The organism is Candidatus Melainabacteria bacterium, assembly GCA_003963305.1.
In the GTDB taxonomy this organism is placed as follows: domain Bacteria; phylum Cyanobacteriota; class Vampirovibrionia; order Obscuribacterales; family Obscuribacteraceae; genus PALSA-1081.
In genome coordinates, this window is sequence record RXJR01000022.1 from 1 (window position 1) to 57,671 (window position 57,671).

Consider the following 57,671-nt stretch of genomic DNA (forward strand, 5'->3'; position numbering starts at 1 on the left):
CAATAACGTGTGTTGTGTTGGCAAGGCTGAAATGCCTTGTGGCGTGGTCATCTCGGGATGCCTGCCTCGGAAATGAAACATAATATACATTATCGGCCCCAGTGGTGCCCTCTCACGCCTGGACATTTGGGATGGATTATCGAGGGCCGTTAGTTTGCTACGCCAGGTTGGGTGATGCCAGGTTCGATTTTGCCAGGGTGTCACCATGTGGGTTTACTGAGGCCGCCCCAGCCCATAGCTTAAACGCATCTGCTTCAGCGTTTCGATTCATAGCTCTCAAAAGATTGACGTAGTTTGCATAAAGCGTTTGAACCACAGGATTTGTTCTACCTAGTTCTCTGGTGCGGATGCGAATTGCCTGCAGATAGTATTTCTCGGCAAAGAGAAGCTTTTTCTGAGCATGGTAAAGCATGGCTAGATTATTAGCTGCCATACCGACGTCGCGATGATCGGGACCTTTCAGTTTTTCGTAAATGGTGAGTACTTCAACGCAAATTGGTTCAGCTTGCTCGTATCTTTTCATGTTGTAGTAAATGCCGGCAAGGTTGTTCAGACAAGAAGCGACCTTTGTATTCTCACCGCCCCAGACGTTTACGACCACATCAAAAGCTCGTTTGCAGAACAATTCGGCTTGCTCATAGCGCCCGAGTGAATAGTAGAGGCTGGCAAGATTATCCAGAGTGAGAGCGAGACGCTCATCATCATTTTGAAAGTCTTTGCATTCGATTAGGGCCGCGAGCCACATCGCCTCGGCCTGGCTGTAATTGCCGTTCTTCGCGGCCAGTTCAGCGCTCTTTTTGTAATGCCACCAATCGCGAGTTCCGAATGTCAGTTGCAAGGTCGTCTCACCGGCCTGTTGTGGTGGTCGTACTGTCTTGAACTGACCAGAATCTCTCGGGTCAACATCACGTACTAATTGTCCAAAGCTCTGTTTGAATTCGATGGAATCTGTCACCGCGGTGCAAAGATTGGGGGTATATGCATTAACCATCAGGCATGCTCCGTAGTAAAAGAAAATTGGGGGCGTGGGCTAGATTAGCAATCTATAATTTATTTGTGGCAAAAACGTGGCGGAATTCAAAGTAAGCCCCGGAAAAAATCCTGTGCGCCAATGAGTTCCAGCCGCATCCTGGATGAGAAGCAAGTTTCCACTCGGTAGTGGCGAAATCAGATTAAGCTTTGGCGGTAGGTGCTCCTAGTCGCATAGAACTGTCGACAATACGACAAGTAGTACATTCGTGTATTTATAAATAACCAAAGTCGACATGTGTACAAGATCACTTGTTTACAAGACAAACAGTCAATCAATTGTCTGTTTAAATCTTCGATTAATCAAAAAGTTAAACAGTTGAATGTTCAGCCCGTTGTCCTGAGTACGATGGACCTTCCGGTTAACTGGAACTTGCCCGACAAATGCGGACCCTTCCGCATGCCAAACTTCATATCAGAGTCCTTTTGGCAGGACAAGTCTAGGGCGTCGATTCTGATGGTCTCGATGCGTTAGCGTCCGTCGCGCCCTCTTCTGCGGGCTTCTCGTCATTGGCAACGACGGTTATGATGACCGCATCTTTGTCGTCGATGTTGTTGGCAAATGGGTCAAAACTCAGTTGCGGTGCCAGGTCATCGAGATTCAGTGATTTCAAAAGCGCTTCCGCTGTGTCAATGGAAGTTGCTGCGGACGAAACTTCTGGCTGCTTCGATTGTGTCGCCGCCAGTTCTTTCAATTGCTTTGTGAGCGGCTCCAGGACTAAGTTTGGCATGCTGAACTGATGGACACTTCCGTTCGATGAAAGTATTGATAGTCTGCCACCACTCATGGTGCTATGCGATTCGACCTCAGAAACCTGATCTAATTCGATGCTGACACGAGTACTTCCAAACCAGGTAGAGAATGCCTCAGGTACAAAGACAAGTCGGCGAGAAGTGAGCACGAATCGTCCTGGCTTATCCTTATAAAAGGTGAGAAAAAAGGATTTGATCACAGACTCGCCTGGCTGCGGTTTAAAGCGCGAACCTGAGAAAACAACGGTAAAGAGAATGCCGAAAACAACGAATATTGCGGCCCAGGTCGTCAGGAATAGCTTGAGGAACTCACTCGATGATTTTTGCAAACGTAGACCATTTGCAATAGAACCTTCACGCATGGCACCGCGCCAATCTCCAGTCTGAGACAACGCGTAACCGAGTCGCCCATGATTAGCAGGGTTGTTCGGAGCAATGGCTACAGCGTTCTTGTATGCCTCAACTTCTCCCTTGATGTCTCCCAGCTTTCCTAAAGCGGCACCCAGACCAAGATAGGCGTTTGGATTACTCTTGTTGATTTCAATTGCCCGCTTGTACATCGAAACTGCCTGAGGATAGTCCTTCTTGCGACCAAGTGCAGCGCCAAGGTTCATATAAGTGTTGAAATCATCGGGATCCAATGCAAGTGCCTTATTGAAGGCACTGATAGCAAGGTCATAATCTTCCAGGCTGGCAAGTGACAGACCTAAAATTGAATAAGCCGAGCTGTTTGACGGATTGGACGCAATCGCCAGTTTCTCTTCTTCAATAGCTGCTCTGAAACGCTGCTGCAGACCAAAAATCCATCCGATATTGCAATGTGCTTCGTCGTTATTTGGATCTAGATTCAGCGCTTTACGCTCTTCCTCAAGGGCGGCTGCAAGGTTTCCTCCCATCGAGAGAGCGTGACCTAATCGCTGATGGGCAGAGGGGTTTTGCGGATCTGATTTGACTGCTTCGGTGTAGGTTTCGATCGCTTTCGAAGTTTGATCCGCTTGAAGTAAATCATCACCGCGTTCTATTAGCTGGCTAACTGCTGAATTGGCATGCTTCGCTTCCGGAGCTCCGGGCTTGGTTCCTGGCCCTTGTTCGGACCCGGGAGAATCGTGCAAGTTCGGCGAATTTGCCGAGTTCGTTTGACTCCATGCGGGTGCACCACATGACACTAATGCCATGAGAGAGACTGATAAGGCTGGATGAAACAATTTCATTTAGTAAGTAAATGGTGGCGTAGCCAGTATCTAAAGCTAGAGTAGCTTAAGCGGGGCGACTACGCAACAAGGCGTCACTGATTGTCAGGTATTGCTCAGGTGTGCTTGTGTTCACCTGCTAAACTAGTTGAATCAAATTGGCGACATGTATGGCACCACTAGACGGAATCAAGGTAATCGACTTTACTCATCTTTTGCCGGGAGAGTTGTGTTCAACCGCCCTGAGTGACCTTGGTTGCGCTGTTCTTCGCATTGAGCCCTTGACCGCAACCCTTGGGCAAATGTTGCCACCTATCATCGACGGTCACAGTCTGTACTTTTGGAGTCTACATCGAAACAAACAGCGCATTTCGGTGGACTTGAAAAAGGCAGACGGCGTCAAAATCGCAAGGCGCGTGATAAAGGATGCTGACGTTCTGATTGAGAATTTTCGCCCCGGTGTTATGGACAGACTCGGGCTTGGCTACGAGGCGATGAGCGCGCTCAATCCAGGTCTCATTTATTGCTCAATATCTGGATACGGTCAGTCTGGCTCCTGGAGCGAGAAGCCTGGGCACGATCTGAATTTGATTGCCGAATCAGGCGTACTGGCAATGAATGCAAGAGACGGTGAAAAACCGATACTGCCTTCGGTGCTCGTTTCTGACTATACTTCCGCCATGTACGCTGCAATCCGCATAGCAAGCCAGCTCTATGAGAGACAGCGCACAAATGCGGGTATTCACATTGATGTCAGTATGTTCGAGTCCGCTCTCTCAACGATGGGCATTATGGGCACAGCTTTGCTGTATGAAGAACTTCATCCGGAAGTTGGACACTATGAGTATCCCAGAGAACTGCCTAACTATACCGTTTACGAATGCAGCGACCAGAGATACCTGGCGGTAGCGGCGCTGGAAGCACCATTCTGGAAGACCTTTTGCGAGAAGGCCGGCATTCCTGAATTAGCGGACAAAGTGGTCAAAAGTGTTGATCAGGAAATCTCTAACAAGATTGCTGCTGTAATTCGTCAAAAGCCGCTTAGTGATTGGATTTCAATATTTGAAAATACGAACTGTTGTGTATCTCCGGTAAGCACGATCGAGGAGGCACTGCGGCACCCGCCTGTACAAGAGCATGGTGTTGTTCACCACATGTCTCACCCCATATTGGGAGACGTTCCACAGGTCTCATCACCGTTGTCCGAATCAATGGCAGCCAGCACTGCCTACGATGACAGAGCTGAGCAGAGCGCCAGTGTCTTGAGCGAACTCGGCTACTCGATTGAGCAAATCAGTCAACTCAAGCTGGAAAAGGTCATTCTCTAATCTCCGCGATAGGTCACTAGTTGACCTTCCTGGCGCTTGCGGCCCAATACTTTTCGCGCAAGCCTTTTTTGAAGATTTTCCCACTGCCGGTTTTCGGCAACTCTTTCTCGAATTCCACCGTGCGTGGTGCCTTGAAGCGACCCAGTCTTTCATGGACAAATTCGATCAATTCAGACTCACTGGCTGTTTGCCCCTCTTTGAGAACGACGATGGCTTTCACCGACTCTCCCCATTTCTCGTCGGGAACACCGAGGACAGCACACTCCAGTACAGCACTATGTTCATAAAGTGCGTACTCTACTTCTGTGGAGTAGACATTCTCACCGCCAGTAATGATCATGTCTTTCTTTCTGTCGCAGATATTGATGTAGCCTTCGCTGTCTACCACGGCCATGTCGCCTGTATGAATCCAGCCATCGATCAGGGTCTGGGCTGTGGTGTCTGGTTGTTTCCAGTATCCTGAAAATACAACAGGACCGCGGGCGATAATCTCACCAACTTCTGTGTTGTCTTTTTTCACCTCCACTCCGTCTTCGTTCACGACCTTTACTTCAACTGCAATAAAAGGTCTGCCGGTTTTGCTTTTTAGCTCTAACAATTTTTCTTCCGGCAAGGAGCGAAGATGCGCTTTGGGAGCACTTATTGTAAGGAAAGGGCTGGTTTCGGTCATCCCATAAAACTGCATATAATCGCAACTGAATTCCTGAACTATTCCCTTCACCTGCTCAGGTGCAATAGGCGAGCCTGCAGTCAGGATTAAGCGGAGTTTCGGAAATTTATAGTGTTTCAGTTTCGGGCTGTGCATTAACGCATTCACCATGGTCGGTACCATGGCTGTAAGTGTGACTTCTTCATCGGCAAGAGTTTTTAGAACCTCCTCGGCTTTGAAATACGGCGCAAACGTGTGTTTACCACCAGCCCAGGTGACTGCCCAGATCGACCAGGCATCCGCCAGGTGAAACATTGGGCCGATGTGCATCCAGGTATCTTCGTCGGTTAGACTCAATTCCGTTACTGCACCAAGTGCATTTAAGCAAACGTTTTTGTGGGAGAGCATCACTCCCTTGGCTTTGCCGGTTGTGCCGCTCGTGTAGTAGAGTTGGGCCAGATCTTCCAGGCCTACGTCTGCCACCGGCATTGGCTTCTTCAAATGCTGTTTCAGAGCAGTCTCATAGTCGATTGTCTTATGACTGAAATTTTGCCAATCCCTAGCACCGAATGTGATGACCTGCTCGACTGCGGGCGCATCGGGTAGACTCTTGCCTGCACATTCCTTGAAATCAGCGTGGAGGAATAGAGCGCGGGCTTCGGAGTCGTTGAGAATAATTGCTACTTCGTGCGGGGAGAGGCGAAAATTGATCGGGTTTAGAATCACACCGGTGATCGCGCAAGCATAGTAGATTTCCATGAGCTCGTGCCCGTTGGGGCAGAGCACGGCTACGACAGAACCCTTTTCGTAACCAGACTCGATTAAGAAATTTGCTAGAGCAGAGACGCGCTGCGCGAACTGTTCGTAAGTAAAACGTTTATCGCCATCGACAATTGCTTCTTTTTGAGGCCACAGGGTAATTGCTTTATTCAATGTCAGGTATAGGTTCATTTTCTACTGCCGTTAATGACTGCGAGGGACCTTATGTAGGCGCGCTCAAGTATCCTTATGACTCCGCTTATATCCTACTAGACAGAGGGCTGAAAAGGTCGCAGATGAAGCGTCTTTAGCTTATTGCCCGAGTGGACAGAAAGGAAAGAGCGCATCCTGCGACGCGCTCTTGCTGAATTTCATCACTGCAAATGCAGATGATTACATGTTTTCGATGATGTGACTTGCGAATTCGCTTGTTTTCACTTTCTTCGCGCCTTCCATCAATCTTTCCAAATCGTAGGTCACCGTCTTCTTCTGAATCGATGTGGCAATGCCCTTCTCGATCAGTCTGGCAGCTTCGGTCCAGCCCATGAAGTCAAACATCATTACGCCGGAGAGAATTACCGAGCCAGGGTTGATCACGTCTTTGTCAGCGTACTTGGGAGCAGTACCGTGAGTCGCTTCGAAGATAGCGCAGTTGTCGCCGATATTGGCGCCAGGAGCGATTCCCAGTCCGCCTACTTGTGCTGCACAAGCATCAGACAGATAGTCGCCGTTCAAGTTGGTAGTGGCGAGCACTGAGTATTCGTCAGGTCTTGTCAATACTTGTTGGAACATCGAGTCGGCAATGCGATCGTTGATCAAGATTTTGCCGGCAGGTGTTTTGCCGTCATGGTCGGCCCAGAGTTTTTCTTCGCTAATCGTTTGAGCAGCGAACTCTTCTTCAGCCAACATGTATCCCCAGTCTCTGAAAGCGCCTTCAGTGAATTTCTGAATGTTGCCTTTGTGCACCAGCGTGACCGACTTCAAATTGTGACGGATGGCATGTTCGATCGCTCTGCGAACCAATCTCTGCGAACCAAATTTCGAAATCGGTTTGATACCGATACCTGAATCGGGGCGGATTGTATTCTTGCCGAATGATTCGATCAATTCGATCAGTTTTTTGGCTTCAGGTGAGCCTGCAACGTATTCGATACCGGAGTAAACGTCTTCTGTGTTCTCGCGGTAGATAACAACGTTCAATTTTTCAGGGTGCTTAACTGGTGTAGGCACGCCTTCGAAGTAGCGGACTGGGCGAACGCAGCAGTAGAGGTCGAAAATCTGTCTCAAAGCTACGTTCAAGCTGCGGATACCACCGCCAATGGGTGTCGTCAAAGGTCCTTTGATGCCAACACCAAATTCTTTCAAAGCTTCGATAGTATCGTTTGGCAACCATTCTTTAGTTTCGTTGTTGGCTTTCTCGCCGGCCAGAACTTCAAACCAGGCAATCTTCTTCTCATCACCATATGCTTTCTGAACAGCAGCGTCGAACACGCGCTGTGAAGCCTTCCAGATGTCTCTGCCAGTGCCGTCGCCTTCGATGAAAGGAATGATCGGCTTGTTAGGTACAACTGGCTTGCCATCTTTGAATGTGATCTTTTCCCCTTGAGGAACTTTCAAGCCGTTATACGTTTTGTCAATTACTTGTCCCATGTGTTTTCACCTTTTTAGATCGGGTCGCCCCACCCAAATTTATCTAAAGACGAGGAGTCAGACGATGATTCCTCCGTCACGCTAGCCATTAAGATTAACAGTTCAGGGGGCAGTCTTAGCAAATGATCAGCTTTTACTAATAACGGTGGGGAGCAAGCGCCTGTGCGGCAATGCAAAGGGGAGAGAGACGTCTAAATGGTGAAAACGCAGAATTTGAGCCGGGAAACGCTGGAGCGCAGATACCGCTTGCCTGTTCGAATGGACCCGGTCGTGCTCACACACTCGGCTGTGAGGCTGACTCCTCTGGATGTCAGTCGAGACTGCGACGTTCTCTATGAAGTGTCGAACGGGTCGGCCATAACTAACGAGCTTGGCGCTTTTGCTGCGTACGACGCCGATCAGCTAATCTGGGTCTACATGAACTCTGGTCCATTTGCTGATAGGCAGAGCTTTGTTCAGTACCTTAAGGCACTTGAGTCTGCTCCAAACGGGCTTGCAATGAGTGTGTTCGACAACAAGACAGGCTTGCCGGTAGGCATAGCCACGTTCATGAATAATGTGCCGGAACATCTCAAGATCGAGCTGGGAAGCATCTGGTACAGTCCACTCGTGCAGGGCAAAGGTTACAACTTGATTGCCACCTACTTGATGCTTAAACACGCTTTTGATCTTGGTTACCGTCGAGTTGAGTGGAAGTGTAACGCCTTAAATGAGCGTTCACGAAAGGCGGCGTTGCGCATGGGGTTTATTTTTGAAGGTGTGCAAGAATCACACTTCATTGTCAAAGATCAAAATCGAGACACAGCCTGGTTCCGCATGCTCGACAGGGAGTGGCCTGAAAAACGATTGTTACTGGAGAACTTAATTGCCAGCCTGTCTCAATGATACCATCTGTAGTACCAGAATTACCAGGTCTCGATTGGCTGGACAATCGTCGTCAGTTGCACTAACATTTTTACCCATTGCCACAGTGAGGGTCATATGCCAAACATCATCGAAATAGCCAAAACCGGAAGAGCAGGGTGTCGCACTTGCAAGCAGCCGATTGGCAAAGGTGAGCTGCGATTTGGCGAAGAAGTACCGAACGCATTTTCGGCTGGAGATATGACGTACAACTGGCACCATCTGGCATGCGCAGCCAAGAAAAAACCGTCTGCGCTCAAGCAGGCTCTTGATGATACAGATCAGGAAGTGCCTGACAAAGAAGAGTTGTTAAAGGCGATCGAAGCTAATGCCAAGAATGAAAAGCCTACCGTGCTTCCTTACGCGGAATACGCACCAACAGCGCGTGCGGCTTGCATCGGTTGTACTGAAAAGATAGAGAAAGGTCACCTGCGCGTGGCGATCGAGAGCGAAGACGACGGCTCACCGTTTCCTCGTAGTGGACCGCGGTACCTGCATGTGGCTTGCGTTGCTGAACACGCCGGTGATGACCCGGATGAGTTTTTCAACAGAGTCAAAGCAAACAGCAAGAATGTCGAGACAAAAGACATGCAAGAGCTGGAATCAGCTCTGCAAGCCTAGATCACCAACAGTCCTCAGCTAATAAGCCAGGAGCACTCAGCTAGCAGCTAGAGGCTCAATCGACTCGTTCAGCTCTAGCCTTATCTTCTGCAATCTGTACTTGAGCGAACTCTGAGTTTTTCTTGACGTTGGCCAGGCGCTTTTCCAGTTTCTTGACTGTGATACCATCGCGAATCGGTCGCGGCAACGGAATACCGATATCGCAGTAGGAAGAGAGCTCCAGATAGGTAGATTTTTTGTTTGGTCCAGGATTGAGAACCCAACTACCTTCCAGCGCCTTGAAACGATCAGACTTGACCATTTCGTAGTCGATTCGCTTGAGAGGCACTTCGGTAGTATGCATCGTGCTCACCGCCGTGCCAATAATTGGCAGGTGGTGCAGTTTTTGTTCGGAGACCACATCATTGACGCCTTTACTGATTATCTTGCGATAGACCAGGTCTTGATCTGCATTTTGCTCATTATGAATCGATTGCCAGACGATATCTGGTGTTGCCTGAATAAGCATCTGAGCTTTCACCCAACGGTGACCGTTTGGTTGTTTCTCGGTCCACCATTTGAACTCAGTAGGAGTTTCAGCAGCAAACGTTGCTGACGCGCTCAGAAGTGTCAGCGCAAGGAGCAGAAATGAAAACGTGTGACGTTTTCGGTTTCCGCATATCAGGCTTTTCTTGTAAGGCATCATGAACAAATTTCATCCCTCATCGACTGCTGTCGGGAAGAAGTAATCTCGAAGCGCTTACGTCCGATTGGACTGCTTCACTAGTCTATCTCTTGACGGCACGGAAGTGGATTGCCAGCAGATAAACATCCGCTAAGTATCGGATATCGTTTAGCTGTTGAAGCGATATCTAATCTGTTGTCGCAGGAGCGAACCAGTATCAACTCCAAGATTTTTATGCCCATTTTGGTCAGAACTTTTCGGGCTGTTTTTTGCGTTATTTGAGTGTTTCGGCTCTCCCCGCCGTGGCTGAAGTAAACAGGCACCATATATGGTGGATTCTGTTTCCAGGCACGCTGCCTGTTGCGGTGGAACTTGCCTACTCGCCCGGTTTTTTAACTTTCGACCAGAGTTTACCGAGCCAGCCAGAATTTTGTTGCAAGACCGGATCGACAGTATCCGCTGGTGGCGTATACGCCACCTCCTTTAGTGCCGAAGGAAAGTCGACGCCGGTTTTCTGGCAGTAATGAAGAACGGCTACAGCGTGACTATTGGTGAGAATATCGTCGTCTACAAATCCCTGTGCCTGCACCGCAGCTTGCAGTAGTTTTTTATCGATTACGCCGGTTGAAAGCATTACCTCGCCAAGGCTCACATTGAGTTGGCGGCTGACACCTTCTGCTTTTGCCATCTCTTGCGGTGTCAGGCAACCTGCTTGCTGCAAAATTTCGATGACTGAGTTTGCCCGCGCAATTTCGTCTTCTTTGCTGCTTCTCTCAGAAAGAATGGTTTCGATTGGGCAGTTGCGTGCGTTGGCAGCGCGCAGAATGTCAGCTGCCTGGGCTCCTGTCAGATTACCTTTGGCGACCATATCCTGCAGTTTCAGACTTTCCTTGAGCATGGTCTCTGAGATCATGCCGTTTTGCACGAGTATCTGCCCGACGGGCTGCTGCTGAACCAGTCCCATCTCAATTGCTGAAATTTTGTCGCCTTCTGTGACCAGACCAGCAGACATGAGCAAGTCACCGACCCGGATATTGGCCTGCGACGGCTTGTAGGCACCTACTTCCTGTAGCGAGACTTCTATCGTCTGGTGTTTACGAGCAGCAGCACGCATGCCGCTGACCGCCTGCTCTTTGGTGATCTTTCCATCGCGGAGAAGCACCTGGGCTGTCAATGCGGAGGCGAGCAGGGTAGATGGAAGGGCCCGAGCCAGGACAAGGCATCGCCCCAGAGGCAGATTGTTTTCCTGGCTTTGAGTCATCGCTTCTTCGAGATTCTCTCTCGTCACCGCGCCTGCCTCGAGAAGCAGTTCGCCAAGCTCGCTGCCGGGCATAGATTCACGCTGGGGCGCTTTCCATCCCAGTCTCGTGAACGCCTCTTCCAGAGGGATACAACCCTTGATGGCCACGTTCAGAGCGCGTATGCCAAACTCGGCTGAGATAACCCCTTCACGCAGCAAAGATTGTATTTCGATAGCTGTCTGTAAATCGCGTTCGGTCAACTCTCCGATGCCCATAAGCACCCGCCCGAGGGGAGTCGCCGACTTCTTAGCGACCTGAAGCGCTTCGAGTAAGACCTCGGGTTTGATTACGTTTGCTGCTACCAGCAATTCGCCGATACGCTTTGGTCCGGCCCGTCGTTCCCTTGCAATCTCCAAACTCTTAAAACCCTTTGTAGTGCCAACCACTGCCAACAACAATCGAACGCCAACTATGCGCCCTGCGGCTCTGAGCAACGTTTCGCTGACTATTAGTCTATCAGGGTGGGTGATTTCGGACTAGCAATAGCGAAGCGGCAATCGAGCTACTTCCATCTTATGCCCCGAAAAAAAGAAAACAGAAAGATATTGGCCCCAAATTTGGGCCAATATCTCTCAAGAGCCAAACTAATTTCCCTAGGTCAAGACTTGTTAGTAGTTGTCGTCGTAAGGAACAACAAAGCCTTTGCCCTGGAAGATCATGCTGTGGCTGCCGCTGTGTGGGCTTGGGTAGCCTACGAAACCATGGTGGATGCCATAAGCAGCACCATGGAGAGCGCCATAAGCGCCACCGGCAGCGAATCCAACCGGTCCGCCGGTCAATCCGCCAGCGATCAACTCGTACACGCCATCTTCGTTACCGAGGTTGCGTGCAACCATTTTCGTTCCACCGATTGAGCCTTTGATAGCGTCCTGGAACATAGCTGTCGGGATATCCCAAGCTGTTGTGACTGCCATCGAAACTAAACGGCAAGGAAAATATTCAATTTCATACCAGACGCGTGCTGATTCAGGACGCTCTGGATACGCAAAACTTGGAACTGACAAACCGACAGTTAAGCCGACAGCAGCAAGCAGCGTGGAGAGTACTTTCTTCATTTTTAACTCCAATCTTCCTAGTTTTTAAAAGCCAGCCTTATTTCTCTTCCATGGTGATGTAGGACCAGCGGCTGAATGGTTTTTCCCAGCCGAGCTTCCAACCATGTTTAGCGCCCTTGACACCGCTTTCAGCGCCACCAAGCACCATGCCTACTCCGCCACCGAGTGGGAAGGCTGCAATCTGCTGGGAAACACCCTTTTCGTCGCCGAATTTGCCGGCTACGTGGTGCATACCGCGGTGTGAACCGTGATAACCACCTTCGATAGGACCACTTACTAATCCGCTAACAGCAGCGCCACTCAAGGCACCTGCGGTTCTAAAAGGCGCCATCAGCACCCAATGTATTGGTTTGGCTTCGTAGTCGAGGGCAAAGGCTGGAGCCGCTGCACCGACCAACATCATTGCTGAGCAAACAATACGACCTAGAGATTTCATCTTCATTTACCACCGTCTTTCCAGTTAAATACGGCCCGAGGGTTTGGCTCGACCTCGGGCCGTCAGTTTTCTACTTTTCTTCAGTAACGATGTACGATTCGGTGCTGAATGGTTTTTCCCATCCAGTATTAGCGCCATGGTAGAGACCATGAACGGCACCGTATGGAACACCAAAGACCATTCCGATAGGAATGCCCATCACTGCTCCAACAATGTTCTGTTTCCAGCCATTTTCATCGCCGAAAGCAGAGGCAAGTCCATGCCAGCAATGCTTAGGACCAGAATAGACGCCACCGATGATAGCGCCTTGTGGCGTATCAATGATGACGGCTGTGGTCGCGCCGAGCAAGCTTGCGCCTGAGCTGAGCGGACCATCTGCAAATGAGGGTGCGGCTGTTCCGATCGAAACAACTGCAGCACTCAACAACATCAACATTTTGTTTTTCATTTGATATTCACCTGACAAGGAGGATGGTTCGGTGAACCACCCTCTTAATCCTCACAACAACTTAGTACTTAGAGTTCATTAGTTGACTATTCATCTTTGAAAGTGAATGTGTCCTTGCTGAACGGTTTTGAATAACCTTCTTTGGCACCATGTACGGCACCATCAAACATACCGTAAGCACCGCCGCCGACAAAACCAAATGGTCCGCCGAGTACTTGACCGAAGAACTGGCATCCGCCGTTATCTTCGTTGCCAAGCTTACCAGCCGTAGCTTTCGAGGCTTTTATGTAGCCTTTAACACTGTCTTTGAAAGCACCCAAAGGTACTCCAGCAGCCATACCAACTCCAGTCCCGACTACACGCACTGGGAAAACCACAATGCTTTTGAAAGTGTCATCGTCAGCGAACGAAGGTGCTACCAACGAGCCGACTAGAGCCGAGGCTAGAATGAAAGAGGACGCTAACTTCTTAAGCATGCAAATCTCCATCTCTTAGCAATCACTACCACCAATCCTGGACCAACTCGGCCACAAGACATGCACCATTGTACCCATTTTCTTGTGAAGGTCCATCTTTGTGGCTGTTGAAATTTATAGTAGGTATGCGAAGACGTACTACAGCGCCTTTTCTTGCGCGTTTTTTATCCTTGTAAAATGTTTGTTTGAATTCGTCATCACTTTGCAAGTCGTATATGCGCTGATACGTCGCTCGCTAATACATAAAGCCGGTCGCCAAGCGCTTCTTGCCGAATTTCCTGGCACCACAGGTGATTCCAAGAGATGATCTGGTGGTAGATCGAAGAGTCCGAAGCGTGGTGTTGGCGAAGCGGCAGATAATCTACTTGCAAAGAGATGAGGTCCGGTGCTTGGAAACACCGCCGATGATACCAAGAGTATTTGACTGCAAATCTCTTGCGATTGTTCCCGGCAATAAGACCTGTGGCTTTTTGCAAGCGATCTAACGTCAATGCACAACCTGGCAAAAGACAAAGTCGCTCCTGGAAGCCACGTGAGAGCTCAGGTTTTGGCGCGACCTGCGCCTGCTGGACGATGAAGGTTTTGTCGACTATGTTGCGTCAGTAAGTGAATGAGCTACGCCGACGTGCTCTGTCGGATGCCATGTCGATGCACTCTTGCCGAAAATAATCTGACAGAAGGAGACGAAAATTACAGGTACCCAGTGTGCGAAAACATATGTACCGACCTGGAAGCTATGCCAGAGTGTGCGCCAGATCGACATCTTGTTTCGATAAAGGCGAATCGCCACGAACAGATTCAACTGACTGACGATGAACACTGCCAGTGATATCAGCGCGAAAAACTTGCCGTATGTGGGAACGCCCATCGACAGTCTGGTTATCTCGCTTGTCACTTCAAGAAACATCAGTGCGGGCACAACGAAATAGACGGTAAATGCGATCGTATCGAGTCTCTCAACAAGAGAAAGTCTGGTGGGTGAATTAAGCGGAAAGATGTAATCGAGATAGCGTCGAATGCTGCCCTCCGCCCATCTTCTGCGCTGCCTCAACAAGCCCTTGATAGTAGGAACGCCTTCTTCCCAGACATACGCATGCGGGCAGAATCTGACGTCCCAATTGCTGACGAGTAAACGCATGCTCAAGTCGAGATCGTCTGTGAGCGACTTATTGTTCCAACCGCCGACGTCAATCAACGCGGCTCGCTTTATGAGCTGACCGTTGCCACGCAATTCCACGGCACCACCGATGAGGTCACGCCCCATCTGGAAGTGAGTATCCATGGCGTATTCTGAAGCCTGGCATTCGACCAGAGTGCCAGTCTGGTGCTCAAAAATTCGTTTTTGTGCTTGCACCGCACCGACTCCCTCTTGATCGAGAACAGGCAGAGTCAGTGCAAAAAAGTTAGGTGCCACGTAAGCATCTGCATCGAAAACTGCCACCACTTCGCCCTTAGCACGCGGCAGTGCTTCGTTCAAAGCTGCAGATTTACCCGGGCAGCTTCCATAAGTGCGATTGATGACACGTAAGCGAGGAAATTCTTTCTTTAAACGTTCGAGAATGAAAGGTGTCTCATCAGTTGAGCAATCGTCGATGATCCAGAGATAGAAATTCTCGTAATCGAGCTTGAAGAAATTGCGGATCGTATTTTCTATTACGCGCTGCTCATTTTTGGCGGCGATGAAAATGTCAATCCAGGGCTTCCACGCATCGTCTGGGTCGGTGTCTTTGCCGGTTACTGCCAGATAGCTGCCGTCGGGCTGTTTGACCAATCCTGCCTTGCGAGCTTTCCGGCGCCACCTTCCCTGCGCGGCCATGAGCCAGACGCTGTGCGTCACCATAACGACGACCGCTACAGAAAGCAAAATCAGAACCTCCGGACCGGTGACGAAATCATCGATTGACTTCAGTCCGATCCAGACGGCGAGCGTTAATGCAGCTAGGATTATTCGATCTCTCATTGCCCGATAATTTTTACACAAACCCGGACATATATCTACTTACCACGAAGGAAGGTTGTCAAATCGTGCTAAGCCAACAGCAGCAAGCGTACAGCAGCTTTTACGCCGGCTTTGCTTCCTCTCGTTTTGTCTCACTGAAGTGATGCAATCCGGCGACAAAAGTCGGTATTCCCAGAATCAAAAGAGTCGTCGAAACGCCGCCTGGTAGGTTATCTGCGAACACGCCCGTGAGTATCACAGGGATAGTCGATGCAGCCGACATCGCCGTGTTTTGAGCGGCGAAGACCTTACCGCGCAGATCTTCGGGCACTGCAGCCTGAAGCGCCGCCTGGGTGGGCACTGCCACGCATGCGCATGAAATTCCGATCAGAACAGAAAAAAGTAAAGGAATTGTCATGAGCCAGCCACTGAAGTAAACGTTATGCCAGCCGAGATGCGGAAACAGGAATAGTTGCATATAACCCAGACTGGCCAGACCGCACATAAACAGTCCAAGGGCCGTGAAACCGCCGTAAGCGAGAAGGGGAGGATTTATGTGTCGCGCATAATGGCTGACTCCAAAATTTCCGATTCCCATTCCCAAACCGGCGGCGGCAATAATGTAGCCGAATTGGAATGCTTCTATGTGCATGACTTGTTCGGCCAGACCGACTGCGATGATGTTCAGAGTAATGATTGTGCTGAACAAGAGAGTAATTTTGACTATCGCTCTGAAGACGAGTGGATTGTTGACGATGTAGGCGATGCCGAATCTCAATTCCTCCCACCAGGCTTCTCGCCTGGTTTCCGAGCGCTTATTATCCTTAATAGAGCAGACCAGAATGGCGGCAATCAAAAATCCGGCTGCCACTACCCACGGAGCACCTTTGGTGCCTGATTGCTCGATGATCGGTTCGCCTATGGCAAAACCGAATCCGAGTGCGATCATCATAGTCGTGAAAAAGAGTGAATTGGCGGCATAAAGTTCTTCGCTTTTTACAATGCGAGGAATAGATGACGTCTCGGCCGGTCCAAAAAACTGCGATCCGATAGAAAGAAGAAACGCCAGTGCGAAGGTAGCCATCGGTGAATTTGTAATCCACGGTACCGCCACCAGGGCTACGCAAACGCAACGTGCGAGGTTGGAGAAAACCAGCACCGATCGATTCGACCACCGATCAACATATACGCCTGCCACCGGACTTAACACCACGGCAGGAATTGTAAAAGCAACATAGAGTATGCTCGTCATCTGGGCCGCGCCGATTTCATGGCCGGCAACGCGGGTTACTTGTTTTGCCGTCAAGACGGCAACGAACAAGACGAAGACTGCCCGGTCGGCAAACTGTGAAAATACCTGCGCAATCCAGAGCTGCATGAACTGACGATTGCGAAAAAGAGATCCGTAACCGCTTGTTCTGGATGGAGTGGTTGGAGGATCTGTGGTTTGAGATGACACAGCGGATACCAGGAGTCAGTGAGAATACTTTACCACCAGGCGGCTGGGCGGTGCCGGGTTGCCAACACTTCAGCAAATGAAGGCTTTTTGAAGGTTTGAGCGAGTTCAGGGCGGTTGACGCTCAGCCGCTGTTTTGAACTTGATCTGTAATCAGGCTATTCGAATGATTCGCCTTCATCGTCTTCGTCGGAACGTCTGGAAATAACCCCGCGTTTCGAAGTTCTATAGAATTCGACAATTTCAGCTACTTCGGGGAACGGCTCGATCTCTTTCTCGATTTTCTCCAGGGCAGCGCTCAGGTTGAGTTCGGCCCGATAAATCAGTCGGTACGCTTCTTTGATAGCCTTTCGGTTAGCCGGTCCAATTTTGTTGCGTTTCAGTCCGACCGCATTAATACCGCGAACCGTGACCGGACGACCGTCGCACATCGCAAATGGTGGCATGTCCTGCCTGGTGGCGGAAAGGCCGCTCATCATCAACATGCGACCCAGTCGGCAGTGCTGGTGAATCACACAGTAGCCCGCCAGGATGGCATTGTCACCGACCTGAACATGTCCGCCCAATGTCGAGTTATTAGCGAAGATCACACCATTGCCTACTTTACAGTCGTGGGCGATGTGCACATAGTTCATGAAGAAGCAGTCGTCACCAACCACTGTGACACCCTCTTTGGTGCCCCTGTGTATCGTGCAATATTCGCGGATCGTTGTGCGATTTCCGATTTGAACGCCGGTCGGTTCGCCTTTATAACCAAGATCTTGCGGGTCTAAACCGATTGCGGCTCCGGCATAAATATTGCAATCGTCACCAATAGTGGTGTGACCATCAATCACTACATGAGGTCCGATTTTAGTGCCCTTGCCGATTTTGACGTTTGGTCCAATTACGGCATAAGGTCCTATTTCGACAGTCTCGTGTAACTGAGCACCATCTGCGATTACAGCTGATTTGTGTACTGTCAAATTCATACTTGTGATGTTGATTCCTCTGGCTTGGTGATTGCGAAAGTAATCTCGCCCTCAACTGCGATTTTGTCGCCGACCTTAGCCAGGACTTTAGCTTTGCCCAGCGGGCCGCGACGCTTGGTCAATTCCACTTCCATGTCCAGTCGATCGCCGGGAACAACCATGGTGCGGAACTTTACACCATCAATGCCCGTGAACACAGCCAGATGACCTTTGAATTCTTCTTCCATCAAAACGCAGATGCAGCCGAGCTGTGCGAGAGCTTCGATCATTAAAACACCAGGCATAATTGGCTTGAAAGGGAAATGTCCGTTGAAGAAATCTTCGTTGGCGGTGAGGTTCTTGAAGCCCACTGCTTTCTGTCCCGGTATCACTTGTGTGACCCGGTCCACAAGCAGAAAAGGATAACGATGAGGCAAAATCGCCTTGATCTGGGTGATGTCCAGGGTAATTTCTGACGTCGTAGCGGTGCTCATCGATTGCTCCTGTTTGCAAGTGTCTTTTGATAGAGCTGCTTAATCAGCTCTGGGCGCCGTTTCAGGCGAAGCATAGTATACATGGCGATTTAACGAGCGCTTGTGACAAGATTGTTCCTATTTCGCGAACTTAATAGAATACAGGGGCTCGGCAGGCTAAAATATGGATAATCTCACCGTTTTTGGCAGCGGTTAAGATTGCCGTCATCTGTGTGTCGTCACACAGCAGGTGTGTTCGGTTTGACCAAATGGAGACCATCTTGCCCAAGGCTAATCAGCTCAAACCAAAAGGTTCAAGCGCGACGCGTGCAAGCGCAGTTGGCGAATCAACGCATGCTGCCTTGAAGATGGACCTTGAAAAAATTGCCGAGGGCGTGCGTCTTATTCTTGAAGGCGTGGGCGAAGATCCTTCTCGACCGGAGCTTCTGGAAACTCCAGCGCGCGTCGCCCGCATGTATCGCGAGCTCTTGTACGGCACGGGAATCGACGCCGGTGCTGAGATCACTTGCACCTTCAACGAAGAAAATGATGATCTGGTGCTCGTCAAAGACATTCCGTTTTCAAGTGTTTGTGAGCATCATCTTGTTCCTTTTATAGGGATCGCTCACGTCGCCTATATACCGAACCAGGGCAAAATCACCGGGCTCTCCAAATTAGCTCGGGTTGTCGAGCTAGCATCACGGAAGTTGCAAGTGCAAGAACGCATGACCGGTCAAATCGCCGATGCAATCATGCGCAGATTAGACCCTCTTGGTGTCATCGTAGTGCTCGAAGCCGAACACTTTTGCATGAGCATTCGAGGCGTTCGCAAGGCTGGTACGAGAACCGTAACTAGCGCCGCGCGTGGTGCCTTGCAAGAAGACAAGAGTGCGCGTGCGGAAGTAATGGCTTTTATTCATAACAAGTAGAATCGTCGTATTCCCGAAAGAGATTGAATTTCAAAGTGGCAGACAATTTTTCTGATCATCTTGTCAGTCGAAGAACCTTTCTGTTCACACTTGCAGCAGTAACCTGCTTGCCCTTTTTACCGGAGGCGAAAGCGGCCCACAGCTTTGCGCCATTTTCGTTTGGGTATGTCACCGACACGCACGTTGTTCATGGCAAACCAGATTCTTACTTGTTATTGCAAGAGAGTCAGCTGTTTCTTCAGGACTGCGTCAAGCAGCTAAACAGCGAGAAATTAGACTTCGTCATTTTTGGCGGCGATCAAGTAGAAAATCCCGGTGTCGATGATGCAAACTGGCAGCTATTCGTTGATTGCGCACAGATATTGTCATGCCCCTGGTCTTTCGTACTGGGCGAGAAAGACGTATCCGGAAATCCTCCCGTCGACAAAATGAAATTGTATGGTCCGGACTGGAAGCAAAAAGGGATACAGACGGACAAGCCCTACTGGTCTCAGTCTCCGCTTCCCGGTGTCCATATTGTCGGGCTCGATACGAGTCGGCCAGAGAGCACCGCAGGCGATGTCTCTAACGAACAGCTGGAATGGCTGAAGAAAGATCTCAGCAGCAACGCCGGCAAATTTACCATTGTATTCAGTCATCATCCCTTATTGGCGCCGCCACCGTTTGATGGCGGTCCTCCCTGGGATGACTACGTCACCGCAAATGGTGCTTCTGTGCGAGAGATTCTGGCCGGTTCGAAGGACGTGCGTCTGGCCATCAACGGACACATTCACGTAAACAAAGTGCAGCAAGAAGCAGCCATCTGGTACGTTTCCAGCGCCAGTCTGGATGTTTATCCGTGCAGTTACAGAATTTTCCGGGTAACGCCGCAGACGATTCAGATGGAGAGTTACCAGGTCAGTTATCCGGCCCTGGTTAAGAAGGCGAAGCAGCAGTTGGATGGTTCCACAATTGCATTTCAATATAACGAGCAAAAGCCGGCGTTGTTTGCCGAAGTCGCTGTTGGCAACCGCATCGATAACATGGCGCTTCTGCCGTTGTCACCCGGGCAGCCCGCTCAGCAGATCGATGAGAAAAAGTTGAAGAAGGCGAAGGAAGAGCAGGCGAGAAAAGAGCAAGAGGAAGTAGCCAAGGGAGACAAAAAGAAAGGCAAAGGCGAAGACAAGAAGAGCCAGGATAAAAAGGGTCAGAACAAAAAGGGCGACGACAAGAAGGCCGAAGACAAGCAGCCCGAAACCAAGTCCAACAAGAAAGAGCAGTCAAAATCAAGCAGTACTGAAGAGAAGGCTGCGTCCAAGAGCGAGAAGAAATCGAAGTCGAAATCCGACAAAAAGAAGACAGACGATTCAACGACGAAAGAAGATACCAACCCGGCCGAAAGCAATAAGCCAAAGTCGAGCAGTGACGCGGAAGCTAAGCCCGCTGATGGTGACAAGCCCGAGCCGAGCAGTGAAGCTGAACCTAAGCCCGCCAATGGCGACAAGCCAGTGTCGAGCAGCGATGCTGAAGCTAAGCCCGATAGTATCCAAACGCCAAAATCTGATAGCTTAGAAAGTCCGCCATCTGAAAAGCCCGAAACACCCAAAATTGACAACATGGCAAGCCCGGAAAAATCCGGAGCCGCTTCGTCCGAAACCAAGAAACCCGATTCTTCGCCTCAATCAAAGGCACAGCCGTCTCCCAACTAAGCCACCACATACGGGGTTAATATGACCTGCCCAATATCCAGCAATGAAAATGAGAAAGGCAAACAATACGGCCATACTTCTTTGAGCTACAACAGCTATCTCAAAGTTCCAGAGTTGAAGAAGTTGCAGATTTGTCAGTCGAATCCCGCTCACCATGACGAACCGTTGTTCATAGTGATTCACCAGACTTATGAGCTCTGGTTCAAGCTTGTTTTGCACGAAATCGACGAAGCGATGAAACTGTTGTCTGAAAATCGTGTCAAGCGAGCCACCCATTTTTTGCGGCGCGTCGTAGCCATAATGAAGGTGCTCGTCAATCAGATTCATATTCTCGAGACAATGTCTCCTCAAGATTTTTTGGGATTTCGCAATAACCTCAATCCGGCCAGCGGTTTTCAGTCAACCCAATTTCGTGAGATCGAAATGACCTGCGGTTTGAAGGATCTGAGACTTCTCGAACACTTCAAAGACGACAGCATTGCTCATCCCGAGCTGATGAAGCGCTATGAGTCAAAGACGCTTCAGGACGCTTATTATGAGATTTTGCGCAAGCAAGGGTTTGACCTTCCGGGTCCATACGAAGTCGACGAAAATGATCCGGAGTCATTGAAGAGAGAAAACATCCGCATTCAATCTCTGCGGAAGCTCTACGAAAACTTGGAAGAGTATGCCGATTTGAATGATCTGGCTGAGGTGATGATCGATATAGACGAACAGATCGCTCTCTGGCGCACAAATCATGCCATCGTTGTAGAACGCGTGATTGGCTTCAAACGAGGCACCGGCGGCAGCGAAGGCGTTGGTTATCTGCGCTCTACTTTGACCAAGAGATGCTTCGCAGACCTGTGGAAAGTGCGTACAGTTCTAGATGTTCCTGCGATCGCATGTGGTCCCTGAGAAGTCCACTCTCTGTTGTTAGGGTCAAGCAAAATAGTTCATCAGATGCTTAAATGGCGTCTTAAAGGGGACAAAATGCTTGTGATTCGCCAGAAGCATCTTCGCAGTCTGATACTAGCCGCTGGTTGTGCTCTCGCGCCTCTCACGGCCGCATGGTCGTATGACTTGCTTGCCTCGGATATGGCGGCGTATCGAGCTGACGTGGTTCGCAGGGTATTTGACGCTGTGAAAAACTCGCCAGCGTACGCCAGAGTAATTATTGAACTGCACATCACCGCCCTGGGCAAGATCAAATCTTGCAAGGTCATCAAAGGCTCGGGCAACTCGGAACTGGATGCTTCAATGATGAAAGCGCTCAGCGAAGTCGATTTGAAACCGATGAAATTCGCCAGTTCAGCTAACGATACCGTTGAAATTCAGATCTATTTCGGCAATCCAGTGCCTGACTCTAACAACTTGTATCTTCGACCTGATGAAGCGTTCACCTTTCGAAGTTTCGGTACGTTCATGCAGGTTGCCGGTCCCAACAGCAAAAGTTCTCCTGGTGCAGAGAAGTCAGATCGAAGTGTCAGACCAGAGGCAGCACGAACGATGCCTGCGCAGATCGGCGCTCAAGCACCATTCCAGCAAAGCGAGCCAGACAGATTGTACGACGAGGAGATTCGCAAACTGCTCGCAGATTCGCCCCCGGAGTTGACTTTCGATACGCTTCAATACGGTCTCAATCAGGTTCCTGATTCTGCCGCGCAGCTTAAGAAAGCAGATAGTTTGATAAACGATAAACGTTTTCTGGCAGCAGCACACGCATACATGTTGGCTCTGCCGGAACAATTCAAGAAGGGTGATTCTGAAGCCGTCAAAACACTACTCAGTAGCCTTTCTAAGCTTGTGCCGCAGTTGCAGGGTAATGAACGTTTCAATATTGGCATGTCACTGGTCAACTTTTGCGATCGCATCGGATCTCGCATGCCAATCGGCCCCGCCAATTCGAAAGTTAATAGCGCCGTGTCGATAAACGCAATTTTGGCCACGGCGCAGCAGTTTGTCGATCAGTCTTCGTCGAAGCGTTTGGGGCGTCTTGCTTACTTCTATCAGAAAAAAGGAAAGGCGCTGCAAGAGATCGGTAATGTGGACAAAGCAAAACTGGCGTATCAACGATGCTTATCTATAATGCTCGAAAATGAAGATGCTCTCCCTGCTGACGTCGAACAGGCTTTCGATTCAACAGTGACTTTCCTTGCCTCGCAAGAGGATTGGACTGCTCTCAGTCAGGTGGAAAATCAAAGAAGTGTCTGGCAGACCAAGCACCCTGACCCTACAAATTTGTTCGCCATCAATAGCCTCGGTAAGCAGCTTGAGCTCGCCTTGAACAAACCCGAGGGGAGCGCTGCCGACTCTTTAGTTGAGCGATTGTTGATACTGATCCGCACCTCCAGTTTGAACAAGCAAGATGCAAGTGACAGATTCAGTCTTTTGACAGAGCAATCCGGTCCTTTTGCCAGTCGAAACGACATACAGAACAGGGTCTTTCAAGAACTTGATCGCGTCAGCCGCATTCTGGAGCATCGAGATTCAGTTTCTGCATCTGCCGAGCCGCTTTTGAGGGAGATCTTCAAATTTGCAATTTGCACCAACAGCAATCTGCAACAACGGCTATTTCAAACATTAGGTGATTATCTGGTGGCAAAGGGGAAGGCTCAGGAAGCGCTTCTGCTGTGCGATCTCGTTGATAATCTTGACACGGAAGATTACCTGTTGCTTCAGCGAGCTCGTGCAAATCCTCAACAGCAGCTGCGTTTGAAAGCACTGAAAGCACTAGGGAGAACGGAAGAGGCTGACCAGTTACAAACCCAGATCAAGGACCAGATGCAGTCGCTCATTACTGCCAATATCCTTCGCAATATTGCCGTCGCAGAGAGCAGGCTCGCTAAAGCCCCGCCTTACAGCGCTGAGCGCATTCAGGCCAGAACACTGCTTGTCACCAGTTTATTGTCTCAAAAGCAACCTGACATGCAGAAAGTAAGATCTATTTTTATGGAGAGTTTGCAAGAACTGGCATCGGAGAAGTTCACGAGCGCGTCCATGAGCGAGTATTGGGATTTGTCCAATCAGCTCATCTCAATCCTGAATAAAGCCGAACCTGATCTCGAATTTACTACAAATGCGGTGGAAGGTCTTCTGCGCATACAGTACAAAAGAACGGCGCATAGCCGACTTAGTGCTTCCCAGCTTAGTCGAGCCATGCCTTTGACCACCATCCTGGATAATGCCTCATTGAAAAAACATCCTCAAGTTCATCTTGCCTTGATTGGCAATTTGATCAAATTTTGCGATAAACAGCCGCTTGACGATGACACGAACAAGCGTATTTTGTTGCGCCAGCAAGCCGTTTTGCAAAACAAGATGGGTGATACCAGGGGTGCTACCAAAAGCAACCTGGAACTGCTCGCGCTGCTAGAACAACAAAAGATAGTGAGCAAGTCTGAACTGGTGAATCAGTTACTGGAGTTGGCTCGAGCAGAAGCTGCATCTAACGATACAGCGCAGGCCCGCCGGCACGAGAAACGTGCAGCTCAGCTCGGTTTTGAAAGTGTTGATACCGTTGTTACACGACGAAGCTTAGTTGAGCTGAGCAAGACTTACGCTGCCGGTGGGGCTTTGAAGGAAGCCTCAGATGCGCTCCTGGAGGCTGTAAAACTGCCGCAGAGTGCCTCCAGTGCACCGCAACATGTTTCAACGAGTGAACTAGTGCGTGCCTGCGAGAAGGCGCAACAGTTTGCGATAGCAGGCGAATTCTTTAAGGGAGCGATAGAGTTCGAGAAGGCGCAAGTACGGCAATCAACAACAGTTTTAAACTCGTATCGCATGGAGTATTCGAATCTGTTGTTGACTGAGGCTTTCAGCGGCAGGTCTGAGCAGACAAAAGACAGTCTTTTGAAACAATCAGAGCAGTTATTTACAGAAGCCGCTGACGATCTGATTCACAATGAAGGACCAGATTCGAAAACCCTGGGTGGCGAAGTTCGTCGCAGAGCATTCGTTTTTAGTTTGAACAACATGTCAGAGCAAAGCGAGAATCTTATGGAGCGTTACAAGACAGCGGTTGCAAACGCTGCTGGAGGAACGCTGAAGATTGACGTAAATGTCGGTGCACCGCCAAAAGAGACGTCGGACCAGCGTTGAAGAAAAGCCCTGAGCTCTAAGTGCCGGCCGCAGAAAGTTTCGAGCTGAGCTGTGGCACCGCTGCTAGTTTCGGTCCTTCAACCGTTTTGTAGCCGCTGGCTCTGGCTATTCCTTCGAGCATGCCGTTGAAAACAACATTGTGCAGCGGCATCACGGCATACCAGTAAGCAATGCCAAGCAGACCCTTGGGCAGAAACCTGGCGATTTGCAGCACTTCAGTTCTGGTCGCATCGAGTTTCTTTATTCGAAATTCGAGCACAGCCTGCCCTGGCAGCTTCATTTCAGCTACCAGAACGAGCCTCTCATCTGGAATTACACTCGAGACCCGCCAGAAATCGAGCGCGTCACCAGGTGACAGTTCATATGGATGCCTGCGACCGCGTTTGAGACCGACGCCGCCAACTACACGGTCCATCAGACCGCGCAGTCGCCATAACCAGTTCCCGTAGTACCAGCCGGTCGTTCCACCCAACCGGACCACTGGCTTCCATATATCGCTCGGTTGCGCTTCGACAACCACCCGGCGGCAGTCACTGTATACGGTGCCGCCCGCCCAGTGTGGCTCTTCCGGGCTCGCCCACTCAGGATGACGAAGCAGTCCGGCATCAGTCCAGTGGCTTTCCACCTGCTGATGTTGCACTTTATCGAGAGCCAACTTTATGGCTGCCCTGCAAGTCATCAACTCCTGGGGGATGATGTCTCGAATCCGATTCTCCTGACAGACCACAGGCGTGCGCAATCCCTCAGCGAGAGGGCGAGCGATGTAGGCGGGTACTGGCGTGACCAGGTGAATCCACAGTGAACTCAACCTTGGAGTGAATACCGGCACCGAAATTATCTTGCGTGGAGGTAGTTCCGCCTCTTCGGCGTAGGTCGTCATCAAATCGCGATAAGTGAGAATTTCTTCTCCACCGATGTCGAAGGTCTGCCCTATGGTTTTTTCGTTATCAAGACAACCGATCAAGTAAGTAAGAACATTCTTTATAGCGATAGGCTGGTTCGGAGTGGTGACCCAGCGTGGCGTGATCATGACCGGCAGCCTCTCGACAAGGTAGCGGAGGATTTCAAACGAGACGCTGCCGGAGCCAATGATCATCGCCGCGCGGAGTACCGTCACTGGTACCTGACCAGTCTGGAGAATCTCGGCAACTTCGTTGCGAGATTTTAAATGCTTGCTTATGTCCTGGTTGTCTTCGCCGAGACCGCCGAGATAGATGATCTGCTCAAGATGTGCCGACTCTGCGGCAGCCACCATGTTCAGGGCTGCTTCTCGGTCTCGTTCCTCAAACTCTCTCGATGCGCCATCCATCGAGTGTACGAAGTAATAGGCAGCGAAACATCCTTGCGCTGCGGCCATCACAGAATCTCTGTCGAAGAAGTCAGCGGTCACTAACTCGACAGCCGGGTGCTTAGCCCATGCTTTGCTGCGCAGTTTCTCGATACTGCGACCACAAGCGCGCACTCTGAACCCTGCCTCGAGTAATCTCGGTACGAGCCGATTTCCCACGTATCCTGTGGCACCAGTCACTAAAACAGGCTCTTTTCTCATCTACACCTCAACGCCGAAACCCTTCTGAATTCTGGCTTTTCCGGATTTGGGAAAGTCAAAAATTCAGTGCTTTTTTCAACAGATTTGCTCTAATATCATCTGTGTAGTCAGTGAACACAAGGTGAACGGAAATGAGTTCTGTCGCATTGGTCTGGTTTCGACAAGACCTCCGCCTGACCGACAACCCCGCTCTGGTCGAAGCTCTGGAGAGGGGTTACGCGGTCGTACCTGTCTACATATACGCGCCGTCTGAAGAAGCGAAGTGGCCGCCAGGAGGTGCCTCGCGCTTCTGGCTTCATCAGTCACTGAAGAGCTTGTCCAGTGACTTGGACAAATTCAACTCGAAACTTGTGTTGCGCAGTGGGCGCTCGAGTCTCGACGAACTGCGTTCCCTCGTAAAGGAAACCGGAGCTAAGGCGGTGTTCTGGAATCGCCGTTATGAACCGGCTGCCATCGAGCGTGATACCAGGATCAAAGAAGCCCTGCTTCAAGACAAGATTGAGGTGCGATCGCATAACGCTTCCCTGTTGTTCGAACCATGGACTATATTGAACAAGTCTGACAAACCCTTCCGTGTCTATACGCCCTTCTGGAGGCACTGCATCTCACTACCAGAGCCACCTGTGCCTCTCGCCCGTCCAGCATCGATACCGTCACCGGCACAATTTCCAGAAAGCATGAACCTTGAGGATCTACATCTGGAACCTCAGATCAAATGGGCTGAAGGGATCCGGCAAGCCTGGACACCTGGTGAGGTCGGCGCGCAAGCGCAAGTAGAGAAGCTTCTTTCCGGTGTACTCGAGCAATATGCTGAAGGGCGCAACCGGCCTGATCGGGTCGGCGTTTCCAGACTCTCTCCCTATCTCCATTTTGGAGAGATCGGACCGCGGCAGATCTGGCACAGTGTTAAAGATGAAGTCAGCACCAAATCTGGTGCACGCAGTAAAGAAGGAGCGCAGGTCTATTTAAAAGAAGTGATCTGGAGAGAGTTTGCTTATCACCTTCTTTACCATTTTCCTCATACTGAGAGTGTTCCGCTCGACGAAAAGTATAAACAGTTTCCGTATCAGCGTGATGGTCTAGCTCTGAAGCGCTGGCAGAAAGGGTTGACTGGTTACCCACTTGTAGATGCCGGCATGCGCGAGTTGTGGACTACGGGTTGGATGCACAATCGTGTACGCATGGTCGTCGGGTCCTTCTTAGTCAAGGATCTCCTCTTGCCCTGGCAGTCTGGTGCGAAGTGGTTCTGGGACACGCTTGTCGATGCCGACCTGGCCAGCAACACCATGGGCTGGCAGTGGGTAGCTGGCTGCGGAGCCGACGCCGCGCCGTATTACCGTGTCTTCAACCCTGTATTGCAGGGCAAGAAGTTCGATCCTGACGGCGATTATGTACGCAAGTGGGTGCCCGAGCTAGCAGCCCTGGATGGTGACAAAATCCACACACCATGGCTTTTATCCGAAGAAGAACTCATGCAAGCGGGTATCGTACTTGGTGATACTTATCCAAGACCGATTGTTGACCACTCGGTAGCAAGACTTCGAGCCCTGGACGCGTTGAAGTCAATTAAAGAGGATACAATCCTCAAGCGATGAGGAAAACTTATGACTGACACCGTTTCCAAAACAAAGCCGGCAGCTATAGATCACATTGCTATTCCCGTGACTGATGTTGATGCGTCGGTCAAATGGTACACATCGGAATTTGGCTGCACGATTGAATATCAGGATGATACCTGGGCATTTCTGAAGTTCGAAAATATAAAACTGGCGCTCGTGGTCAAGCATCAGCATCCGCCGCATCTGGCATTTGTCAGCCCAAGGGCTGAGAGCTATGGCGAATTGAAGACACATCGCGATGGAACGCGCTCAGTTTACATAAAGGATCCGGCTGGTAACGCCGTCGAAATCGTTGCAGAAGACTCCCTTCCCAAATCTGGTGGCTAATCTTGGCAGAAAAAAATTCTGAGGTGATCATCGTCGGCGGTGGGTTAGCTGGTTTGACCTGCGCCTTGAAGCTGCATGAAGTCGGCGTGCCCTTCGTGTTACTCGAAGCGTCCGATCGAACCGGAGGCCGTGTGGCCTCTGACCACTATGAGAATTTCATCCTGGATAGAGGTTTTCAGGTCTATTTAACGGCCTATCCTGAAGGTCGAAAAATTCTAGACTATTCCAAACTGAGTTTTCACGCCTTTTATCCAGGCGCTCTTGTCTATCGGGACGGAAAGTTGCACAAGCTTGCCGATCCCTTCAGGCATCCGATAGACGCAGTTTCTCACGCATTTTCGCCGATCGGCTCACTGTCCGATAAGGTACAGGTGGGCAAACTGAGACAAGCGCTCGTGGGCACAACGCTCAAGAAGCTCTTTGAGAGACCTGAAACCACCACAGAAGAGGCTTTGCGTGACCAGGGCTTTTCTAGTGAAATGATTGACAGCTTCTTTAGACCCTTCCTTGGAGGAATTTTCCTCGATAGAAGCCTGAAAACATCAAGTCGAATGTTCGAGTTTGTTTTTAAGATGTTCGCAGAAGGAGATACCTCCCTTCCAGCTCGAGGTATGAGCGCGATTGCAGACCAGTTGGCCGCTAAGTTGCCCAGAGAGTCAGTGCGCTTGAACTGCCATGCTCGCAGCGTTCAAGACGGTGTTGTCATCCTGGAAAACGGAGATAAGCTGACAGCTCCAACAATTGTTGTCGCCACAGAGGGTCCAGAGGCAGCCAGGCTACTTGGTGATCAAATTCAGGTGACGCCCGCCAGGTCGGTCATCTGCGTTTATTATGCAGCCCAAACTGCTCCAGTTGATGAACCAATACTCGTCCTCAATGGTGAGGGAAAGGGCTGTGTCAACAACGTCTGCGTGCCAAGCAACGTCTCTCGCGCTTATGCGCCGGAGGGGCAACACCTGATATCTGTATCGATTCTTGGTGACAGAGAGGGCGTTCAAGACAGCCAACTAGACGAAGAGGTGCGCGCCGAGTTGAAATCATGGTTTGGCGAGCAGGTCCGGTCGTGGCGTTTCCTGCGAGCTTACAGAATCAAATATGCCTTACCCGATCAAAGTCCGCCCCAATTGGCAACCGCCGAAAAACCGGTCAAGCTCAAACCGGGAATTTATGTCTGCGGCGACCATCGAGACAACGCTTCCATAAACGGAGCCCTGGTCTCAGGGCGCAGGACAGCCGAGTCAATCTTGCACGATCTCAAGCAAATCGACAAAACTGCGTGATCCATTTTGAAATTTGCTTGAACGGGGAATACCCAAGAGAGCAGGGTGCGCTTGCTATTATGTGTGGAGCAAACTCTGCCATGTTTCTTAAATGCAAAGAGCTTATGAGCAGCTGACTCTCGGTTTAGAGAAGGATTGTGAACCCCGAAGCGCAAAAATCTTTAGAGAAACGCAAAAAGTGCCCGGCGTGCAGTCGTGAATTTACAGGCACTCTGGTCGTTTGTAAGCATGACGGCACGCTGTTGATTCCGGTCAAAGAAGACTTGATGATCGGCACTACGCTTGCTGATAAATATCGAATTGAGACCGAAATCGGTCGAGGCGGCATGAGTGTCGTCTACAAAGGACGTCACGAGATGATGGACCGCATGGTTGCCATCAAAATGCTCCAGGCTCAACTGGTAAACGACCAGACCAGCATCAAGAGATTCAAGCAGGAAGCAAAAGCGGCCAGCTGTTTGACTCATCCCAATGTGATTACAGTCTATGACTGCGATGTCACACCAGGCGGGCAACCTTACCTGGTTATGGACTATCTGGTGGGCGAAAGCCTGGCCGATATTATCAAACGCGAAAATCATGTCGAGCAGATGCGCGCTTTGAACATTTTTATTCAGGCGTGCGATGCCCTGGAACACGCCCACCTGAAAGGCGTATTGCATCGAGATTTGAAGAGCAGCAACATCATGTTGGTCGATTTCGAAGGCAAGACCGACGTCGTCAAAGTCGTGGATTTCGGTATCGCCAAATTGATGCCGAACTCTGGTAAACAGTCTCAGAATCTTACTCAAACCGGTGAGATCTTTGGCAGCCCTATCTATATGAGCCCTGAGCAATGCCTTGGGTCGCATCTCGATGCCCGGTCAGATATCTATTCGATGGGCGCTATGTTGTATGAGTCCTTGATGGGGATGCCGCCACTCATGGGTGATACCATCATCGATACCATGCAGATGCATGTTTCTACGATGCCGGCCAGCTTCGCCGATATGCGCCATGATTTGCAGATTCATCCGCAGTTTGAGGCTGTTGTTTTCAAGGCGCTTGAAAAGAAACCTGAAGACCGCTATGCCTCAATGGAGCAATTCCGCGATGCTCTTGCTCATGTCGCTCGTATTATCGAGATGGACAAGTTCGAGCCGCGCCCCGTTTCGACTCAGCCGCGCTCAACCAAGCAAAACCTGACTCCACAGCGGAACACAAACGCCGGAGCTTTGCCTAAACCGCAGATTTCATCGATCTCGGCTTCACAGAAGATTGAATCGTCAAGCCCGAAAACTCCCGTACTCAATACACCTATGGGCTCACTTAATCGCGTCAGTCAGACCGGTATGAAGGCGGCCTACAATCCACACAGCAAAGCTAATGATCCGACCAGAATCAATAAGGACAAGCTCGGCGATCTAAAGAATGCTGAAACGAAGGCATCGAAAAGCAAGTTGTTGATAGGCGCGGGCATAATGCTTGCCGTCACAATTGTTTTGATCATATGCATGGTCTTGTGGATGATGAATCGCCACGTTCCCACTTGATTTTTTCAGCCAATCTCAAGCTACTTGTCGAAGTTTGGATTCTTCAGAATTGGGCGCTTAGTGCTTGTTTTGTCGGGCTTCTGAATTTCTACTTCGCTGATCAGAACAGAGGGGCAAACGATGCTTGTGATTTCGCGAGAATTTTGCACAGCGTAAGGTTTGACATCATTGCCGGTGGCATCAATATCGCGCAGTATTCGCATTGAAATATTCGAGAAATTACCACCTCTAACGAGTTGCTCGCTGCCGTCGGCAACTGACACTTTGTAAAGCAGAACGGGTGGATAGAGCGATACACCGGAGCTACCAGACATGAAGGCTTTGAAGAAGGCCTGCAAATTGGAAAAGTCCAGATCGCTTGCACTGCCGGTAATTCTGCGCACAATGTAGACTTCCTTCAGTCCCTCTTCCTTTCCCAGTTCAAGGAGCCTGGATTTCAATGCCTCAGGCGAGAGCTTGTGCTCCGAATTGATGAATATGTTGCTTGTGGCACTTCCACCTCTCTTGCCATGACCATTGCTGTGAGCGATGGTGCGAGTCGGAATGCGAGACATGCAGATCGTCTTGAGAATGCCCTTTTCAACGAGCGTGACTTTCTGCCCTTTCAGTCCTTCGTCGTCAACTTCGTAGTAGCCGAAAAGTGGCTTGCCATCGTAACTTTTCAAGCCCGGTTCATCAACCACGTCGATGAACTTCGGCAAAATGCGCTGACCGAGTTTCTCGCTCATGTCTGTGCCGAGCATTCTGCGCATATCGCTGGCTGAGCGAGCCAGTTTAGGCTCCAGAATTTGATGGAAAAGTTGTGCTCCGGCTTGCCCCTCGAATAGAACAGGACCGCGGTAATCATCCACTTTCGGCGCGGCAGCCAGTTTCTCCAGCCGATCGCACAGTTCAGCAGCGCGTTTTTTTAACTCATCCGGCTTAGGCAGTTCTTTTTCAGAGTAAGCCGGAAACATCTCCTGATCTGAAAAGTTCATGCCATCTGTAGCTTGAGCCTGAGCGCTAATTATGATCATGTAGGCTTTCTCGCCGATGCGGTTTTTAAAACCTTCCGAGTTCATAAACCAGTGATTGTCTGCCATCGCGGCCAAACTGGCTTGTGAACTGCGAATCAAAGGTCTTCCCTTGAAGGATGCTGTCAGTTCTCGAAGGATGCGACTCCATTTATCTTTATCGAGTTCGAGAGTCTCGACCGGTTGAACAACAGTGACTGGAGTTTCGCGCGAGAACGAGTCTGGACGATCTTCGACGGTGTTCTGCTTCAAGTATGTCTTTTTGCTCTCCAGCCCCTCGATTGCCTGCTTGTAAGCAGAATCGGTGCGCAGCCATAGCTCACGTCGTAACGCATCATAGTCATTATCAACACTGATTGAAGAAGCTCCTGCCGAATGTCCTGCTCCGAACAGGTCTCCTATTTCTGAAGAACCTGATGCACTGTCTAGCTTGTAGTCACCGATGCGCACGTCTACTGTCAGCGTGCGTGAGTGCTCACGAGTGTCGTCGCTCAGTGCACCAAATGTGGCACCAAGTCCGAGCTGGTCGGTATCGTGCACGGTGTAGCCGATATAGTAGGGCGCCTGGTGACCTTCTAGTTTCAGTCGCGCAATCGACCTGGCCATCTCGTCTTTCATAGCAGGAAAGGTGATTTCGTTCTGTGTGGCGACTGGTACGACAGCAGCCGATAGAGCCAGCAAACTGCTGATCAAAGTTTTCATTTGCTCGACTCCTCTGAAGGCGGCTCAGGTTCGATCGAGCGCTTGCTATCCTTGTCGCGATCTGGAGGAGGCAGCACAGGCGGTTTATCCTGCTCTTTTATGTTTCTCTCTACCTCTATGGTCTGAACCAGAAGGCTCGGTGCGATGGCGGAGACCGGTACCCAGCCTGATTCGGCGCCGCAAGTGCCGTTGAAAACATCATCGTCATCGGCGGCACCGAGAATGCGCTCTAGCGAAGTCAATGGAGTGCCTACGAGGTCTACACCGCGCAGCAGTTCGTCGGGACGCCCATCGGGATAGACACGCCAAACACGCAATGGTTTCAGCTTGAAGACCTGTGGCATGTACGCTTGCGTCATCGTAAATCCACCGGCAATTTCGTCGAAGACCAGCCCATATGGCTTACCTTGCCGTTTTACTTCTGCTATTAGTTGCTGGCGCAAAGTTTCGTATGGAACACGCTTAGATGATTCGACGATCAGATTTCCCTGCCTGGCTACTGGCTTGCTGCCTGGAGAACCGCGCCCGTGCCCGTTTGAATTTGGGAATCCTTTGACTGGGGAGCGCTCCATCAGATAGTTGCGGAGAATTCCTTTGTCGACGAGCACTACCCTCTGCGCAGGCACACCTTCGTCGTCGTACCGGTAGAACCCGTTCAAAGCCGTGTTCTCCAGCCTTTCTTTAAGTGGATCGTCGATCACGCTGATGAATGTCGGCATAACTTCTTTGCCGATCAATTTAGTGAAAGTTCGTCCTTCACCTTCGTCTTTTTGTCGATGCCCCTCGATGCGGTGACCAAAAATCTCGTGAAAGTAGACACCGGCAGATTTGGCTTGCAAAATGGCTGGACCAGCATAGGGTTCTGCCGCTTTGGCCACCCTCAGTGCCTCTACAGATGATGCTACTTTGCGTACCATCGCCTCGAGTTTTTCCTGATCGGGCAGATCGCTACTGGTAGGTGCCTCAACACCGTCATAAAGCCAGACTCGCATACCATCATCAGCTGTGGCGTCAGCGATTGTATAGATTCGGTATTGAAGGTGGTCGTCTTCAATCGTCGTGCCTTCACTGTTGACCAGATAGCGGCGTGTTTTGATGGCCGAGAAGCGCACCATCGAACTCTTTATGTTGGGAAAGCTCCTGTAGATTGCCGACAAGTTTCGCAGGCGCTCTTCCCAGACGCGGCGATCGATTTCCATGTCAATCGGTTTGCCGATGTAGACCGAGGGCTTTTCCTGAGAAAAATCGTCTGAGTTATCTTCTTCGGCGATGCGTACGTCGCGATTCGTGAGTACTTTTTGGTAGTCAGCCTGCGCGGCTTTATAAGCGGCATCTGTGCGCTCCCACAACGCCGTTCTGAGGGCTGCTTCATCGTCATCGATTGGTATCGGCGTGCGTGCACTGAGAAAGTCACTGGAGCGCATCGAGCCGCCTCTAGTTTGATGCGTGTTATCGATTTTGGGAGAGCCAACCCTCACCTCGATATCAAGAACGCGCTTGTGACTTTCTGGTTTGTCGCTTGTAAGACCGCCGTATTCGGCAGAAATTTCGATCGAACGGGTGTCGTAAAGCCGATAAGCAAGGAAATACAAGTTTGCTTCAGCTTCGCTGGCTTTCAGTTTGGTAAATGAGCGGGTCAGTTCCTTTTGCATGGCACTGAGCACGACGTCGTCAACTGAGAAAGCCGGGGCGATTGTTGTTGAAGTGAGCGCGGTTAAAGCAGAAAATATTATGCAGAGGCGCTTAACTGACATCCGGTTCTCCTTTCGGCTCAAGCATTCATTCAACCATGCCGGCTCACCAAAGCGCCATCCCGATGGCCCGAAATCTTTAATTGGACCCCGCTTGGTAAGGGCGGGCAGACAAGCTATCATGACCGTGGGTTTGGTGATTTGTATGACTAACGACTCTTACATCGGCGGCTTCATGATTATTACGGCCAGCACCGCGGTGGCCGTATTCGGGCAGCTTCTGGTTCGGCAATATGTCGAAAACCATAAGCTCAAAGAATGTCATGACGTCAGCGGTCAGTTTCTGGCTGTGATTGGCACTATGTATGCGGTTTTGCTGGGGCTCATCGTTGTAGACGCCATGAGCAAATTCCAGGATGCTACCCGCACGGTGGAACAGGAGGCAAATTCACTGGCGGATATCTTCCTCTTGTCCGAGCGTATGCCTCCTCAGCACAGAGACAGAATTCAAAACTTTTGCATTCAGTATGCCAATCAGGTTGTCGATGAAGAATGGAAAACAATGGACGAAGGCAAGGTATATCTCCCTGCCCGCCGTACTGCAATCGGCTTGATGAAAGCAGCCATGGACTACGAGCCGGTCAAAGAAAGCGAAAAAGCCGTTTACCCGATTATGGTGCAAGAGGTGTGCCAGCTGTGGGATAACCGGCGCGCTCGCACCAATATGGCTACCAACGGAATGCCGTGGATTGAATGGGTAGTCTTGATCGTTGGCGGCGTGATCACGCTTGTGTTCACTTATTTCTTTTACGTTGAATCGATTACTTTGCAGGTAATGATGACTGCGATGGTAACAGTAATCATCGGTTTGAATCTTTTCCTGGTGCTTCTTTTCGGTTATCCGTTCTCGGGCGATTTGATAGTCAAACCCGAGGCTTTTAAGCTCGACCAGCTGATTTTCGAAGATAAGATCAGCATGCGAAGCACCGGTCACTTCGCGGATCAGTAGTTGGCGCCATGGTCGCTGACAAATGGAACGCCCGCGTCTCGCGGGCATGATTGACTCCAGCACTCCAAGTGCAAACGCTGCTACCAGTACTGAATATGGTATCACTGCGGTGCAGGCAAAGTCATCAAATAATCAGTTATCTTCTTAGCCTGTGCCGGTGTTATGGCGTACTTAGGCATAGACGTGGGAACCAACTCAAAGAATCGATCTTTCTTAACCGCTTCTGCCTGTGGATTATTTATATGCGCATTAACGTAGTCGCGTCCATTTGCACCCACGCCGTCTAGAGATGGGCCGGCATATCCACCCTTATGGCTGATTTGATGGCACTGGGCACATTTGAATGTTTCGTACAAGCGATGCCCTTCTTTGGAATCGTTAGTTTCCGAATCCGGTTCGAACTTCTTTTCGCTGCTGAGCTTTGGAACGTGAATATCGCCGTGATAAGTCTTCTCTTTGTCCTGAACTTTTGGCGATTCCGTTTTCACCGCGTTTTTCTGCTCACCCGCATCGCAAGAAACAACAGTAGACAACAACGAGAGAGTAAAACAGCTGATTATGCCGACTGCGCTGAATGGGAAGCGCTTTTTAAACATACTTTGCCACCATTGACGCCAATACACGTTCAATAGTAGAGGATAGTTAAGATCAATGCATCAGTCAAAAGTACTATCCGAGCTTTTCCGGATAGAGTCGACAAGCATACTGATAAGCGCTAAATCTGATGCGCGCTGATACTGCTTAGACCTGCTCCGACTCCGATCTGCTCCGACTCGAATATTTCTACGATTCGGACTTTGAAGGAATCAAGCTGAGACAAAGGGAGACAACCGCCAGAATGGCTTCAAAAACTTCTACGAAGAACGAACGAATACTAAGCAATAGGACGAACCCGACGAACAACATCATTTGCCCATTGGATTCAGTACTGAGGGATGCCTCCGAGTCGGTATGTGTGTCAAAAAGCATCTAAAATCCTCCTTCGATTGCTCGAATGAGTGTAATCATCATTTTGTCGGTCAGTGGTAAACCGTGATCTTGCGGTACTGGTGGACTTCTACAAAGAGGACATCATTGCCTCAGCATAATCATGCATCCTAACTGTGTCCGAAGTGTAACCGCTGAAGCGTTACCATGGTGTTACCAAACGTCGATCGACGCCGATTTAGTCGGTATTTCGCACAACCGATTACTGGTCAACACCAGACTGCAGAGCTGCAGGCTTCTTGCTCAACACTTTGGCGTGAACGTTTTCTTCGGCAGGTTTAGCCACGCGAGCAATGAACTTATCGTTTGTCTCCCAACGTTTCGGTTCCTCACCAGTCAGCTCTTTCAAGTGTTGGCGCGCCATACCGGCCGTTTGCTCGTCTTCCCACTTCTTATTGTTTGTTGGGCTGAGACCGTTCTTGAAGGTCAAACCTTTTTCAGCACCTTTGGTGTTGCGCAAAACAACGAGCCACTCCTTGACACATTCTTTGAACATGCCTGGATCGCGATCGACTTGCTCTTCCATCTGCTTTTCCAGACAGATAGCCAGATACTTGTGGGTATCGATATCGTCGTCGTTCCCGCGCATTGATTTGCGCAAATATTTGACAGCCTGACCCCATTGCTGCCGATTGATGGCAACTTCGGCGCGAAACAGATAAGTCTCAGGAGTGTTGTGAGCCAATCCTAAGAAGTCTTCGTTTTGAATCGGTCTATAGCCGTTCGAGTAGTAGCCGGCACTGCTCTCGTCCTGGGCGTGCGACGGAGTTGGTTGAAACAAACAAGTAACACTGAGACAAGAGATTGTTGCTGCAATCAGCCGGAACATTCTTGAATTTCTTGCACTGATCATCGATTTGTCGTTTCCTTGTTTTCAGCCGCCGAGCACCATACTGGTTGATGAGTCGGTCACGCTATTGATGATGGCGAAACCAACAATGACTGAGTTTTCAATAATAGGTCTTTTGTCCCTAATCAGCCAGTAAGATGTCCTAATTCCAACAGTTCTGAGCTTTATTTAAGTATTCAAGTAGTGAGACCAGGTGACATTTGCACCGCACACAGTGTCATCTTTCTGCATGCTAACCAGGTGAAATGGTCCAGCTGCCTGGAGAGTTAAAAATCATTCATGGATTTAGGTGCGGGAAAAAAGTCCGGGTGGTTGTAAAGATACTAAAACCTTCCCCAGAATTTGACGCAACACTCATCCTCTTCTTTCCTGCCCTCATATGGAAGAATAGACGACGCTGTTGCGATATCAGCAACAAGTAAGGTGGGGAACATTTTGTTGTCGCAAACAGAACAATCAGAAAAGTCCGGTGTCGTAACTCCAAAGCAATCTTTTGGAAACTACCGCTATGTAATTCTCGGTCTTGCCTTTCTAATCACTCTCGTTAATTACATGGATCGCGCATCAATTTCGTACGCGATTGGACCGATCAAGAAAGAATTTGGCCTGGATGATAGCCAGTTTGGTGCTGTACTGGCAGCTTTTGGAATCGGGTATGCCGTTATGACTCTGGTTGGAGGCATTATTGTAGACCGCTGGGGCGCGAGGAAAGTCTGGCCGGTTGCGGCAATAGCCTGGTCTGGATTTACTGCTTTGATGGGTTGTGTTAGCGGCTTTCCAGCACTTCTGTCGCTGCGTGTTTTGCTTGGACTTTCGGAGGGTCCGCACTTTCCAGCACTCACACGAGTGGTGGCAGATTGGTTGCCGCAATCGGAGCGAGTGAGAGCAACTGGTCTGGGACTGTGTGCTGTCCCTCTTGCATCGGCAATCGGGGCGCCACTGATTTCAACGCTGATCATTACTGTCGGTTGGAAAGCGATGTTTCTGGTCATGGCATCAGCCGGGGTAGTTTGGGCAGGCATCTGGTATCTGATGTTCAGAGACTATCCGCACTCGAGTAAGTTTGTCAGTGAGGCCGAACTCAACCACATCAGAGAAGGGCAGAGCAGTGACCGTTCGGTTAGTGATGCCGATCGGCGCGATCAGGAGCGCAGCGATGGTGGCACAACCTGGCGCGACATGCTCACAAACCCTTCCTTCATCTCCAACAACATTGCATATTTTGCCTTCGGTTATTCACTCTTTTTCGCCCTGACCTGGCTGCCTGGTTATCTCGAACACGCACATGAAGTAAAGCTGGAGGATGCGAGATTTATCCTGATCGCTCCGTGGCTCACCGCCGCAATTCTTTTGCCGGTGGCAGGTTATCTATCAGATTGGTTGTGGATAAAGACAGGAAGCAAACAGATTTCCCGCTCTTACTTGATCTGCATCTGCCAGCTGATCTCCGGACTTGCGTACGTGCCACTGCTATTCAATCCGCCTTTGCTCACATCGATGATTTTTATCTCGCTGGGAGTCGGTTTCGGCATGATGCCCAATGCCGCCTTTTATGCTATCAACTGCGATCTCGCGAAAGATCGTGCTGCTACCAGTCAGGGTCTAATGAATTGCTGCTCGGCAATCGCTTCGATTATGGCGCCTGCGATAACCGGATTGATCGCGGCAAAGACCGGCAATTTTGCAGGTGCCTTCGCTCTTTTGATCTTCTTTACTCTTGTTTCAGTCGTTAGCGTTGGTCTCGTGCAGCGCCTGGACGGGCAGAAGTAATTTTTTTCTTCTGTGGTTTCGCAGCCGATTTCTTCCGTTGTTCGGTTTTCGGTAGCGATGCACTGCGGAAACTTTCGTTTGCCAATCTGATCAAATAATCCGACTCTTCCAACGCTGCTTCAGGCGCTTTGAAATAGCCCAGGTTAACGGTTTTACCATTGCGATCGTATTCGAAATACTCTTTCTCGAATTCGGTTTTCACAGGAACGCCATCTGCGTCTTTAGAATCTTTCAGGTAAAGAACATCATCGATGATGATGGCAAACATCCGTCCGTGCGCAAACAAGCCGATGCCGCCAAACATTCGTTTGGCGACAACTTCAGACCATGGCGCAAGCAAATCTAAAACATGCGCAGTAAACCCGTCATCCTCGCGCCGCTTCATTATTCAATCAAGCACGTTTCAAAGTCGCCGAAATTAAGCCGTAGGGCTCATCTGTGGTTACGAAAATTTCGCTTTTGTTCTCCAGATTGAACGGCTGCAAGTTAAAAGGCAGCCGATGCTCATTTGGCATCATGATCGTGATTTCGCTGACTTCAGGAGCACGCTGAAGAGCAACCTGCCCAATTTCGTTGATCGTATGTTGTACCGCGAGGCTGTGGTGAGTGGCAAAGCACTCGAGTATAGTGGCTCTGACGGTATCATAAGTCTTTTGGAAATCAGGATTTGCGGACAGATAGTGCCAGTGGCATGACACACTTGTGCCGAATATCCGATCTTTTACGTCCGGCAAGGTTGTGTGCTCGTCGCGGACGAATCCCCAGAATTCAGAATCAGTAGTTTTAACCAGTTTCAATCCTTCAATGCCGGATTTGAACGTCATTGAATCTCTGGTTCCTTTTATCTCGGCGACATGCTTTTCCGCACCTGCACCGAAGAATGAATGGGCGTGCTCTTTTCCGTCGACAACAATGCGTTGCCACAATTCTTCGGCCAGACGAACTTTGACGCTGCTTACTTGTTTGTAAGTCTTCAGATAGTGCTCAATCATAAACTTGCCGAAGGACTCGATCGTGTCGAGAGGATGTTGACTGGCTAGAACATAGACCATATTTTTCATCGAATCGGTCGCCACAACCTGACTGTTGTCGCCGACTGTATAGGTGCGTTCAAAATCTCCTTGCAGTTGGATGTCTACGCATACTTCCTTGAAAACATGACGGTCTTTGAGACGCGTCAATTTGCTCAGACGCACTCTCGACTTACCGTATGCATTTTCTACCAGAACGCCTGCAACGCGGGTTTCCTTTGCTATCGTGCTTTGCTCCGAACCGCTCATCTCGGCATCTCCCTGCAGCTATTGAGCAGAAAATTATACGACTTTCTTAAGCGATGTGCCTTAATCTTGAGGCTCAACTGCCTCGGTAAGTCGAATAGCCAAATGGGCTGAGCAAGAGGGGTACATGATAGTGCTGGCTGGGATCTTTCACCTCGAATACAATGCTCACCGTTGGGTAAAAGCCATGCTCGTTTTGTGATTCATAGTAGCTGTGAGTGTCGAAAGTGAGGCGGTAGATACCTTCAAGCAGGTGGAAACCGTCTTTGATCAGGTCAGGCAAACGACCGTCGAAATTTGTTTGTCCTGAGGCAATTTCCTTCCATTCCTCATCGTTTTTGAATTCAAGAACGACCTTTATACCGCTGCCAGGGCGGCCTTTTGCAGTATCCAGAACATGTGTTGTGATTGCGCTCATAATTTTTCCAGTCGTAGTTTGGTGATTTTTACTTGTTCGGCTGCCGCTATGGGCAACTCGCTCGATGGGTCATTTCCGAGACGTTGCTTGAGCAGTGTCAGCATCTCCTGCGCAGATTTACCGGTGGCGCAGACGATGAAGATGTAGCCGAACTTCTGAAAATAAAGCTCGTTAGAAGCGGCGAGATCGGCAGCAACTTCATCTGAAATTCCGCGCGCCCCAGCCTGTTCGTTCTGAGCCCAGTTTTTGGTGTCGCCATACTTTTCTTTCAGGCTTTTGATGTCGCCGATTTTTGGATGGGCTGCGAATGCGTCCATCCAATCAGCTTCAGTCAATATTCTGAAAGCTTGCTCGCAGTTTTCGAAAACGGCGTCAAGAGCGGCGTATGGTCTCGACTCAACCATCTTTCTGACCCAGGTTTCACTGCCGCAGCACTTGCGAAAAATCTGGGCAGCTTCGCCGTCACTAAGTTCGTTGATACTCTTTACGTCCATCGCTCTTTTCTTGCTTCGCGTCTCTGGTGGCAGTCGCAGGCAGTGTACACCATACTCTGAAGCGACTGATGCCGCCATCAGGAACGATGTTCAAACGCAGATGCGTCCACGGACCCTGAGCCAGAATCTCCTTTTCAAAAAAGTGTCGATGATCTGCTTGCAGCTTCGTTTGAGCAACGACTTTTGTCCATTCGAAACTGGCAGCAGTAAGATTGTTCATCTCCGCCCCCGGGGCATAGCAGGCATCGATCCAGCAGGAGTCGGGGAAATTGCCCTTATAGTGTTTGGTATCGACTTCGATTTTCTTGAGAATTCCAGGTTGAGCCAGCTCGACGATCGACCAATCATGTCCCTGATCTCTGCGTCTTCTGGTTTCCCAGCCATCGCCCATGTTTACACCGGAGCCCGGCATGATCATGTTGTTTTTATTGCCGAAGAACATGTCGTTGCACGCCACCACACTGCCACCATTTTCGACAGCGGCAAGGTCTATTTGCTCATCTGGCTTAATGGCAGCCCAGTGCTTCGAAACCGTTCCGTAGACCTTTAGCCTGGCCACACCGCCATCGGGATAGATGTTCAAACGTATGTGTGTCCAGCGGTTCGAGTCTGAAACTGCAAAAATATTTTGCGATCCTTGCTTCAATGGAGACTTGGGCAAAATTTCGGTCCACTTTGCCTCAGGAAGCTTATCGTCCGCCATATCTTCTTCCAGATAGAGTGCGTCTATGGAAGCATAGGGTGGGTGATTACCGAGGAAGTTGTTGGTGTCGATGTCTACACCCTCTATGACCCCGGCTGTGCCCAGTTTAAGTATGCACCAGTCGTAACCAGGAACGCGCTTCCGGCGGGTTTCCCAGCCGTCCATCCATTTGCCGCGGTCTGTGTATTTGTCGGCGATCCAGACTCCTCGACCGGGCTTGATCAGGTTTTCTTTCTCAGCGAAAAACTCGTCGTTGGCGAGCAGCACTTTGCCACCCAGTTTCTCCGAGGCAAGATCAATGAATCCGCTAAATACTGCCGCTGTAAAGTCGGAGTTTCTTTCCATTTTATGTTTTACTCTCCACGCGTTCTCTCAACAAAAACTGTCCTACAGGCTCAGAGGAAAATTGACCATTGTTATAGACCAACTGCCCTCGAACAAATGTTTTTTCAACTTTGCCAAATAGTTCCATGCCATCGTAAGGAGTGACCTTGTGGCGGTGGTGAATGATCGACGCATCGATTTTGGTTTTCGCCTCAGGATCCCAGACAACGATATCAGCGTCGTAACCCGGCTTCAGGTGCCCCTTAGTTTGAGTCAGTGCCAAAAACTTCGCCTGACCGTGAGTCAGCAATTTCGACAACTGGTCGACTGTTACACCACGCTCCCTCGCCTGCGTCCACACAGTCGGCAGAACGAATTGCAAGCCGGATATGCCGCCCCATGCCTTTTGCAAGTTACCCTCGTCGAGGAACTTGAGACTGGGTGAACAAGGAGAGTGGTCCGAGACGACAAAGTCGATAGTGCCATCCAGAAGAGCAGCCCAGAGTTTTTCACGATTCTCGCGTTCGCGAATAGGCGGTGCGCATTTGAATCTCGGGTCACCGTCGGCGATTTCCTCTGCGGCGAAGGTAAGGTAGTGTGGGCAGGTTTCGACGGTAAGTTTCACGCCCGCGGCTTTAGCCTTTTTTATTGCTTCGATAGCATCTGATGACGAGAGATGTACGATGTGAACTGGGCAATCGTGCTTGCGCCCCACTTTGATCATCAAATCAATGGCGTCGTTTTCCCAGCGTCGTGGGCGAGAGTGAAGGAAGGCATGATATGAGGAACTGTGCTCGCTCCAGTCGTCGCAACGAGAATCGTCACATTCCATCTCGGCGTGCACAAGCAGTGGCACCCGGCGACGTGCCAGAACCGGCATGGAAGAGTCAAGATCCTTTTCAGTCACGTTCGGGAAATCGTCAATGCCTGAGTGAATCAAGAAACATTTGAAACCACGCACGCCTGCATCGATTAAAGGCTCGAGGGAAAGAGTATTTCCCGGCACAACGCCACCATAGAAGGCACAGTCGACAGTGAGTTTACCTTTGGCCGCTGCCAGTTTTTCTTCCAGCGCGGTCAACGAAGTCGTAACCGGGTTGGAATTGAGAGGCATATCAGCAATTGTTGTTATGCCGCCCGCTGCTGCCGCTATCGTCGCCGTTTCAAACCCTTCCCACTCGGTTCGTCCCGGCTCATTGACGTGCACATGAGAGTCGATCAGCCCCGGCATGACGACGGAATTACCCGCTTCATGGATGTGGTCGAGACCGTGACCATCAGGAACGTCAACTATTTTAGAGATGCGCCCATCTTCTACGATCAGACAACCTTTTTTAATACCATCGGCGGTGATGATGCGGTTGCTGGAAATACCAAATTTCGAAGCCATATTGAGACCTGCTAATTCAAGTATCTACACTGTTAGTTCAAGTATCTGTATGCATCCGTGGTCAGGAATTCCTCGAAATTCTCGCTTTCTACAAGGCGGTCCAGAATCTCGGCTGCTTCCTTGTATCGGTTGTCTGGAGCGGTGCCGAGGATCTTCAATTGGGAGTCGCGAGTTTGCCTGTACAATTCTTTCGTAACCGCTCTGCCGTCGTCTAATTTGGCACCACATATGATCCACTGCCACAACTGCGCCCGCGATATCTCGGCGGTGGCTGCGTCTTCCATCAAGTTGTGAATGGCAGCCGCACCTGTTCCTCGCAGCCATGATTCGATGTATTGCAACGCAACATCGACATTATTGACGAGACCCTTTTCAGTAATCTGCCCACCCTCGATCTTGACAGCGAGCAGTTCAGTGCCTGCAACAACATCATCGAGTTGCTTCGACTTCTGGTTGGGGTTGCTGCCCAGAGTCTTATCAAACACTTCTTTAGCCACAGGCACGAGATCCGGATGAGCGACCCAGGTGCCATCGAAGCCAGTGCCGGCCTCCAGTTCCTTATCCTCTTTGACTTTGGTCATCGCTACTTCATTGATAGCAGCGTCCTTTCTGCTTGGAATAAATGCCGCCATACCGCCCATGGCATGTGCACCGTGGCGATGACAGGTCTTTACCAGAAGTCTGCAATAGGCTCTCATGAAAGGCACTCGCATGGTGATCTGGGCACGATCGGGCATCAAGAACTCTTTGTGACGTGAAAACTTTTTGATCGTGCTGAAGATATAGTCCCATCGTCCGGCGTTGAGCCCGGAGGCATGCTCTTTCAGTTCAAACAGAATCTCTTCCATCTCGAAGGCAGCCATGATCGTCTCAATCAGTACCGTAGCTCTAATGGTGCCTCGTGGAACTTTCAGCTGGTCCTGGGCGTAGTTGAAGACATCGTTCCAGAGCCTGGCTTCCAGATGGCTCTCCATCTTGGGCAAATAGAAGTAAGGACCGCTGTTGCGCTTCAAAAGCTCATGTGCATTGTGAAAAAAGAAGAGCCCGAAATCAAACAGGCTGGCCGAAATTGGCGCACCATTGACGGTGACATGACTCTCAAGCAGGTGCCATCCGCGTGGTCTGACGATGAGAGTGGCGATTTTTTCATTCAGTCTGTAAGACTTGCCTTCAGGGCTATCGAAGGAGAGTGTCTTGCGTACAGCTTCTTTCAGATTGCGTTGACCTTCGACCACGTTATGCCATGTCGGTGATAGGGAATCTTCCAGGTCAGCCATAAAGGCATTTGCGCCCGAATTAAAAGCGTTGATCATCATCTTGCGTTCACAGGGTCCTGTGATCTCAACTCGTCTGTCAGCCAGGTCGGCTGGCGCCTCTGCTACCTGCCATTTGCCTTCACGCACACCGGCCGTGTCAGCCAGAAAATCGGGATATTTCCCGGCATCGATATCTTTCTGTCTGGCAATTCTGTTGCTCAACAGTTTCTCGCGGGTCTGATTGAATTGACTGTGCAAATCTGCCACAAAGTTGAGCGCATCTGGTGTGAGAATCTGCTCGTATTCTGGTGTTAGCTTCCCCAAAACTTTTACTTGCTGCGCTACTTGCGTCATTTCATTCCCCCTGAGTGGCTCGGAGCGTTTTCAACGAATTGAAGTGCACGGTGATGTATTGTCAGTTGCGGATTTGTGTAGAGCCTGTCTGCGGCTGCCCGACGACCGGCAGCATGAGCCGCAACTGTACAACCATGTAAGTGCCAGGTTATATTACACTCTATTCGCTTTGGATATATTACCGAGCTGAGTCTTGCTCAAAATCGGACCAGCACAGAATTTGGCACGAGAGGAGCAGCTTGACATGTCCGAGAAATCAGCTATCCAAGCTGTGCCAATAACGCGCGAAGCGTACGCGCCGTACGGTTCACTGATTTCCGCGGACGACTCGCTACCTTTTAGATATGCCAATATGCGCACTGCCAAGCGATTTGACCATCTGGCGGAAGTGGTTAATCTGCGCAGCGAGACGGCCAGGCTGAATCTTTGTGTGTTCAGTTGCAGCCCCCTTGCCGAAGCGCCTCTGCAAATGAAACTACTGGAGAAGCATCAATATTCCACGCAAGTGTTCCTGCCAATGACGAACAAGGCAAGGTTTCTGGTTATCGTCTGTCTTGGTGGTGATGAACCTGATTTGAACACGTTGAGTTGCTTCGAGGCGACAAACGGTCAGGGAATCAGTTATAGACCGGGTGTGTGGCACTATCCGATGACAGCGATCGGCGAACCTATTGATTTTGCCTGCCTGGTTTGTGAGGACGGCTCGAAGGAAGATTGCGAGGTGCACACTTTCAAGTCACCTATTGAAATTTTTCCTGCTGACTTGTAATTTCGACCGACTGTGTGAAATCAGTTATTTATTCAGAAAACCAGTTCAGATCAACAATCTGGAGTTGTCAGGCTTATAAACTTACTCTGTTGCACAGGATGTGCCCAACTGTGGAGGAATGCGCGTGCGTAGTTTTGTACGTTTGGCTTTGAGTGTGGTCGCACTGGGAGCACTTGGGCAGCCCTTTTTGCCGCCGGCTTTCGGCGAAGTTAGCTGCGTAGCGGAAGTGAAATCGGCGCCTGCCCACCCCGGCATAATTTTTCATCAGTACTATCTTGGATGTTTGTCGCACGCTTCTTACCTGATTGGCGACGAAGCCACGAAAACTGCAGTGATAGTCGATCCCCAGAGAGACATCGACCAGTACATAGCAGACGCCGAGAAGAACGGGCTCAAAATCACCCATGTATTTTTGACGCATGTTCACGCTGATTTCGTAGCTGGGCATCTTGAGCTTCAACGCAAGACCGGTGCAAAAATTTGCCTCGGTGCTAAAACAAGCGCCACCTACAAATTTACGGGCTTCAAAGACGGCGATACGCTTGATGTAGGCAACGTGCGATTCAAAGTTCTGGAGACCCCCGGACACACACCTGAGGCTATCTCTATTCTTGTTTTCGACACGAAGAAGGACACGGCTAGGCCTTATGCGGTCTTGAGCGGCGACAGTCTTTTCATAGGCGATGTCGGTCGCCCTGACCTTTTGTCTTCAAAAGGCATCAGCGCTAAAGAGCTGGCCGAGATGGAATATGATTCTCTGCACAACAAACTCATGACCCTGCCCGACGAAACTCTCGTGTATCCAGCACATGGTGCCGGCTCTCTTTGCGGAAAAAATATGAGCAAAGAGACCGTCTCTACAATCGGCGAGCAGAAGCGCACAAATTACGCGCTGCAGCCGATGAGCAAAGAGAAGTTGGTGGAGCTGCTCACTAAAGATTTGCCGCCGGCGCCGAAATATTTCGCTTATGACGCAGCATTCAATTGCCAGGCGCATCCGTCCCTGGATGAACTTTTGAAGAACCTCAAGCCTCTCAGCGTCGACGAAGCACTGAAGTTGAAGAACTCGGGCGCCTATTTGTTAGACGGACGTGAGTCAGATTCATACGCCCGGCAACATGTAGTCGACAGCGTCAACATTCCCCTCAAGGGAAGATATGCGACGTGGGCCGGCACATTCATCGATCACGAGAAACCAGTCGTAATCATTTGTGATCCTGGTCAGGAAAAGGAAGCTGTCATGCGACTTGGGCGCATCGGACTGGACTCTGTCGCTGGTTACGTCGGCGGCGGTATCAAAGCATTCGATGGACGAGTTGATCTCGTTAGAAATAACGAGCGTGTCACTGCACAGCAACTAGCAAAGCTTTTGCAATCAGAGAAACCACCTTATGTACTGGATGTACGCAGCCAGGGTGAGTGGCAGGCTGCTCATATAGAGAACACACATCTTTTGCCGCTTAGCGACATCCTCGAGCACGTCGACACTCTGCCGAAGGACAAAGAAATAATCATCATGTGTGCCTCCGGAAATCGCTCTTCCACTGCAGCGAGTCTGTTGAGTCAGCATGGTGTCACACACCTCACCGATCTGCGCGGCGGCATTGAAGGCTGGCAAGTTGAGAAGCTGCCTGTGATCTCACAAACTTCAACTGACGGCAATGATAAGTCGGGCAACTTGAAGCCAAATTGCAGTGTGAAGACTCAGTGATTTAGTCGATGATTTTCAATCCGAAAGAGTTGCCACCCTCGCATGAACTAAATGATCCCGTCAGTCGCAGGCGTTTTTTGCAATTCGCTTCGGCTGCCGCTCTGTCTGGTCTTCTAGGAGCCTGTCACAGACAAGATCAAAGTGAAAACTTCATTACCCTGCCGCCTGGTCAGACTGTAGCTCGTTTTCCTGAAAAGACCGAGCTCATTCTGTTGACCGATCGACCGCCCCAGCTCGAAACGCCCCTGCACTACTTTCGGGAGGACCTGACCCCGAATGATGCCTTCTTCGTGCGATGGCACTATGAAGGTATCCCGACTTTCATCGATCTGCGTCAGTTCAGGTTAGAAGTGGGCGGACACGTAAATAAACCGCTCACTCTCAGTTTGACCGACTTGAAAAAGCAGTACGAGCCGGCCACTGTTGTAGCAGTGAATCAGTGTTCAGGCAATTCTCGCAGTTCGTTTCAGCCGCGCGTGCCGGGCGGGCAGTGGCGCAATGGTGCAATGGGGAACGCTCGATGGACAGGTATCCGCCTTAAAGACCTTTTGCAAGCTGCCGGTATTAAGGGTGGTGCAGTAGAAGTCAGCTTCGCCGGTCTCGACGAAGCACCGCTCTTCAATATGCACAAATTCGTCAAAGCACTATCCATCGACCACGCAATGAGCGACGAGGTCCTGGTTGCTTACGAGATGAATGAGAAACCACTGCCCATGCTGAATGGATTTCCGCTGCGACTGGTGGTGCCTGGATGGTATGCCACTTACTGGGTAAAGTCTTTGAAATCAATACAGGTCTTGCCCCAGAAATTTCAGGGCTTCTGGATGGACAAGGCATACAGAATTCCAAAAAACGAAGACGCTGTCGAAACGCCGGAGAACCTGGCCAAGGATACCGTACCAATCAACAAAATGAATGTGCGCTCCTTGATCGTCAGCCCTGATGTGAATGAGGTGGTGCGTGTGGGAAGACCTTGCGAAGTGCAGGGAATCGCATTCGATTCCGGCTCAGGGATAAAGAAAGTGGAAGTCTCAACAGACGAAGGTAAAACTTGGCAGACAGCTCAGCTGGATTCGGATAAGCTGGGCAACTTTTCATTCAGACGGTTTCGCATGAGCTGGACACCGCCAGGACCGGGGACTCATGCACTGATGTCACGGGCCTACAGCAACGATGGAAAATTTCAGCGCTCATTCGACCAGTGGAATAAGAGCGGCTATATGCGTAATGTCATTGAACGCTGGGAGGTCGCTGTTATCTAAGTGCCGACACCCAAGCAGATAATGTTATTAATGGGCTTTGTCCTTGTCGGTGCGCTCGTGCTCTGGCTCGGACGCGATGACTCAAAAGTGACCAATGCGTCTGACAGCGGAAAACCGACGACCTTATCTCAATCAGAAATTCACCAGATTGCCTTGCCGCACGATGATCCTGAATTTCCTGCCGCACCCGGGCGTCAGATTTTTCTATCAAGATGCACTGTTTGCCACACTCTTCGCTATGTGACGATGCAGCCTGACTTTCCCAAAAAAGTTTGGGCAAAAGAAGTTGCGAAAATGATCAACACATATGGTGCTCATATCTCAGGTGAGGAAGCCCGACAGATTACGGACTACCTGGCTGCTGTAAAAGGCTCTGAGGGAGCGAGCAAGTGACTGAGAACGCGCAAACCAAAGCAGATAGCAGCGCTCCACAATTGTGTGGCGGATTGATCAGGGCACATGCCTTCGCAGCCCTGATTACACTCGTTCTGTCAGCGCTTTTCGGGCTCTTTGTTTCAATCAAAATGCACCACCCTGATTTTGCCGGCAACGATGCCTGGCTTACATGGGGCAGACTGCGTTACAACCACACCCAGGGAATCTTTTTTGGTTGGCTCGGAAACGCTTTCCTGATGTTTCTTTATTACGCGGTGCCCAAACTGGCATTCCGGCCCATTACCAGCAGGCACCTGGGCTGGTGCCTGTTTGCACTATGGAATTTTGCTGTTGTTTTGCCTGGCTGGCTGCTTGTGCTTGCTGGATTCAGCCAATCGATAGAGTGGGGAGAGTTTCCGCTTGTAGTCGATGCCTTCGTTGTCATCGCTTTTGTGCTGATGATCATTCAATTCGCGTTGCCGCTCCTGAGAGCAAAACTCTCGCATCTGTATGTATCAGGCTGGTACATTCTAGGTTCGCTCATCTTCACTGCCCTTGCCTATCCAGTGGGAAATATAGCTCCACAGCTCTTGCCCGGCGCCCAAGGCGCCGCTTTCAGCGGCTTATGGATTCACGATGCAGTCGGACTTTACGTGACTCCGCTGGCTCTTGCTATTGCCTATCTGGTAATCCCTTTGTCGACAAAAAAGCCAATTCACAGCCATTTTCTTTCAATGATCGGGTTCTGGATTCTCTTTTTCGTTTATCCACTCAACGGCACGCACCATTACATATATTCGGCAATCCCTATGGATGCTCAGAAAGGTGCCATCGCCGCTTCGGTCTACCTGGGGCTGGATGTGATTATTGTGGTCACGAATCTGCTTTTGTCACTGAAAGGTTCCGGGCAAACAATCAAAGAGAATTTGCCCCTGCGATTCGTCTGGATGGGCACCATCCTTTATCTGATTGTCAGTCTGCAAGGCTCACTGCAAGCCTTGATGCCCTTGAACAAGCTGCTGCATTTCAGCGACTGGGTAATTGGACATTCGCATCTGGCAATGCTCGGCTTCGCTTCATTCACCGCAATTGGTGGCATCGCTCATGTCTGGCAGCGTCTGCCGGGCGTACGATTCAACAACGGTGCGCTGGTCTGGTGTTACTGGTCACTGCTTGCCGGTCTGGTGGGCATGTTCTCGATCCTGACCGTGGCTGGTCTGGTTGAATCTCATATCTGGCAGAGTTCGCTGCCATGGCTCGATTCGATAAGAACCGTGCGCAGTTACTGGGTGGCTCGATCTATAGCGTCGATTCCTGTATTTCTGGCTTTCGCTCTCTTGTTGGCGGCCATGACGACAGGCGAAGTGGTACAGGAATCGCAGTCGACCGACGGCAGTGCGCCCTCTTTCAAAGATGGCGAGAGCTCAGAACGCGGCAGTAAGGCACTCAATATGGCTTATCTCTCTGCGTCGCTGGCCGGATTTGGCTTCTTTATCTTCTCCTTTGCTGTGCTGGGCATCCTTCCCGGTGCGGCTCTCGATAAAGAAGTGGCTCGCACTAAACCGCAGACGATGATGCCGCCCACGAAGTCGGAAGAGAATGGACGGCTGGTCTATGCGCGTGAAGGCTGCGCTTACTGTCATACGCAACAGGTCAGGGTCGTAGAGTCAGACATCCAACGTTTCGGAGCACCTACCAAAGCCTGGGAAACCCATTATGACTATCCGCACCTCTGGGGCACCAGACGTGTCGGACCTGACCTCGCCCGCGAGTCTGGTATCAGATCGGATGACTGGCAGCTAACACATCTCTACAACCCGCGACTGGTCGTGGCAGATTCAGTAATGCCCGGCTATCCATGGTTGTTTGAGGGTAGTGCCGACAAACCTGGCAAAGAGGCAGAAGACCTTTTGCGCTATGTCAAATCGCTCGGCAGAGCCAGACAGTTGACCGGTGCAGATAGCAATCAATTTACTTTGGCTGTGAATTGTGCCTGTCCTGACGATGTAAAGAAACTGGAGACTGATGTAACTTCGACTGATGCCAGCCCTTCTCGGGCGCGACGATCAAGCTCCAGACTGGCTATTGTTTTGCCGTCCAATCCCGAACAGCTGACCACTTACATCCGACAGGGCAAAGGCGTCTACGCTCAAAATTGCGCCACCTGTCACGGCGAACGGGGCGAAGGAAATGGTCCGGCAGCAGCGATTCTTCTGCCTCGCCCCTCCGATTTAACCGCTAGCCGTATCTCGACATCCACTCTTAGCTCGATCATCATGAACGGACTGCCGGGAACTTCCATGCCGGCCTGGCGAGACATGCCCCAGCGCGACGTAGAAAGTCTTATAGCCTTTCTTTCCACCCTGCCTCAAAATGAGAAACCGTCTCTGACGGCGACTGCGGCCGAATTGGAGGCTGGAAAAGCATTGTTTGCCAAACAGTGCGTCTCTTGCCATGGTAGCGCCGGTGATGGCACAGGACCAGCAGCCGGAGCCATGGCACGTTGCCCGACCAATTTTCATGAGGTGCAACCTACTTTCGCTGATGCCATGAAAGACATCGAGGCAGGTGTCGCGGGAACCGGCATGCCTTCATGGGGAAAACAATTGACTGAAACGGAGCGGCTCTATCTGGCTCACTATGTTCGCTCCCTCTATGACGGAGGTCAGTGAGTAATGTTATTGCAATTCGCACTGATCGTCATGACTGGAATAGTGGCACTGTTCGTATTCGCCTGGGCACGCTCCCCTGCGTTGCGGCGAGCCCTGGAGGAACCCAAATACAGCATTCTGGAAAACGAGACTAGATCAGACGACCACTGATTTCCTGACTCAGCATTATTGTGATGTTGACTTTTGCGCACGCACTCTGTGAGCGAATCTGCGAGCCCTTGCCCATTGCGCCATTTCACCCGACTGAGCAATTGCATTTCTTCTCCTTTGCGGATAGCAACTGGGTCGACGGCGGGAGTATGATCTAGAAATGAATCTGAAAATTTGGCAGAAAATCCTGCTGATCGTATCCCTGCCGGTAATCTTCGAAATCGTCTTCGTTGCCACATTGGCGACTTTACTTTTACAGACTGAGCAACTGTCGGATCGTTTTGAGACGTCAAAGTCCGCTCTTGTCAAGTTTCATGCCGCGCAGGAAGCGTTGATTCAAGCGACTTTTTCGCTGACTAACATCAATAAGCTCACAGAGCAGGAGTTCTCAAGAGAGTTTGATGATCTGCGTGAGAATTTGCGCAATTTCCATAAATCATTAGATATGACTTTCGGAGTTCGCCCCGAACTCAAAGATGCACTCGAACCAGTTCCTGATTTGATTCATGGTGGCGAGAATCTCATCGATCGCATCAAGAAAATGCTGCGCGGTTCGCCCGATGAACGAGCGGATATGCGCAGACAGCTTGAAGCGTCCATGATCATTCTTGTGCTCAACATGAAACCGGTCTCGGATCGAGTCGCTCAAGCTGAGTATTCAATGCATGTGAACGCTCCAGCAGAGCTTGCCGCTCAGCGTAACGCCGTAATGATTGCAATTGGAATGGGACTGATCGTCAGTCTCATTATTTCAACAGGAGCGGGAGCACTCTTTTTTCGCAACGTCGCCAGGCGATTTCGTATTATTGAAGAAAATGCGCAGCGAGTCGCACTTGGGCAGCAGCTACAAGCACCACTCAACGATGATGACGAAATTGGAGAACTTGATGCTGCTTTGCACGAAGCAGCTAATTTGATCGAAGATGCGAGGAAAAAGGAGTTTGCCATCTTAGAGCAATCTGTCGACGTGCTCTGCTCGCTCGATAGAAGGCTGCGCATTGTCGATGTTGGAGCTTCTGTCTCCCGAGCCTGGAAATACACGCCCGATGAATTGATCGGTCGGTCTGTGCTGACGCTTGTGCCTGAGCTGGAGCGCACGAGACTGACCACGCTTTTGCTGGAGAACATGGCTTCAGAGAAAGAATTTGAGTTCGAATGCCCGCTGCGCACTGGTAATGGCAACATCAGAGACATTCTCTGGAAAACTAGTTGGATTCAAGCTGACAAAATCTTTTATTGCGTCGCTCATGATGTCACTGAAAGGCGAGCACTGGCCAGGCAGAAACAACAGCTCATCTCTGTGGCCGGGCACGATTTGAGAACGCCGCTGACATCGGTTTCGAGCACTTTTTCTTTGATTACGGAAGGAGCGCGGGGCGAAATTAGCGAAAAGGCGCAAAAGGAGCTGACCAAGGCCAGCCAGAGCCTGGAGCGACTGATGGAACTGGTAAGAGATCTGCTGGATCTCGAGAAACTGGACGCCGGAAAAATGGTGCTGGAATTTAAGAGCGTGAGCGCGCTCGATGTTTGCAGCGCTGCAATCGATTCACTCAATACTCTGGCGCAGAAACTCAATGTAAAAATTCAACCACCGTGGCAAGACGCTCTTATGCTCGGCGATGAACGGCGTCTTGTGCAAATCATGATCAATTTCCTTTCCAACGCAGTCAAGTTTTCGCCGCGTGGCGGCACAGTCACAGTTGCCATCAAAGGCGGTGACGATTTTGTCGAGATGAGTGTAGCCGACCAGGGTCCCGGCATTCCCGCAGCCGACAGAGAGATGATTTTCGAGAAGTTCCATCAATCGAAAGCCGTAACATCAGCGGCGCCTATCAAGAGCACCGGATTGGGACTGGCAATTGCAAAGGTATTGACCGAAGGGCACAACGGCACTATCGGCGTCGAAAGCGAAGTCGGCAAAGGAACGAGATTTTTCGTCAGGATTCCAACCTTCAGAGAGAATTACAGCTCAATGGAGATAGAAGAAGGGTCATGAAACTTACCACACAAGCTTTCATCGTCATCTTCTGCCCGGTGGCTTTTCAGCTGCTCCTCGTGGCTACATTACTGATTCTCATCGCGCAAGCACAGCAAGATGCTGAACGCAACATTCACTCGGAATCAGTCATGAATGAATGCAATCTGATCGTCATGCGCGTATTCGAAGGTGTCGGTGCCCTGGCTATGCTGCATAAACAGCAAGCGTCACTCCTCACGCCTTCAGTAGGCGAGGCCAAAGATGCTTTTCAAGCACAGGTTGATAAAGTGCACGATCTGATCGTGAACGATCCCCTGCAAGCCGACAATGACGCGCTCTTTATTCGAGAAGCTCAAGGTGTAGCTGACCTGACCGAAAAGATTCATCCCCACGGCACATACGATAGCTCAACAGCAGCCAGGCATCTGCTTGTCGCAATATCGCGCATTATCCAGACCGAAGGTCAAAAGATGCAGGTGGCTACAAAAGTAAAGGAAGATAGACGCAATCTGGCAAAAGTAGTGCTTATTTCTTTTGCGGCCTTTGGCATCGTCGTAAGCGCTGTAGTGGCGATTGTTTGCGCTCTCAGATTGAAGAGAATGATTGCCCACATGACCGAAAACGCAGGGCGCTTCGCTCGTCGCGAACCGCTCGAGCCGCCGCTTGAGGGATCCGACGAGGTAGCGCGGGTCGATCAGAACATTCATGCAATGGATGTTGCCATCGAAGAAATTTTGACAAAGGCACGCAACTTGATCGATAACGCTGCCGACCTGGTGTGCTCGGTAGACAGAGATGGATACTTCCTGCGCGTCAATCGTTTCTGCCGCCGATTGCTCGGGCGGGAGCCTGAAACCCTGATAGACACACCAGTAATCGACCTTGTTATCAACGAAGACTGCGCGCTTGCCGACGAACAGATCAACAAGTCATTCGAGAGCATCCTGGGCAACCAGTTCGAACTCAGACTCAAGTTTCTTGAAGATAGAATCGTGGACACATCGTGGTCGACATTCTATTCACGACAGGACAAAAGCTTGTTCTGTGTGGTTGCTGACGTGACTGAGCGCAAAAACATCGAACGTTTAAAGCAAGACTTCATCGGCATGATCAGCCACGACCTGAGAACTCCGCTTATGTCTATCGCCAGTTCCATTGCACTGGTGCAGAGCGGCGCCCTGGGCAACTGTTCCGAATCGGTGATGCGAGATCTAAATGGTGCCGAAAAAACAGTCGACAGATTAATCGCAATGATCAACGACTTGCTTGACTTTGAAAAGATGGAAGCCGGAAAGATGCAGTTCAATATGGCTCCTGTGGAAATGGATGAGGTCATAGAGGAAGCTTTTAGAGAAGTCGAAACTCTTGCCGGCAGCAAACGAATACGGCTGGAAACCGATGGAAGTGGTGTTGCTGTTTCAGGTGATAGAGAGAAGTTGATACAACTGCTGGTCAATTTACTTGGCAACGCCATCCGCTACTCGCCTGAAGGCGCACCAGTGACGGTGCAGTGCCGGCAGACAAATCAGACGGCCGAGATATCCGTTAGAGATGAAGGCCCGGGTGTACCGGAAGGTTTCCACGAAAGTGTCTTTGCTCCATTCGAGAGCGCGCCCGGCAGTAAACAGACGAGCGAAGGCGGCACGGGGCTTGGTCTGGCCATCTGTAAGCTCATTACGGAAGGGCACAATGGCGAAATCGGTGTGCGCAATCGCAAAGAACGCGGCAGCGAATTCTGGTTCAAACTTACAGCGACAAAGAAAAATGCGGCCCGTTAGGACCGCATTCTGGAATTCTCCCGAGGCTGGATTCGAACCAGCGACCAATTGATTAACAGTCAACTGCGCTACCGCTGCGCTACTCGGGAATAGGCGCGTTCAGGTATCTTATCATGCTCCTCCCGTGTATTTAACCGGGGGTGCATATCTTCCGTTGCAAAAAAATTACACAGGCTAAAAGCTGACTATTTCGGTCATCAAAGGTCGTAAAGCGCCCGGGGCTATGCTTAATCGCACTTAATCATAGATTCGAAGGGGGCCCTGCCGCCATCCAGTAAGCGTATGTCGCAATAGATGGCACTTTAACGCCAATCAGAAAGATTAGACCCGATTGCTAAATTAGACAGCCCTAGCCATCGAAACGGGCAATGTCGTTATACTTTCTCAACGACGCTCATTTATATAGAAGGATTTGCACATGGGACTGTTTGGCACGCAGAAAGTCAGCAAAGGGCTGGCAGACGAAGCAGTCACAATGGTCGAAGCTTACTACCAGCGCCGGGGGCTTGATGTCCAAGACCATCAGCTGACCGGATCGGACGGCTTTGGCTGGTGGCTGACCGAGGGCAGCGCCAAAATCTATATTTTTGTGCAAGATGCTTCAAATGGGGCCGTGCTGAGAATCACAAGTCCGCTTGTGTTCGTTCCCGACCATAATAGAGAAGAATTTTTCCATCGTTGTCTGGATATCAACACGAATCTCACGAGTTGCGCTCTGGCTACACATGGCGACATAGTTCTGGTTGTCTGCCAGCGACCGACTCTGGGTCTGGTACAGGAAGAACTGGACGAGTTAGTGTGGAACGTGGCCTATGTCGCAGATCTCCTGGATAACAAGCTGGCAGATGAGTTCAAGGCTCGCATGTATTCCGAAGATGCTGATGCGAACCAGAAAGCATCGCGAAAAAAATAGACAGAATACGAGTGAAATTGGTAACGGCAGTGACAGAATTGAACGGATTGACTCATGACGACATCGTGTTCGTCAATGAGTTGACGCAGGAAGCAGGCATTATTGCCGCAAAAATGCGTGATGGGGTTGAAATTCAAGAGAAGACAGGTCCGGAAGATCGTGTCACGGCAGCTGACTTTGAACTTTCCAGATTGCTCGTAAAGGCGCTGACGAATCGATTCCCGGAAGACACGATAGTTTCCGAGGAAGATGATGTTCACTCTTCGAGCGCGAAATCATCGAGAGTTTGGCTTATCGACCCAATAGACGGCACAGATAACTACATAAAGAACGATGGACAGTGGTCGGTCATGGTCGGGCTCGTAGTTGATTTAAAGCCTGTTTTCGGCTGGGTTTTTGCACCCGCCAACATGACCATCTACTACGGTGGCCCCGGATATGGTGCCTGGAAAAAGCAACTCAATAACGACCCTATAAGGTTTGAGCCATTGCCGCATTTGGACCAGGAAGATCAAGCCCGAGTGATTATGGGTTATCGCGACCGCACCTCACATCCGTGGGTGAAAGAGCATCCGAAGGTTGTTCTTGTAAAAGGCGGAAGCATTGGGCTGAAAGTGGCCAAGGTTCTGGAAGGCAGCGCGGATATCTTCGTTCACCTCTCCGGCAAGCTGAAAACATGGGATACAGCGGGTCCTGCAGCAGTAGCACTGGGTAACGTACTGGACGTCGGCACTCTCGATC

General features: G+C 50.3%; 48 protein-coding genes and 1 tRNA gene (1 of these 49 running past the window's edge). 22 read left to right on the plus strand and 27 right to left on the minus strand.

The window, feature by feature from the left end:
- Window positions 1–157: 157 nt before the first annotated feature.
- Window positions 158–991 (minus strand): tetratricopeptide repeat protein, encoded by an 834-nt coding sequence (locus EKK48_20885; GenBank protein RTL38368.1) that lies wholly within the window; start codon window positions 989–991, stop codon window positions 158–160.
- 478 nt (window positions 992–1,469) lie between these two features.
- Window positions 1,470–2,993: a tetratricopeptide repeat protein gene (locus tag EKK48_20890; protein ID RTL38369.1), complete on the minus strand. Its 1,524-nt coding sequence runs from the start codon at window positions 2,991–2,993 to the stop codon at window positions 1,470–1,472.
- A gap of 149 nt (window positions 2,994–3,142) precedes the next feature.
- Here EKK48_20890 and EKK48_20895 point away from each other — a divergent pair, with 149 nt between their 5' ends.
- Entirely contained in the window at window positions 3,143–4,300 is a 1,158-nt protein-coding gene (locus EKK48_20895; protein RTL38370.1) for a CoA transferase, read from the plus strand.
- Window positions 4,301–4,316: 16 nt separating this feature from the next.
- Here EKK48_20895 and EKK48_20900 read toward each other — a convergent pair whose 3' ends face one another.
- On the minus strand, window positions 4,317–5,900 hold the full coding sequence (locus EKK48_20900) for a long-chain-fatty-acid--CoA ligase (GenBank protein RTL38371.1): 1,584 nt from the start codon (window positions 5,898–5,900) through the stop codon (window positions 4,317–4,319).
- Between the two features lie 201 nt (window positions 5,901–6,101).
- Entirely contained in the window at window positions 6,102–7,358 is a 1,257-nt protein-coding gene (gene icd / locus EKK48_20905) for an isocitrate dehydrogenase (NADP(+)) (protein ID RTL38372.1), read from the minus strand.
- A gap of 195 nt (window positions 7,359–7,553) precedes the next feature.
- Between icd and EKK48_20910 the strand changes: the two genes are divergently transcribed.
- Both EKK48_20910 and EKK48_20915 read left to right on the plus strand, forming a co-directional pair.
- Entirely contained in the window at window positions 7,554–8,243 is a 690-nt protein-coding gene (locus EKK48_20910) for an N-acetyltransferase (GenBank protein ID RTL38373.1), read from the plus strand.
- A gap of 96 nt (window positions 8,244–8,339) precedes the next feature.
- Window positions 8,340–8,882 carry a hypothetical protein gene (locus EKK48_20915; GenBank protein RTL38374.1) on the plus strand — a complete coding sequence of 181 codons (543 nt, stop codon included), beginning with the start codon at window positions 8,340–8,342 and terminating at the stop codon, window positions 8,880–8,882.
- A 55-nt stretch (window positions 8,883–8,937) separates the two neighbouring features.
- Here EKK48_20915 and EKK48_20920 read toward each other — a convergent pair whose 3' ends face one another.
- The 10 genes from EKK48_20920 to fabZ all read right to left on the minus strand — a co-directional run bounded on the left by EKK48_20920 (window position 8,938) and on the right by fabZ (window position 18,101).
- On the minus strand, window positions 8,938–9,567 hold the full coding sequence (locus EKK48_20920) for a hypothetical protein (GenBank protein ID RTL38375.1): 630 nt from the start codon (window positions 9,565–9,567) through the stop codon (window positions 8,938–8,940).
- Between the two features lie 355 nt (window positions 9,568–9,922).
- Window positions 9,923–11,203, minus strand: coding sequence for a hypothetical protein (locus EKK48_20925; GenBank protein ID RTL38376.1), 1,281 nt, complete (start codon window positions 11,201–11,203; stop codon window positions 9,923–9,925).
- Between the two features lie 252 nt (window positions 11,204–11,455).
- Window positions 11,456–11,902, minus strand: a complete 447-nt coding sequence (locus EKK48_20930; protein ID RTL38377.1) for a hypothetical protein — start codon at window positions 11,900–11,902, stop codon at window positions 11,456–11,458.
- Between the two features lie 37 nt (window positions 11,903–11,939).
- The gene (locus EKK48_20935; GenBank protein ID RTL38378.1) at window positions 11,940–12,344 is read right to left on the minus strand and encodes a hypothetical protein; all 405 of its coding nucleotides are present in this window, start codon (window positions 12,342–12,344) and stop codon (window positions 11,940–11,942) included.
- A 64-nt stretch (window positions 12,345–12,408) separates the two neighbouring features.
- Complete coding sequence (locus tag EKK48_20940; protein ID RTL38379.1) at window positions 12,409–12,786, minus strand: hypothetical protein; 378 nt, start codon at window positions 12,784–12,786, stop codon at window positions 12,409–12,411.
- Between the two features lie 86 nt (window positions 12,787–12,872).
- On the minus strand, window positions 12,873–13,262 hold the full coding sequence (locus tag EKK48_20945; protein ID RTL38380.1) for a hypothetical protein: 390 nt from the start codon (window positions 13,260–13,262) through the stop codon (window positions 12,873–12,875).
- A gap of 589 nt (window positions 13,263–13,851) precedes the next feature.
- Window positions 13,852–15,222: a glycosyltransferase family 2 protein gene (locus EKK48_20950; protein ID RTL38381.1), complete on the minus strand. Its 1,371-nt coding sequence runs from the start codon at window positions 15,220–15,222 to the stop codon at window positions 13,852–13,854.
- Between the two features lie 100 nt (window positions 15,223–15,322).
- Window positions 15,323–16,660 (minus strand): MFS transporter, encoded by a 1,338-nt coding sequence (locus EKK48_20955; GenBank protein ID RTL38382.1) that lies wholly within the window; start codon window positions 16,658–16,660, stop codon window positions 15,323–15,325.
- 155 nt (window positions 16,661–16,815) lie between these two features.
- On the minus strand, window positions 16,816–17,628 hold the full coding sequence (locus tag EKK48_20960; GenBank protein RTL38383.1) for an acyl-ACP--UDP-N-acetylglucosamine O-acyltransferase: 813 nt from the start codon (window positions 17,626–17,628) through the stop codon (window positions 16,816–16,818).
- A complete protein-coding gene (fabZ, locus tag EKK48_20965) occupies window positions 17,625–18,101 on the minus strand; it encodes a 3-hydroxyacyl-ACP dehydratase FabZ (protein RTL38384.1) in 477 nt (158 codons plus the stop codon). The genes EKK48_20960 and fabZ overlap by 4 nt, the downstream gene beginning before the upstream one ends.
- A gap of 248 nt (window positions 18,102–18,349) precedes the next feature.
- Here fabZ and folE point away from each other — a divergent pair, with 248 nt between their 5' ends.
- The 4 genes from folE to EKK48_20985 are packed head-to-tail and all read left to right on the plus strand — an operon-like array spanning window position 18,350 to window position 24,777.
- Window positions 18,350–19,009 (plus strand): GTP cyclohydrolase I FolE, encoded by a 660-nt coding sequence (folE, locus tag EKK48_20970; GenBank protein RTL38385.1) that lies wholly within the window; start codon window positions 18,350–18,352, stop codon window positions 19,007–19,009.
- Window positions 19,010–19,032: 23 nt separating this feature from the next.
- Window positions 19,033–20,697 carry a hypothetical protein gene (locus EKK48_20975; protein ID RTL38386.1) on the plus strand — a complete coding sequence of 555 codons (1,665 nt, stop codon included), beginning with the start codon at window positions 19,033–19,035 and terminating at the stop codon, window positions 20,695–20,697.
- A 21-nt stretch (window positions 20,698–20,718) separates the two neighbouring features.
- Window positions 20,719–21,594, plus strand: a complete 876-nt coding sequence (locus EKK48_20980; GenBank protein RTL38387.1) for a tryptophan 2,3-dioxygenase — start codon at window positions 20,719–20,721, stop codon at window positions 21,592–21,594.
- 45 nt (window positions 21,595–21,639) lie between these two features.
- Window positions 21,640–24,777, plus strand: a complete 3,138-nt coding sequence (locus tag EKK48_20985; protein ID RTL38388.1) for an energy transducer TonB — start codon at window positions 21,640–21,642, stop codon at window positions 24,775–24,777.
- A 16-nt stretch (window positions 24,778–24,793) separates the two neighbouring features.
- Here EKK48_20985 and EKK48_20990 read toward each other — a convergent pair whose 3' ends face one another.
- A complete protein-coding gene (locus tag EKK48_20990; protein ID RTL38389.1) occupies window positions 24,794–26,326 on the minus strand; it encodes an SDR family oxidoreductase in 1,533 nt (510 codons plus the stop codon).
- Window positions 26,327–26,457: 131 nt separating this feature from the next.
- On the opposite strand from EKK48_20990, the gene EKK48_20995 reads away from it, so the two are divergent.
- The 4 genes from EKK48_20995 (at window position 26,458) to EKK48_21010 (ending at window position 31,084) form a co-directional block, all read left to right on the plus strand.
- Window positions 26,458–27,921 (plus strand): deoxyribodipyrimidine photo-lyase, encoded by a 1,464-nt coding sequence (locus EKK48_20995; GenBank protein ID RTL38390.1) that lies wholly within the window; start codon window positions 26,458–26,460, stop codon window positions 27,919–27,921.
- Window positions 27,922–27,930: 9 nt separating this feature from the next.
- On the plus strand, window positions 27,931–28,272 hold the full coding sequence (locus EKK48_21000; protein ID RTL38391.1) for a VOC family protein: 342 nt from the start codon (window positions 27,931–27,933) through the stop codon (window positions 28,270–28,272).
- Window positions 28,273–28,274: 2 nt separating this feature from the next.
- The gene (locus EKK48_21005; protein ID RTL38392.1) at window positions 28,275–29,552 is read left to right on the plus strand and encodes an FAD-dependent oxidoreductase; all 1,278 of its coding nucleotides are present in this window, start codon (window positions 28,275–28,277) and stop codon (window positions 29,550–29,552) included.
- Between the two features lie 137 nt (window positions 29,553–29,689).
- Entirely contained in the window at window positions 29,690–31,084 is a 1,395-nt protein-coding gene (locus EKK48_21010; GenBank protein RTL38393.1) for a serine/threonine protein kinase, read from the plus strand.
- Between the two features lie 20 nt (window positions 31,085–31,104).
- On the opposite strand, the gene EKK48_21015 is transcribed toward EKK48_21010, so the two are convergent.
- On the minus strand, window positions 31,105–32,799 hold the full coding sequence (locus EKK48_21015; GenBank protein ID RTL38394.1) for a hypothetical protein: 1,695 nt from the start codon (window positions 32,797–32,799) through the stop codon (window positions 31,105–31,107).
- Window positions 32,796–34,673: a TldD/PmbA family protein gene (locus EKK48_21020; GenBank protein RTL38395.1), complete on the minus strand. Its 1,878-nt coding sequence runs from the start codon at window positions 34,671–34,673 to the stop codon at window positions 32,796–32,798. The genes EKK48_21015 and EKK48_21020 overlap by 4 nt, the downstream gene beginning before the upstream one ends.
- Between EKK48_21020 and EKK48_21025 the strand changes: the two genes are divergently transcribed.
- The gene (locus EKK48_21025) at window positions 34,450–35,499 is read left to right on the plus strand and encodes a DUF4239 domain-containing protein (GenBank protein RTL38396.1); all 1,050 of its coding nucleotides are present in this window, start codon (window positions 34,450–34,452) and stop codon (window positions 35,497–35,499) included. The genes EKK48_21020 and EKK48_21025 overlap by 224 nt on opposite strands.
- Window positions 35,500–35,600: 101 nt before the next feature.
- Here EKK48_21025 and EKK48_21030 read toward each other — a convergent pair whose 3' ends face one another.
- Window positions 35,601–36,095 (minus strand): cytochrome c, encoded by a 495-nt coding sequence (locus EKK48_21030; protein ID RTL38397.1) that lies wholly within the window; start codon window positions 36,093–36,095, stop codon window positions 35,601–35,603.
- Between the two features lie 593 nt (window positions 36,096–36,688).
- Entirely contained in the window at window positions 36,689–37,339 is a 651-nt protein-coding gene (locus tag EKK48_21035; protein ID RTL38398.1) for a hypothetical protein, read from the minus strand.
- Window positions 37,340–37,774: 435 nt separating this feature from the next.
- On the opposite strand from EKK48_21035, the gene EKK48_21040 reads away from it, so the two are divergent.
- Window positions 37,775–39,106 (plus strand): MFS transporter, encoded by a 1,332-nt coding sequence (locus EKK48_21040; GenBank protein ID RTL38399.1) that lies wholly within the window; start codon window positions 37,775–37,777, stop codon window positions 39,104–39,106.
- On the opposite strand, the gene EKK48_21045 is transcribed toward EKK48_21040, so the two are convergent.
- The 7 genes from EKK48_21045 to EKK48_21075 all read right to left on the minus strand — a co-directional run bounded on the left by EKK48_21045 (window position 39,066) and on the right by EKK48_21075 (window position 45,322).
- Complete coding sequence (locus tag EKK48_21045; GenBank protein RTL38400.1) at window positions 39,066–39,491, minus strand: TfoX family protein; 426 nt, start codon at window positions 39,489–39,491, stop codon at window positions 39,066–39,068. The two genes, EKK48_21040 and EKK48_21045, sit on opposite strands and share 41 nt — an antisense overlap.
- 7 nt (window positions 39,492–39,498) lie before the next feature.
- A complete protein-coding gene (pucL, locus tag EKK48_21050; GenBank protein ID RTL38401.1) occupies window positions 39,499–40,386 on the minus strand; it encodes a urate oxidase in 888 nt (295 codons plus the stop codon).
- 73 nt (window positions 40,387–40,459) lie between these two features.
- Window positions 40,460–40,801, minus strand: a complete 342-nt coding sequence (gene uraH, locus EKK48_21055; GenBank protein RTL38402.1) for a hydroxyisourate hydrolase — start codon at window positions 40,799–40,801, stop codon at window positions 40,460–40,462.
- Complete coding sequence (gene uraD / locus EKK48_21060; protein RTL38403.1) at window positions 40,798–41,295, minus strand: 2-oxo-4-hydroxy-4-carboxy-5-ureidoimidazoline decarboxylase; 498 nt, start codon at window positions 41,293–41,295, stop codon at window positions 40,798–40,800. Before uraD ends, uraH begins: the two co-directional genes overlap by 4 nt.
- Entirely contained in the window at window positions 41,267–42,343 is a 1,077-nt protein-coding gene (gene alc, locus EKK48_21065) for an allantoicase (GenBank protein ID RTL38404.1), read from the minus strand. The genes uraD and alc overlap by 29 nt, the downstream gene beginning before the upstream one ends.
- Window position 42,344: 1 nt before the next feature.
- Complete coding sequence (gene allB, locus EKK48_21070; protein ID RTL38405.1) at window positions 42,345–43,712, minus strand: allantoinase AllB; 1,368 nt, start codon at window positions 43,710–43,712, stop codon at window positions 42,345–42,347.
- Between the two features lie 32 nt (window positions 43,713–43,744).
- The gene (locus EKK48_21075; GenBank protein ID RTL38406.1) at window positions 43,745–45,322 is read right to left on the minus strand and encodes a malate synthase A; all 1,578 of its coding nucleotides are present in this window, start codon (window positions 45,320–45,322) and stop codon (window positions 43,745–43,747) included.
- A 244-nt stretch (window positions 45,323–45,566) separates the two neighbouring features.
- Here EKK48_21075 and EKK48_21080 point away from each other — a divergent pair, with 244 nt between their 5' ends.
- The 7 genes from EKK48_21080 (at window position 45,567) to EKK48_21110 (ending at window position 56,017) form a co-directional block, all read left to right on the plus strand.
- On the plus strand, window positions 45,567–46,091 hold the full coding sequence (locus tag EKK48_21080) for an ureidoglycolate hydrolase (protein RTL38407.1): 525 nt from the start codon (window positions 45,567–45,569) through the stop codon (window positions 46,089–46,091).
- Between the two features lie 253 nt (window positions 46,092–46,344).
- Window positions 46,345–47,802 carry an MBL fold metallo-hydrolase gene (locus EKK48_21085; GenBank protein RTL38556.1) on the plus strand — a complete coding sequence of 486 codons (1,458 nt, stop codon included), beginning with the start codon at window positions 46,345–46,347 and terminating at the stop codon, window positions 47,800–47,802.
- An 8-nt stretch (window positions 47,803–47,810) separates the two neighbouring features.
- A complete protein-coding gene (locus tag EKK48_21090) occupies window positions 47,811–49,064 on the plus strand; it encodes a twin-arginine translocation signal domain-containing protein (GenBank protein RTL38408.1) in 1,254 nt (417 codons plus the stop codon).
- Between the two features lie 30 nt (window positions 49,065–49,094).
- Entirely contained in the window at window positions 49,095–49,457 is a 363-nt protein-coding gene (locus EKK48_21095) for a cytochrome c (protein RTL38409.1), read from the plus strand.
- Window positions 49,454–52,111: a c-type cytochrome gene (locus tag EKK48_21100; protein RTL38410.1), complete on the plus strand. Its 2,658-nt coding sequence runs from the start codon at window positions 49,454–49,456 to the stop codon at window positions 52,109–52,111. Before EKK48_21095 ends, EKK48_21100 begins: the two co-directional genes overlap by 4 nt.
- 310 nt (window positions 52,112–52,421) lie before the next feature.
- Window positions 52,422–54,257: a PAS domain S-box protein gene (locus EKK48_21105; GenBank protein RTL38411.1), complete on the plus strand. Its 1,836-nt coding sequence runs from the start codon at window positions 52,422–52,424 to the stop codon at window positions 54,255–54,257.
- Window positions 54,254–56,017, plus strand: a complete 1,764-nt coding sequence (locus EKK48_21110; GenBank protein ID RTL38412.1) for a PAS domain S-box protein — start codon at window positions 54,254–54,256, stop codon at window positions 56,015–56,017. The genes EKK48_21105 and EKK48_21110 overlap by 4 nt, the downstream gene beginning before the upstream one ends.
- Before the next feature lie 17 nt (window positions 56,018–56,034).
- Here the strand turns inward: EKK48_21110 and EKK48_21115 are convergent.
- Window positions 56,035–56,106, minus strand: a tRNA-Asn gene (locus EKK48_21115).
- A gap of 329 nt (window positions 56,107–56,435) precedes the next feature.
- Between EKK48_21115 and EKK48_21120 the strand changes: the two genes are divergently transcribed.
- Both EKK48_21120 and EKK48_21125 read left to right on the plus strand, forming a co-directional pair.
- Window positions 56,436–56,930 carry a hypothetical protein gene (locus EKK48_21120; protein RTL38413.1) on the plus strand — a complete coding sequence of 165 codons (495 nt, stop codon included), beginning with the start codon at window positions 56,436–56,438 and terminating at the stop codon, window positions 56,928–56,930.
- Between the two features lie 29 nt (window positions 56,931–56,959).
- Window positions 56,960–57,671 carry the 5' portion of a hypothetical protein gene (locus tag EKK48_21125; protein RTL38414.1) on the plus strand. It continues 122 nt past the right edge of the window, so the window shows 712 of its 834 coding nt (coding positions 1–712); it begins with the start codon at window positions 56,960–56,962; its stop codon lies beyond the right edge, outside the window.

What these genes read in the sequence shown, in the direction of transcription:
- EKK48_20885 (RTL38368.1), bottom strand. Translation starts at nt 991, where the DNA reads ATGGTTAATGCATATACCCCCAATCTTTGCACCGCGGTGACAGATTCC.
- EKK48_20890 (RTL38369.1), bottom strand. Translation starts at nt 2,993, where the DNA reads ATGAAATTGTTTCATCCAGCCTTATCAGTCTCTCTCATGGCATTAGTG.
- EKK48_20895 (RTL38370.1), top strand. Translation starts at nt 3,143, where the DNA reads ATGGCACCACTAGACGGAATCAAGGTAATCGACTTTACTCATCTTTTG.
- EKK48_20900 (RTL38371.1), bottom strand. Translation starts at nt 5,900, where the DNA reads ATGAACCTATACCTGACATTGAATAAAGCAATTACCCTGTGGCCTCAA.
- icd (RTL38372.1), bottom strand. Translation starts at nt 7,358, where the DNA reads ATGGGACAAGTAATTGACAAAACGTATAACGGCTTGAAAGTTCCTCAA.
- EKK48_20910 (RTL38373.1), top strand. Translation starts at nt 7,554, where the DNA reads ATGGTGAAAACGCAGAATTTGAGCCGGGAAACGCTGGAGCGCAGATAC.
- EKK48_20915 (RTL38374.1), top strand. Translation starts at nt 8,340, where the DNA reads ATGCCAAACATCATCGAAATAGCCAAAACCGGAAGAGCAGGGTGTCGC.
- EKK48_20920 (RTL38375.1), bottom strand. Translation starts at nt 9,567, where the DNA reads ATGATGCCTTACAAGAAAAGCCTGATATGCGGAAACCGAAAACGTCAC.
- EKK48_20930 (RTL38377.1), bottom strand. Translation starts at nt 11,902, where the DNA reads ATGAAGAAAGTACTCTCCACGCTGCTTGCTGCTGTCGGCTTAACTGTC.
- EKK48_20935 (RTL38378.1), bottom strand. Translation starts at nt 12,344, where the DNA reads ATGAAGATGAAATCTCTAGGTCGTATTGTTTGCTCAGCAATGATGTTG.
- EKK48_20940 (RTL38379.1), bottom strand. Translation starts at nt 12,786, where the DNA reads ATGAAAAACAAAATGTTGATGTTGTTGAGTGCTGCAGTTGTTTCGATC.
- EKK48_20945 (RTL38380.1), bottom strand. Translation starts at nt 13,262, where the DNA reads ATGCTTAAGAAGTTAGCGTCCTCTTTCATTCTAGCCTCGGCTCTAGTC.
- EKK48_20950 (RTL38381.1), bottom strand. Translation starts at nt 15,222, where the DNA reads ATGAGAGATCGAATAATCCTAGCTGCATTAACGCTCGCCGTCTGGATC.
- EKK48_20960 (RTL38383.1), bottom strand. Translation starts at nt 17,628, where the DNA reads ATGAATTTGACAGTACACAAATCAGCTGTAATCGCAGATGGTGCTCAG.
- fabZ (RTL38384.1), bottom strand. Translation starts at nt 18,101, where the DNA reads ATGAGCACCGCTACGACGTCAGAAATTACCCTGGACATCACCCAGATC.
- folE (RTL38385.1), top strand. Translation starts at nt 18,350, where the DNA reads ATGGAGACCATCTTGCCCAAGGCTAATCAGCTCAAACCAAAAGGTTCA.
- EKK48_20980 (RTL38387.1), top strand. Translation starts at nt 20,719, where the DNA reads ATGACCTGCCCAATATCCAGCAATGAAAATGAGAAAGGCAAACAATAC.
- EKK48_20985 (RTL38388.1), top strand. Translation starts at nt 21,640, where the DNA reads ATGCTTAAATGGCGTCTTAAAGGGGACAAAATGCTTGTGATTCGCCAG.
- EKK48_20990 (RTL38389.1), bottom strand. Translation starts at nt 26,326, where the DNA reads ATGAGAAAAGAGCCTGTTTTAGTGACTGGTGCCACAGGATACGTGGGA.
- EKK48_20995 (RTL38390.1), top strand. Translation starts at nt 26,458, where the DNA reads ATGAGTTCTGTCGCATTGGTCTGGTTTCGACAAGACCTCCGCCTGACC.
- EKK48_21000 (RTL38391.1), top strand. Translation starts at nt 27,931, where the DNA reads ATGACTGACACCGTTTCCAAAACAAAGCCGGCAGCTATAGATCACATT.
- EKK48_21015 (RTL38394.1), bottom strand. Translation starts at nt 32,799, where the DNA reads ATGAAAACTTTGATCAGCAGTTTGCTGGCTCTATCGGCTGCTGTCGTA.
- EKK48_21025 (RTL38396.1), top strand. Translation starts at nt 34,450, where the DNA reads ATGGCACTGAGCACGACGTCGTCAACTGAGAAAGCCGGGGCGATTGTT.
- EKK48_21020 (RTL38395.1), bottom strand. Translation starts at nt 34,673, where the DNA reads ATGATAGCTTGTCTGCCCGCCCTTACCAAGCGGGGTCCAATTAAAGAT.
- EKK48_21030 (RTL38397.1), bottom strand. Translation starts at nt 36,095, where the DNA reads ATGTTTAAAAAGCGCTTCCCATTCAGCGCAGTCGGCATAATCAGCTGT.
- EKK48_21035 (RTL38398.1), bottom strand. Translation starts at nt 37,339, where the DNA reads ATGATCAGTGCAAGAAATTCAAGAATGTTCCGGCTGATTGCAGCAACA.
- EKK48_21045 (RTL38400.1), bottom strand. Translation starts at nt 39,491, where the DNA reads ATGAAGCGGCGCGAGGATGACGGGTTTACTGCGCATGTTTTAGATTTG.
- pucL (RTL38401.1), bottom strand. Translation starts at nt 40,386, where the DNA reads ATGAGCGGTTCGGAGCAAAGCACGATAGCAAAGGAAACCCGCGTTGCA.
- uraH (RTL38402.1), bottom strand. Translation starts at nt 40,801, where the DNA reads ATGAGCGCAATCACAACACATGTTCTGGATACTGCAAAAGGCCGCCCT.
- uraD (RTL38403.1), bottom strand. Translation starts at nt 41,295, where the DNA reads ATGGACGTAAAGAGTATCAACGAACTTAGTGACGGCGAAGCTGCCCAG.
- alc (RTL38404.1), bottom strand. Translation starts at nt 42,343, where the DNA reads ATGGAAAGAAACTCCGACTTTACAGCGGCAGTATTTAGCGGATTCATT.
- allB (RTL38405.1), bottom strand. Translation starts at nt 43,712, where the DNA reads ATGGCTTCGAAATTTGGTATTTCCAGCAACCGCATCATCACCGCCGAT.
- EKK48_21075 (RTL38406.1), bottom strand. Translation starts at nt 45,322, where the DNA reads ATGACGCAAGTAGCGCAGCAAGTAAAAGTTTTGGGGAAGCTAACACCA.
- EKK48_21080 (RTL38407.1), top strand. Translation starts at nt 45,567, where the DNA reads ATGTCCGAGAAATCAGCTATCCAAGCTGTGCCAATAACGCGCGAAGCG.
- EKK48_21090 (RTL38408.1), top strand. Translation starts at nt 47,811, where the DNA reads ATGATTTTCAATCCGAAAGAGTTGCCACCCTCGCATGAACTAAATGAT.
- EKK48_21095 (RTL38409.1), top strand. Translation starts at nt 49,095, where the DNA reads ATGGGCTTTGTCCTTGTCGGTGCGCTCGTGCTCTGGCTCGGACGCGAT.
- EKK48_21105 (RTL38411.1), top strand. Translation starts at nt 52,422, where the DNA reads ATGAATCTGAAAATTTGGCAGAAAATCCTGCTGATCGTATCCCTGCCG.
- EKK48_21110 (RTL38412.1), top strand. Translation starts at nt 54,254, where the DNA reads ATGAAACTTACCACACAAGCTTTCATCGTCATCTTCTGCCCGGTGGCT.
- EKK48_21120 (RTL38413.1), top strand. Translation starts at nt 56,436, where the DNA reads ATGGGACTGTTTGGCACGCAGAAAGTCAGCAAAGGGCTGGCAGACGAA.